Below are 57671 nucleotides of genomic sequence, written 5' to 3'. Positions count from 1 at the left end.
GAATTTGTCTGCATGAAACCGCAGTGGGTGCCGGAAGGGTATACCTTGGAGAAAGAGGTTCATGAAGAAGGATGGGGAACATATGAACAATGTTATACAAACGATAAGGGACAATGCATGCTGTATCGGCAGATGAGTAACGATATAGTAGATAATCTAGGAATTAGTTCCAATGGAAATGAACAGCAGGAAGTTATGATTAAGAATGTGAAAGGATATTTTATTTCCGATGATGCACAGGATGAAGGAAGAGGGAATTTCGTTTGGGAAGATGGAAAGTATCTTTATATGATTGCAGGAGATTTAACAAAAGAAGAACTAATCCGGATGGCAGAAACAATAAAATAGTAAGTGAAATAAAATATTATTACAAAAAATAAAAAAATTGGAAGAAATTGTCATAAAACCTCTTTTTTATTTGTTACATAAGTAGAACAGGTGGAAAGGAGGTTTTGTAATGGAAAGAAAAATATTAAAAAAGAAAATCCTGAGTATTGCTTGTGCATTATGTCTTTGCATGTGTATGACTGGTGGTAGCACCGTAGTGTATGGAGCAGGTGTGGATAGCTGTGTAGACAAAATAGCAGAAGCAAGATATGCCAATATTGCAGCCTATAGTACAGGACTAAGGTTGAATGGTTCTACATTTACAGCGCGTGCAGAGGTTAATGCCAAAGTAAAGGCATCTATATCAACTACTATGACATTGCAGAGACAGTCAGGTACAAGATGGTCAGATGTAACAAGCTGGTTTGATTCTACAACAGGCTCTGGCTTAATTTTGACTAAGAATTACGTCGCAGGCACAAGAGGAAATTATCGTGTGCGTGCAGTTTATACTGTGAATGGTGAAACAATAACAACATATAGCAGTACAGTCACCTATTAGCAGCAAAGGGAGAAAGTTATTTCGAGATATAAGAATGAACAGAAAATACGGGAAAAAGCACGAGAGGCATGAGCAATATTTATATCGACGGTAAAATCGGTATATCAGAGGATGAAAAATGAACATATTCACAATCAAAATCATAGCATTAATCTTGATGCTGATGGACCATATAGGCGAGTTCTTTCCGGACTCGCCTATATGGTTTCGGTGGCTGGGAAGATTAGCGGCACCACTGTTTTTCTATGCACTGGCGGTGGGGTTCCAACATACAAGAAATCGAAAGAAATATCTGCTGCGTCTATATCTGGCAAATGTCGGAATGGTATTTTTTAATCAGATTATGTGTATGCTGCAGAGAAAACTGGACTATGTGGCGTATCAACCGAAAAATCATAATATATTTACAACCCTGTTTTGCGCCGGCGTGCTTATCTGTATATGGGAAAACCGGAAAGAGAAGAAAAAGTTTTTTACATACATTGGGATATATATCTTCTGGCAGGCTATGGTGATGGGACTTGCAATTCTGGCAGAGGCGTTTGATTACATATGGCGCGGTAATGCGCTGTTGCAAACAGTCTTACGGACAAATTATATTTTCCCACTACTGGGTGGAATCTGGGATGCGGAAGGCGGCGTGTTCTTTATTGCATTGGGAGTCTGTTTGTATTGTGCAGTAGAGGACAGGTGGAAGCTTACACTGTATTATATTCTATTTTGCGGAACATATCTGTTGATGTGCGAAGGAGATATCCTGTATCGGATAATGAATCGATTTTCTTTCTGGGGCTATCATAAATTAGCGGATATCATATATGTGGGAAGCTGGAGCACGGGCATTCCCCTTGGAACATCGGATTTATCCCTGCTTACGGAGTTTTATCAATGGATGATGATTGGTGCGTTGCCAATCATGCTTGCATGTAATGGAAAGCGTGGCAAAAGCCTTAAATGGCTGTTTTATGCGGCATATCCGCTACAATTTCTGGTATTGTATGGCATAAGTTATTATAAATAAGAAAGGTATATCGGCTGTGTACCGACCCCTAAAAGTTAGACCAAAAAATCTAACGATTGGAGGTCGGTATTTTTATGTCTAAATATAATTATGAATTTAAAAAGAAAGTTGTAAATGCTTATCTGAATGGAGAAGGCGGTTATAAATATCTCGCCGAGCAATACGGCGTTCCTTCTCATAGTAAAGTTAAGTTATGGGTGGATAATTATAAGTCTTTTGGAGATGATGGGTTAAAACGTTCACGTCAACAAGTAAAATATTCTTTCGAAAAGAAACTTTTTGTTGTAGAGTTATATTTATCAAGTGAAATCTCATATCAAGATTTAGCTCTGCAAGAAGGAATTACTAACCCGTCTATGATAGTTGATTGGGTTAATCGCTTTCGAGCAGCTGGACCTGATGCGTTGAGGCCACGTAAGAAAGGTCGAAAGAAAATATTGGATAAACCAGATAACAATACACAAAACAAACCACTTGTAGAATCTCCTGTTGATACAAGTGTAGAACATGTAAAGGAACTAGAGGATGAACTTCTTAAGTTAAGGATAGAGAATGCCTTTTTAAAAGAACTGAGGAGACTGCGTTTAGAGGACGAAGCAAAAATGAGAGAACGGCGCGAATCATCAGCAGCCTCCGAAGACAGTTCAAACTAAAATATCTTCTCTCATATACAGGAATGCCTAAAGCAACATATATGTATTGGCAAAAAAGATTTGATAGAGAAAATCCTGATAAGGAAATCGAAGAAAAAATCCTTGAAATTAGAGAACTTCACAAGGATTACGGATATCGTCGTATGCTAGGAGAACTTCGCAATCAGGGATATGTTATCAATAAAAAGAAAGTTCAGCGAATCATGCAAAAACTCGGATTACAGGTAACCTCATTTACACGCAGGAGTAGGAAATATAGTTCATACAAAGGAAAAGTTGGAACTGTTGCGCCTAATAGAATTCGCAGACGCTTTAACACACATATACCTCATCAGAAGATCACCACAGATACAACAGAGTTTAAATACTATGAAGTTGATGTTAAAGGACATATGACTATGCACAAACTTTATCTGGATACATTTATGGATATGTGTAATGGAGAGATACTAAGCTTTGGTATTGATAAACGCCCGTCTACCAAGAATGTAATGGATGCTCTAGAAAAAGCAATAGAAGTAACATCTGATTGTCCCTATCGAAGAACCTTCCATTCGGATCAAGGATGGGCATATCAAATGAAAGCATACTCATATCGCCTTAAAGGAGAACGAATATTTCAGAGTATGTCTAGAAAGGGAAATTGTCACGATAATTCAGTGATGGAAAATTTCTTCGGACTATTAAAACAAGAAATCTATTATGGTGTAGTTTATTATAGCTATGAAGAATTGAAATCGGAAATAGAACGATATATAAAGTATTATAACGAACAACGAATAAAAGAAAAACTAGGATGGATGAGTCCTGTGCAATACAGGCTTAGCCTCTTGGCTGCATAAAAACAGCGTAGCAGCCAATAAAATTGCTACGCTTAAAAGTCTAACTTTTTGGGGTCACGTCACTGCTGCCGGTATACCTTTTTTGCGGGAAATTCGCAAAGCGTATTTCTTACATTTTCCGGTATCTGGTAAGGAAACCACAGGGAAACTGTTTCGTTAATAATTCACAAAAATTTCCTCTTTGTGCACATTGATAAGAAATCACTGTGAAACATCTACAAAAAATCCAAAACAAATTAGTAAAAACCACCATAAAATAAGGGAAAACGATTACCTAAATAAGAATTGACCGACAATTTCGGGTGAAATATAATCAGCTTATCAAACAAAAAGCGCGCAGATTGTTTTGGAAGATACTGATGAAGGATGTATAGGAGGAATGTTTATGAGTAAAGTGATGAAAAAAATAATCGCATTTTGCTTTATGGCAGTATTGACGATAGCCATGATACCGCAGACAATAAAAGCAGACGAAGCAACGGATGCAAAGAAAGCAGTATATGTACAGGTGCCACAGGACTGGAAAAATCCATGTGTCTGGGCATGGGATGATGATGGAAATAATGCATTTGAGGCGTGGCCGGGCGAAGAGATGGACGCAGACAGCGCAAATGAAGGCTGGTATTACATCTGGGTTCCAACCTGGGTAAATCATGTGATTGTAAATGCCAATGATGGAAATGTCCAGACTGCAGAGCAGGTGCTGGATGGAGAAAAGGACTGCTGGATTACCGTAACAGACGCAGATAATGCAGAAGTAACCTATGACAAGCAGACCACCGGTGAGACACCGGAATATGTGGAGAAATTTGCAATCCATGCAAAAGTAGATGCAGGCTGGGAAAATCCTTGCCTCTGGGCATGGTCAGCACCGGATGGAACTAACGCATTTGAAGCATGGCCGGGCATGGAAATGAAGCAGGATGACAACGGCTGGTATACCGCCAAAGCTCCAATCTGGGTAAATTCTATCATTGTCAATGCCAACGAAGGAAGTGTTCAGACCGATGACATTTCTATTGATGCCGCAGAAGTCTGGGTAACAGTAGATGCAGACGGAAAAGCAGATTTTAGTTATACAGACCCGGATAAAGCAGAGGTGGCAAATATAACCGTACATGTAATCGCACCATCTGACTGGGATGCACCTTGCCTTTGGGCATGGTCGGCACCGGACGGAACCAATGCATTTACATCCTGGCCGGGCGAAGCCTTAGAAGAAGGCGAAAATGGATGGCTCATAAAAGAAGTACCGGGCTGGGTAAATTCCATTATTGTCAATGGAAATGAAGGAAGTGTTCAGACCAGTGATATTTCTGTGGATGCAGGAAAGGATATCTGGCTTGTGGTAAAAGATGCCGATAACTTTGAAGTAAGCTATGAAGAGCCACAGGTAGATGCGGCAGCAGAACCGGCAACCGAAGCTCCGGCAGAAACAGCAGAAGCAGGAAGCAACAATACTGCTCCAATCGTAATCGGTATTGTAGTTATTGCGGCAGCAGTTGTGATTATAATAGTTGTAGCAAAGAAAAATGCAAAAAATAAATAAAGATTAAACAAATAAGAACCAAGAAAAAGTCACAAGTAAAAGACAGGAGGACAGAAGTGAGAAGAAGAGTTAGAAGTAAATTGATGTCAATGGCACTTACACTTACCATGGCAGCAGGATTGTTAAGCGGCTGTGGCGGAAACAGCGTGTCAGAGACGGATAAGACTACCATAACAATCTGGCATGATAAAGAAGATGCAGTGGCGGAAGTCCTTCAGAAGAAACTGGAGGAACTGGAACCGGATGTGCATGTTGTGCTGGAGAAGAAAAGTGATTTGACAGAAAGCCTTAAGATGGTGGGAAGTGACCCGAAAGCAGCACCGGATATGTATTTCTTTGCCCATGATAAAATTGGAGTATATGCAGAGATGGACATTCTTGCACCGATTACAGACATTATCCCGGAAGAGGAACTGGATGTATATATGGATAATACCTTAGAGGCAGCAACCTACAAGGGAGAAATCTATCAGCTTCCTGTCTATTACGAGACTTTGTTATTCATGTATAACCGGCTTTATATGAAGGATGATGAAGTGCCGCAGACTACGGAAGAACTGTATCAGTATATGCAGAATAACACTGCCGGCGGACATTATGGCTTTGTGGAACAGCACAGTACGCCATACTATGCAGCAGGCTGGATCAATGGCTTTAACGGTACGATTCTCTCAGCTGATGGCACACCGGGGCTGGATTCCAAAGAAACCATTGCAGCCCTGGAATATCACAAGAAATTTGTGGATTTGATGCCGGGCGAGACGGAGTATGCAACGGTAAATACCCTGTTTAAAGAAGGTATGGCACATTCTACCATTGCAGGGCCTTGGCTGGTGCCAACCGTAAGAGAAAGCGGAATGGACGTTGGTGTGGCAGCAATGCCGGTAATTGACGGGACCGGAAATCCGATTTCTCCATATATGGGAGTGCAGGGAATTCATGTACTGAAAAATGCTGCAGAAAATAAGAAGGATGCGGTAGAAAAAGTACTTCGTGCCCTGATGGATCCGGAAGTAGAGGTGGATCTTGCAAAAGCAAGCGGCTGTGCACCGGCGATGGAAAGCTGCTATGAAATGGATGAAATCACATCAGATGAAGTGGTTATGGCAATGCACGATACCGCAGAACATGCAGTACCGATGCCGAATATTCCGGAAATGGATGTAATGTGGACGGTGGTTGGTAATCTTTTAACCGATGTCAACATGAGTGGAAAAGATGTGACGGAAAGTGCAGAGGCGGCGCAGCAGGAGGCATTGCAGTTGATTGAAAGTATGAGGTAACAAATTGAAGAAAAATAAGAAAAAAGAAATCCTGTTTGCCTATTCCTGGTCAGCACCATCCCTGATACTGATTTTGCTCATCGTAATCTTTCCAATCCTGTATACCGGGTACATTTCACTGACCAATATGAATGTGTATCACTGGAATAATTATGAGCTGATTGGACTGAAAAATTATAAGGATGCCCTGCTGGTGCTGGATAATGGCTTTATACAGGCGTTTCTGGTAACGGTTTTATGGACAATCGTAAATATGGTGTTGCAGCTTATCATCGCATTTTTGCTGGCAAACCTGTTGAACCTAAAGCGGCTCCGCCTGAGAAATTTATATAAGACGCTGCTGATTTTCCCATGGGCAATGCCGGGTTATGTATCCATTCTTCTGTGGAAAACAGGAATGTTTAACTCCCAGTTCGGTTTGCTCAATCAGTGGCTGGCAAAGTACAACATCGGGCCGGTAAAATGGCTGGGCAGCGATGGTATGGCATTTTTATGCTGTACCACCGTAAACCTCTGGCTGGCACTTCCATTTATGATAACGATTATGGACGGTGCATTGCAGAGTATTGAAAAGAGCTTTTACGAAAGTGCTGTTTTGGACGGAGCAACCTGGTTACAGAAAATGTGGTATATTACGATTCCGATGATCAAGCCAATCATTGCACCATCGGTCGTAATTACAACATTCACCACCTTTAAGCAGTTTGATATCCTGTTCCTGCTGACGCAGCAGGTGGGTGCCAAGACCGGGTCGAATCTGCAGACAATCCTGACCTATGCCTATGAAAAGGCATTTATAACGAACAATTACGGCTACAGTTCTGCAATTTCCATGATAATATTTGTCATTCTGATTGTATTTTCTGTGCTGACCAATATGAAGCCAAAGGAGGAGACGGACTAACATGAAGAAACGAACCAGAGAAAATATTGGACTCGTCTTTGCAAATATCTTTCTTATCCTGCTTTGCTTTGTGGTATTGGTGCCGGTATTGTATGCATTTTCCGTGTCCCTAAATGCGGATAACAGCTTATTGAGTACAAATTTTTCTTTCCTTCCGAAGCATTTCACCCTGGCAAATTATAAAGCAGTATTTACGGAAAAACCGATTATGCTGTGGCTGAAAAACAGTCTGATATTAGCAGTAGTAACCCTTGGCATTTCCCTTGGAACAGGAATTCCGGCGGCATATGTTTTCTCCAGAAAGGAATTTCCGGGCAGAAAAGCAATCCTTCGGACACTGATACTGCTCTATGCATTTCCATCCCTGCTTTCCATGACAGCGCTGTATAAGCTGCTGTCACCCATGGGACTGATTAATACCAGAACAGGTCTGATTATTGTATACACGGGAACCATGGCAGTATTTGCCCTGTGGAATATGAAAGGATATTTTGACACGATTCCGGTAGAAATTGAAGAGGCGGCAATGATTGACGGTACAACGCCTGTGCAGCTTGTGACGAGAATTGTACTGCCGCTTGCAAAGCCGACCATCGCAGTAACAGCCATGATGGTGCTTATCTATGTATGGAATGAATACATTTTTGCAATCAATTTTATGACAGGTTCCGATACCTATACGTTAGCAGCAGGCTTATATTCCCTGCAGGCAACGGAAATGAGCGGAAGCTGGCCGATATTTGCGGCAGCGTCCATTGTGGTATCGATACCAATTCTGATTGTGTTCTTTGCACTTCAGAAAAATATGACAACCGGACTGACCTCCGGAGGTGTAAAAGGTTAAGAAAGGCTGGACAGAGAATGAACAAAAGTGCAATTTTACATATACCCATGTCACAGTATGCATATGGAACAGACGAAGAGCATGTGACAATCCGGCTCCGTACAGCCAAAGATGATATCAAACGCTGCAGGTTGTATTTCGGAGACCGGGCATGCCGCCTGACACCGGTAATTTTCACGGAAGCAGAAATGCATGTGGTGGCAGGCAGTGAATTATTTGACTATTATGAGGTGAAGCTGGTGCGCCCCTATAAGCGGCTGTGCTATTATTTCAGGCTGGAAAGTGGGACGGAAGAAATCTATTATTACGGAGACTGCTTCAGTGCAAAACTGGTGGATGACCGCTCCGAATATTACCAGCTTCCTTTTAATCACAGAGCAGACATCGTAAGACCACCGGAGTGGGCGAAGGATGCCGTTATTTACAATATTTTCCCGGACAGCTTTGCTACAGGAAAAACGTATATCAGCGGCAAGCCAACAGAAGCTGCCTTTGAAGGAAATGTGGTAAGAGGAAAGCTGGGAGGCTGTCTTAAGGGCATTACCGAAAATGTGGATTACCTGAAAAACCTTGGCGTCAATGCCATCTACATTAATCCGATATTTGCAGCAGGCGAATATCATAAATATGATTTGCTGGATTATTTTCACATTGACCCATGCTTTGGAACAAATGATGATTTTAAAGAGCTGGTGGACACCTTCCATGCCAACGGAATCCGGGTGATTATTGATGGTGTATTTAATCATTGCGGCTGGCATTTCCCGGCATTTGAGGATGTGGTGCAGAAAGGCGAAGCATCCGATAAAAAGGGCTGGTTCTATGGATTGCAATTCCCGGTTATCCGCCCCAAAGACCCGGAGGAGTATCCGAATTACGAATGCTTCGGTTACGAGCGGATGATGCCAAAGCTTGATACGGCAAACCCGGAAGTGGCAGATTTTATCTGCAAAGTAGGGCGATACTGGGTGGAAGAATTTCACACAGATGGCTGGCGGTTAGATGTGGCAAGTGAGATTAATGATGCCCTGTGGCGCAGATTCTACCGGGAAGTAAAAGAAGTCAACCCGGAGGCAATCTTAATCGGTGAAGTCTGGGAGACTGCCAATCACTGGCTGGATGGAACCATATTTGATTCAACGATGAATTATGATTTCCGGAAACACTGTAAACGCTTCTTTGGAGAAGAGAGCATCAGCAGCGCAGCATTTGACAGCCGGGTTACAAATATGCGGATGCGTTACCGGGAACAGACCGTGTTTGCACAGTTAAATCTCTTAGACAGCCATGATGTGAGCAGGTTCTATTCCCTTTGCAATGAAAATGAATGGCAGTACCGGCTGGCACTGATTTTCCAGATGACATTTCCGGGTATGCCATCCATTTTCTATGGTGATGAGCTTGGCGTAACTGGAATTGAAGAGGCGGACTACCGGCAGGCAATGCCATGGAAAAAGGCATGCAAAGCAAAAACAATGGAAGAAAAGGGACTCCGGGAAAAATCTGGTGAACAGAATTCGGGCGATACTCTTTTTGACTTTATGCAAAGCCTGATTCGGTTGCGCCTGCATGAAGAACTGCTGCGAAGAGGTGATTTCCGCACGGTTTATACCCAGAAAAAAGGCGGGTTCTATATTTATGAAAGATATAGTGACACAGAACGGATTCGTGTTATGATAAACAGGAATGAAGAACCGATGGACGTTGCAGCATTTCTGGCAGAGCCGGGCAGCAGACAGAGCGAGATTCTGCTGGTGCATGGACTGCTGGGAAGCAAATTAGACGGCTACGGTTATGTAATAATGAAAGGCAGAGTGGAAGAGTGATAGCACGCATTGCATGGTAACAGGATATCGGGCAATAGCATGCAGATATGATGGCGGAAAATTATTTTGGCGCAGAAAGGACAGAAAATGGCGGTTACGATTAAGGATGTGGCAAAGCAGGCAGGAGTGTCTACGGCAACGGTCTCAAAGGTTATGAATGGCTCTTATTCCATTTCTCAGGAGACCATAGACCGGGTGAAAAAGGTTATGCAGGAACTGGATTACCATCCGAATCTCCGGGCGAGAAATTTTGTCACACAGTCTACAAAGACCATTGTCTTTGTGACCTCGCTGGGGAAGAATGCAGGATTTGCCAACCCGCATATGTTTGAAATGGTATGCGGAATGGAGCATGTCTTAACGGAAAAGGGCTATAGCCTTGTGATAAAGAATATGTCATCTATAGAAGCGAGGGATTATATCCACAAAGCAGCAGAAGAGAAGGCGGCAGACGGCTATATCATTCATGCGGCTGTAATTTCCAAAGAACTGGATGAAATGATTTTTCAGGAATCCATTCCACATCTGGTGATTGGCAATCCTAACTTTACCAGCCATTTCTGCTGGATTGATATTGATAACCGCCTGGCGGGTGAGCTGGCAGCGAAACATCTGCTGGAGCAGGGCTGTCAGTCCCTTGCATTTATTGGTGGAACAGAAGAGGATAAGATTTCCATGCACCGTCTGGACGGCGTGTTGTCAGTTCTGAATGAGCATGATGTGCTGGTGCCGAAGGATTATGTGCAGCGCGGGGAGTCCCAGTGTGACAGTGGCTATGAGATGACCAAAGAGATTCTTTCCAATAAAGTAAGACCGGATGGCATTATCTGTGCCAACAATTACATTGCCTATGGCTGCGTCAATGCATTACATCATGCCGGAATAGAGATACCTTCGGATATCAGGGTCATTACTTTTGATGATTATCCATTTTCACAGATATTGAAGCCGCAGCTGACCGTAGTAAATATTGATATGTATGACATGGGAATACAGGCGGGAAAATACATCCTCCAGAAAATCAGAAAACCGAATCTGTATGCCCAGTCTTATATTACAATCCCGACATTGATTGTAAGGCAGTCGACCTGATATCGTAGCTGACTGATATCGCTGCAATCAGATACGGCAGTTAATCAGACCCGATGGCCGGTTGGAAATAACAGTTTGCCGGGAAGATAGAAACTACGAAAAAACGCTTAGTCCGAGTACTTTTTTAGTACAAGGTCTAAGCGTGTTTCTTTAATTAAATTCTTAAATCAGGATTTATTTACTACAGGAATTGCGGTATTGTACCGGTGTCATCTCGTATTTCTTTTTAAAGAGGCGGTTGAAATGCTCTACATTCTGATAACCCACGGAGTATGCAATGTTTTCAACAGTCATATTTCCGTTCTTTAAAAGAGTTCTTGCTTTTTTCATGCGGACACCCTGAACCAGTTCAACGAATGTTTGACCGGATTTTTCCTTAATATATTTGGAAATGTACGGCTCAGAGAGGTGGAACTGTTTTGCCATATCCTCTAAGGTGACGGTCTGGTAGTTTGTCTGAATGTAATTCTTCATTTCCATTAAGCGCTTATCCTGAATCTCAACACTGGATTTTATGGAAGGAACCTGATTTACTGCAACAACCAGTGCGCTGATAGAGGATTTGATGATATCGTCGTCGATACCAACACCCCAGTACATCTGACCATAGCAGGTGATTCCTACATAGGACATAGCCTTGGAAGAGGAACCATGGCTCAAAGCGTGTTCTTCGTATATGGACAGCTCATAGCTGATGCCGAAGTACTGTTTGATAATGTTGCTGACAGCATCCAGACGGCCATTTCCGTTGGCGCTTACCAGGCGGTTCTGCCCACCATGAACAATCGTAGCTTCTGCCATAATACCATCCACCTGTTTGAAGTGGCATTCTTCGATCTGGAAGTAAGGCTGGCGTTTTACATACTTATCTTCAAAGATTTCATATACCCACTGTGGAGACAGCTCTTTGTGCTCTTCATCGGAAACATGTTTTACCAGATAGCCGACTTCCTCACGCATTTTCTCTGGCAGAGAAATGCCAAAGTTCTGTTTCAAAATGTAGTTTACGCCACCTTTACCGGACTGGCTGTTGATACGGATAACGTCAGAATCGTAAGTTCTGCCCACATCCATTGGGTCAACCGGAAGATAAGGGACAGACCACTCGTTGAGCTTTTTCTCTTCACGCCATGCCATACCTTTGGCAATGGCATCCTGATGGGAACCGGAGAAAGCGGTAAATACCAGATCACCGGCATATGGCTGACGTTCGTAAACGTGCATTCTGGTAAAATTTTCATATTTCTCACGGATTGCAGGCAGGTTGGAGAAGTTAAGCTTCGGATCAACGCCGTGTGAGAACATATTCATGGCAAGAGTGATGATATCTACATTACCGGTACGCTCACCATTACCGAAAAGAGTTCCTTCGATACGGTCGGCTCCGGCAAGAATACCAAGCTCTGCGTCACAGACACCGCAGCCACGGTCATTGTGTGGATGCAGGGAAAGTGTTACGGCATCACGATATTTCAAATGCTTGTGAATGTATTCTACCTGAGTGGCAAATACATGCGGCATTGCATTTTCAACAGTGGTTGGAATATTAATGATTGCTTTATTAGAAGCCTTTGGCTGCCATACATCAAGTACTGCGTTGCAGACTTCCACGGCATAGTCCACTTCAGTTCCCGGGAAACTTTCCGGGCTGTATTCGAAGGAGAAGTTACCTTCGGTCTCAGAAGCCAGTTTATTCAAAAGCTTTGCCCCGTCAATGGCGATCTGTTTTACTTCCTCTTTGCTCTTTTTAAATACCTGCTCACGCTGTGCAACAGAGGTAGAATTGTAAAGATGAATGACTGCGTGCGGAGCACCTTTTACCGCTTCAAAGGTTTTCTTGATGATATGCTCTCTTGCCTGGGTCAGAACCTGGACGGTAACATCGTCCGGAATCATATTGCGGTCGATTAAGGCGCGCATAAAGTTGTATTCTGTCTCGGAAGCAGCAGGGAAACCAACTTCAATTTCTTTGAAACCGATTTTAACCAGCATTTCAAAGAACTGCAGCTTTTCCTCTAAGCTCATCGGCTCAATCAGAGCCTGGTTGCCATCACGTAAATCAACGGAGCACCAGATAGGCGGATTGTCGATATAATCCTTCTTTACCCAGTCATAAGTACATTCAGGCGGCATAAAATATGCACGCTGATATTTTTCGTATCCTTTCATATTGAACCTCCAAAAAAATATTCTGATTATGTTGCAGCGTAACCTGCGTAAAAAAAATCTTCCGTCTCTATCATTCGAAGATGAATCATAGAGACGAAAGAAAACCTTCGCGGTACCACTCTGTTTCATGTTGTTACATGCACTCATTAGCACTATCATGCTATTCCCGGGTAACGGTGGGAGTCCGTCGCGACCTACTATAGGGTTCAGCCGGCAGCTTCAAGGCGAGTTCACTGTATTCCTTCTGCCGTCTTGCATCAACCGGCGGCTTTCTGAGAGAATTCCTGACAGTTACTATTCCTTTTCATAGCCTTTTTCAAATGTCTTTGGTAATACTAACACAAAAAAGTACATTTGTGTATGATTAAATTTAATCACTTATATTGATATATTTTAATAAGGAATCTGACCACTCTTGCTATATTTATTCCAAGCACCCTGATACTGGAAAGTTGCCACAATAGCATAAATTGCTGCCACAAGAATCAGCCATCCGCCAAACTCTCCCGACGAAAGGAATACGAAAATGGTATTAATGACGCCATAGACACAAAGTAAAATGGAGCATACACGGCTCTGCGCAAGATGAATAGCAAGTCCGAGTCCGAGCATAATTGCAGCATCAATCAGTGAGGTATAATTATGTAAAAAAGCAATAAGAAGCAGATTAATTCCTACACATATATAAATGATAACAGAAGAAGCAATAATATTTCCTCTGTATTTCTTACAGAGTGGAGAATGATAGAAATCGTGTTTGCTCATTCCCTGTGGAACCTGATTCGGTGCAGCGTATGGATTGCCATAAGGATATTGCTGAGCATTGTTAAACTGAGGCTGTCCATTATAAGGGTTCTGCTGAGCGTTATTAAATTGGGGCTGTCCATTATAAGGGTTCTGCTGAGCGTTATTAAATTGGGGCTGTCCATTATAAGGATTTGGCTGTCCGTTGTATGGACGCTGGTTTGGCATTGGAGCCGGTGCACCGCAGTTCGGGCAGGTTCTAAAGTTATCTGGATATTGTGTTCCGCATGATTGACATTGCATAAAATGTCTCCCCCTTTTGTATTCATTATATTATATAAGGTAATGCAGATGTATTGTATTCAGGTCATTGACAGAATGAAATCATCTTTCTCTCAAAAACCTTAAAAATATCATCGAATCACCTATATCATATCATTCTATCTGTTTTCCTGATATCTGTAAACAATAAAATAAGAAGAAATCCCCATCTGCCTTACACGCTGGCATCAATATGAGCTGCTTTTTTACGGAGTCCGGAAAGATGGATATTAATTTCGCGTCGTACAGACTGAGCAGTGACAGGTTCTTCACCAGACTTATCGTCATGCTCTGCTTTGACCAAATCGGCAGTGTGCTTATCTGAGCCATTATCCGCTGCACCAACAGACTCTTCGGTAGAATCTGAACCGGAAGAGATTTCTGCATTATCGGTAGAATCGGATGTCGTTGCATCGGTTGAATCGGAAGAGTTTTTATCCTTATCAGATGGACTTATATCTTCATAAGGCTCTTTGTCCGGTTTTGCCTGATATTCCGGCGTCTTGGTATAATCATTGTGTTCTTTTTCAATGGCATAGGTGCGCTTTAAAATCTGCTCTAACATAGCCTTTTTCTTGGCTTTTGGAATGTGCGGATCATTGGAAACCGTCTTAACCTCGGACATAAACTGCCCCATTTTATAGAGCTTTAGCTTCTCAACGTCCTTTTTGGTACGGCAGTTTTGAAGCTGTTTGCGGTAAGCTGCCACTTCTTCCTTTAGCTTTTCATGTTCTTTTAGGGCATCCGGATTGACTTTTTCTAAATACTGTTCTTCCTCCGGAGTTAATTCCTGACCGGAATCTAATTTTGCCTGAAGCTCCTGCTGGAAATTGCTTTCATGCATCTGGGAAATCTGTTCCTGATAATGCTGTAACAGGCGTTCCTCCTGGGTCAGCTCCTGGTTCCGTTCTTTTTTGGTAGGCCGCTGCGGGAGCCCCTGTTCCTTCTTGCGTTGGGAAAGAACCACAAGTGAGTTTTCGAGTTTGAGATTCATATCTTTTCCTCCTTGAAAAGTTCTGTGAAAATCCATTTTCACATATGCCGTTTATGAGAATCTTCTATATAAATAATATCGGCAAAATAAAATAAGACTTTACAACAAAACAAACAATTGCTATTCTAAATATTAAGTAACTTAAGAGGAGGACATTTTATGTTTAACAGTAACGTGCTGTGGATTCTTGCAGCATTTGTGGTATATATGGGTATAATGATTGCCATAGGTGCGAAATATATGAAAAGTACAAAGAATTCAGAAGATTATTTTCTTGGAGGAAGAGGCTTAAGCGGCTGGGTGGCAGCATTAAGCGCACAGGCATCTGATATGAGCGGATGGCTTCTGATGGGACTTCCAGGTGCTGTATATGCATTTGGAACCGGTCAGGCGTGGATAGCTATCGGATTGTTTATTGGAACGGTCTGCAACTGGATGTTTATTTCCGGAAGATTGCGCAGATATACCATCCGTGCCAATAACTCCCTGACTTTACCGGAGTATTTCCAGAATCGTTTTCATGATAAGAAGAATGTGTTGTTATGCATTTCTTCTATAGTAATAGTCGTGTTCTTCCTGGTGTATACTGCATCTGCATTTGCAGCAGGCGGAAAATTGTTCCATGCAGTAACCGGTGTTGATTATACCGTAGCTTTAACCATCGGTGCAGTTGTTATTTTACTGTATACCTTCATGGGAGGTTTTATGGCAGTATGTGTAACAGACTTTATCCAGGGAATGCTGATGCTGGTTGCACTTCTTGCAGTGCCTCTGATGGCATATGCGGTGGTAAGTGGCAATGGCGGATTAAGAGAACTTTTAGATGCCAGCGGAGTAGCAGGAGGAAGCGATTCCTATATGAGCCTCTGGCAGAATGGTGGAGAGCCATATCGTGCCATCGATATTATTTCACAGCTCGCATGGGGATTGGGATATTGCGGAATGCCTCATATCCTGACCAGATTTATGGCGGTAAAGAGCCAGAAAGAATTAAATAAATCCAAAGGTATTGCAATTGTCTGGGTAGCATTATCCTTAACCTTTGCCTGCATCATCGGTGTGGTTGGAAGAGCGTACCTGTATCCGGAAGTGCTTGGAAGCGCTGGGGCAGATTCTGCGGAAAATGTATTCATTAATATGATTACACATTTGTTTACGAAGCAGTATGCGTTGCCGTTTGTTGCGGGAATCTTCCTGTGCGGAATCCTTGCAGCAATTATGTCTACTGCAGATTCACAGCTTTTAGTAACCGCATCTTCCGTATCAGAAGATATATACAAAGGTGTAATAAATAAAGAAGCAAGTGATAAAAAGGTTCTTATGGTCAGTCGTATTACCGTAGTGGTAGTTGCGATTATTGCTTATATTATTGCACTGAATCCGAACAACTCCATTATGGGACTGGTATCCAATGCATGGGCAGGATTTGGCGCTGCATTTGGACCACTGGTAGTATTATCCCTGTTCTGGAAGCGTACGAACAAACCGGGAGCAATTGCAGGAATTATATCCGGCGGTCTGGCAGTTATCATCTGGGATTATATTCCTTTGATGAAAAACGCAGACGGTGCCATGGTAACACTTGGAACCGGAACCGGAATCTATTCCCTTCTGGTAGGATTCTTCTTAAGTTTAATCTGCATCGTAATTGTGAGTCTTTGCACCAAAGCACCAAGCGAGGAAATGCAGAAAGAATTTGCAGATGTTGCTGACAAGAGCATAGAATTGTAATAGAAAAGAAAAGCTGTTTATTTGCAATGGCAAAAGGATGCCGGCAAGTAAACAGCTTTTTATAATGAAAAAACAAGGCAGAAGTGAAAAATACCGTAAAAAAGATAGAAAATGGATTGTACACAAAAAAATACAATTTTTCTAAAAAAAGTATTGCAAAAGCGTAACCTGTCGTGTATACTAATCCTTGCTGTGACATTGATAGCGTAGAAGCGTGAGGTTGCTGCCCACTGTGGCAGGTTTTCCGTGGAGCGAATGTCAAGTTAGGAAACTGGCGACAAGTCACTGTATCACGAATATGGTCTACAGAGGTAGAAACAACGTGTGTAAAGCTTATGACACACACGGAGAAGTGTACAGTCACCGCTTGTCGTACTGAATTAAAGTGCGAAAAGGAGGCGACTTTTTTTATGGCAAGTCAAGTAATGAGAATCACATTGAAAGCTTATGATCACGAATTAGTAGATTCATCAGCAAAAAAAATCATCGAGACTGTAAAGAAAAACGGATCACAGGTGAGCGGACCGGTGCCGCTGCCAACTAAGAAAGAGGTAGTTACCATTCTTAGAGCAGTACACAAGTACAAAGATTCCAGAGAACAGTTCGAGCAGAGAACTCATAAGAGACTGATTGATATCATTGCTCCGACACAGAAAACAGTTGATGCATTATCAAGATTAGAAATGCCAGCTGGTGTCTACATCGATATCAAAATGAAATAAAGTCAAAACAAGTAGTAAATCCTGAGGGGCCGCAAGGCTTTCTAGGATGAACGGGAAACCGTTCCGCTGTAGAAAAAACAGGAGGAAAGATAATGAAGAAAGCAATTTTAGCAACAAAAGTCGGAATGACTCAAATCTTCAATGCAGACGGCGTATTAGTGCCGGTAACTGTATTACAGGCTGGTCCTTGTGTAGTAACACAGATTAAAACTGTTGAAAACGACGGATACAGTGCAGTACAGGTTGGTTTTGTTGACAAGAAAGAAAAAGTTGTAAACAAAGATGCCAACGGTAAGAAAGAAATCAGAAACAGACATGGCGTAAACAAAGCTGAAATGGGACATTTCAAAAAAGCTGGTGTGTCTGGAAAGAGATTTGTAAGAGAGTTCAAGCTTGAAAATGCAGCTGATTATAATCTTGCAGATGAAATCAAAGCAGATATCTTTGCAGAAGGCGATCATGTAGACGCAACTGCAATTTCTAAAGGTAAAGGATTCCAGGGCGCTATTAAGAGACTTGGTCAGCATAGAGGACCTATGGCTCACGGTTCTAAATTCCATCGTCATCAGGGTTCCAATGGTTCCTGTTCTACACCTAGCCGTGTATTCAAGGGCAAAGGAATGCCGGGACATATGGGAAGCGTTAAGATTACAACTCAGAACCTTGAAGTTGTAAGAGTAGACGCAGAGAACAACCTGCTTTTAATCAAAGGTGCTGTTCCAGGACCTAAGAAAGCTTTAGTAACAATCAAAGAATCAGTAAAAGCAGCAAAATAGTGCATTTAAGAAAGGAGGAACACACAGATGGCTAAAGTATCTGTTTATAATATGGAAGGCAAAGAAGTTGGCAATATGGACTTAAACGATGCTGTGTTCGGTGTAGAGATTAACGAACATCTGGTACACATGGCAGTAGTTCAGCAGTTAGCTAACAATCGTCAGGGAACTCAGAAAGCTAAGACACGTTCTGAAGTATCCGGTGGTGGAAGAAAACCTTGGAGACAGAAAGGAACTGGTCATGCAAGACAGGGTTCAACAAGATCTCCACAGTGGACTGGCGGTGGTACAGTATTCGCTCCAGTACCAAGAGACTATTCTTTCAAATTAAACAAGAAAGAAAAGAGAGCAGCTTTAAAATCTGTTTTAACATCTAAAGTTCAGGAAAATAAATTCATCGTTGTTGATGAGCTGAAATTAGACGAAATCAAAACAAAGAAATTCGCAGAGGTTATGAACAATCTGAAAGCAGACAAAGCATTAGTTATTTTAGGCGATATAGATACAAACGTAATCAAATCCGCTGCAAACATTGCAACTGTTAAGACAACACAGACCAGCGAAATGAACGTATTTGATGTATTGAAATATGACACAGTAGTAGCAACAAAGGCTGCTGTTGAAAAAATCGAGGAGGTGTATGCATAATGGCAAACGTACAGTATTATGATGTAATCCTCAAACCAGTAGTAACTGAGAAGAGTATGGCAGCTATGGGAGAAAAGAAATATACTTTCTTAGTACATCCGGAAGCTAACAAAACCATGATCAAAGAAGCAGTTGAGAAAATGTTCGAAGGCGCTAAGGTTGCCAAGGTTAACACAATGAACCAGGAGGGCAAGAACAAAAGACGTGGTGCTGTAGTTGGAAAAACTGCAAAAACAAAGAAAGCTATCGTTCAGTTAACAGAAGATAGTGCAGATATCGAGATTTTCTCCGGACTGTAAAATCCGGGAAACTCAGCTAGGCACAGAAAAGTGCGATAATAAACTTATTTATTGAAAGGAGAAAAACAATGGGAATTAAGACATACAACCCATATACACCTTCCAGAAGAAATATGACTGGATCTGATTTCTCTGAAATCACAAAGAAGACTCCTGAGAAATCCCTTACAACTTCTTTAAAGAAGAACTCCGGTCGTAACAATCAGGGTAAAATCACAGTAAGACACCAGGGTGGTGGAAACAGAAGAAAATACAGAATCATCGACTTCAAGAGAAGAAAAGATGGTATCCCGGCAACTGTAATCGGAATCGAGTACGATCCAAACAGAACAGCTAACATCGCTTTAATCAGTTATGCAGATGGCGAGAAAGCATATATCCTTGCTCCAGAAGGATTAACAGACGGAATGACTGTTATGAACGGAGCAGAAGCAGAAGTAAGAGTTGGAAACTGCTTACCACTGGAGAACATCCCGGTAGGTACCCAGGTACACAACATTGAGTTATACGCTGGCAAGGGCGGACAGTTAGTACGTTCTGCAGGTAACAGCGCACAGTTGATGGCTAAAGAAGGAAAATACGCAACACTTCGTCTTCCTTCAGGAGAAATGAGAATGGTTCCTCTGAACTGCCGTGCATCCATTGGTGTAATCGGTAACGGTGACCACAACCTTGTAAATATCGGTAAAGCAGGACGTAAACGTCACATGGGTATCCGCCCGACAGTCCGCGGTTCTGTTATGAACCCGAATGACCATCCACACGGTGGTGGAGAAGGTAAGGCACCAGTTGGACGTCCAGGTCCATGTACACCTTGGGGCAAACCTGCTCTTGGACTTAAGACACGTAAGAAGAAAAAAGCTTCTAACAAGTTAATCGTAAGAAGAAGAGACGGCAGAGCTATTAAATAGTAGATAGGAGGAAATAAAATGGCAAGATCACTTAAAAAAGGACCATTTGCAGACGAAAGCTTACTGAAAAAAGTAGATGCTATGAACGCAGCAAATGATAAATCAGTTATCAAGACATGGTCACGTCGTTCCACAATTTTCCCATCCTTCGTTGGACATACAATTGCTGTTCATGACGGAAGAAAACATGTTCCTGTATATGTCACAGAGGATATGGTTGGACACAAACTCGGTGAGTTCGTAGCAACAAGAACTTACAGAGGCCATGGAAAAGACGAGAAGAAATCAGGCGTTAGATAAATAGAATTTTGAAAGGAGGTTTCACTCATGGCAAAAGGACATAGAAGTCAGATTAAGAGAGAAAGAAATGCAGTAAAAGATACTAGACCTTCCGCAAAGTTGTCTTATGCAAGAATGTCAGTTCAGAAAGCTTGTTTCGTATTAGATGCTATCCGCGGTAAAGATGTTGAGACAGCACTTGCGATTGTAACTTACAATCCAAGATACGCATCAAGCGTAATAGAGAAGTTATTAAAATCTGCTATTGCAAATGCAGAGAACAATAACGGAATGAGCACAGAAAACCTTTATGTTGAGGAGTGCTACGCAAACAAAGGACCAACAATGAAGAGAATCAGACCAAGAGCACAGGGTAGAGCTTACAGAATCGAGAAGAGAACAAGCCACTTAACAATTGTGCTGAATGAAAGATAGGAGGGCAAACATGGGACAGAAGGTTAATCCTCATGGCTTAAGAGTCGGCGTTATCAAAGACTGGGATTCCAAGTGGTACGCAGAATCTGATTTTGCTGATTTCTTAGTAGAAGACTATAACATCAGAACATTTCTGAAAAAGAAATTATATGCTGCAGGTGTTTCTAAGATTGAAATCGAAAGAGCATCCGACAGAGTAAAGGTTATCCTTTACACAGCTAAGCCGGGCGTTGTAATCGGTAAAGGCGGAGCTGAAATCGAGAAAGTAAAAGCTGAATTACAGAAATTTACAGACAAGAAACTTGTTGTAGATATCAAAGAAGTAAAGAGACCAGACAAAGATGCTCAGTTAGTAGCTGAGAACATTGCACTTCAGTTAGAGAACCGTGTTTCCTTCCGTAGAGCAATGAAATCCTGCATGGGAAGATGTATGAAAGCTGGAGCAAAGGGTATTAAGGCATCCGTATCCGGACGTCTTGGCGGAGCTGATATGGCTCGTACCGAGTTCTATTCAGAAGGAACTATTCCACTTCAGACATTAAGAGCAGATATCGAGTATGGATTTGCTGAAGCAGACACCACATACGGTAAAGTCGGTGTTAAAGTTTGGATTTATAAAGGAGAAGTACTTCCTACAAAAGGAAATAAGGAAGGAGGAGTTCAGTAATGTTAATGCCTAAGAGAGTAAAACATCGTAAACAGTTCCGTGGTTCTATGGCCGGAAAAGCGATGAGAGGAAATAAAATTACAAATGGTTCCTACGGTATCGTAGCACTTGAACCATGCTGGATTCGTTCCAATCAGATTGAGGCAGCCCGTATTGCTATGACAAGATATATCAAGCGTGGTGGCCGTGTCTGGATTAAAATTTTCCCAGACAAACCAGTAACTGCAAAACCAGCAGAAACCCGTATGGGTTCCGGAAAAGGAACTTTAGAGTACTGGGTAGCTGTAGTAAAACCAGGACGTGTATTATTTGAAATCTCTGATGTATCTGATGAGGTTGCAAAAGAGGCATTACGTCTTGCTACACACAAATTACCTTGTAAATGCAAAGTGGTTTCTCGTGCAGACTTAGAAGGCGGTGAATCAAATGAAAACTAGTAAATATTTAGAAGAATTAAACACACAGTCCGCTGCTGATTTAAAAATGCAGTTGGTTGAAGCTAAAAAAGAACTTTTCAATTTGAGATTCCAGAACGCAACAAATCAGCTGGATAACACGAGCAGAATCAAAGAAGTTAGAAAGAATATTGCCAGAATCCAGACCGTTATTACTCAGAAAGAAAAAGTTGCTGAATAATTTCAAAAGAATCATACCTGCTTAAGCAGGCAAACAGGCAATCATAAATGAAAGGAGATTCGTCGTGGAAGAAAGAAATCTTAGAAAAACACGTGTAGGCGTTGTTGTAAGTGATAAAATGGATAAGACCATTGTTGTTGCTGTTAAAGATAACGTAAGACATGCATTATATAACAAGATCGTAAAGAAGACATACAAATTAAAAGCTCATGATGAGAACAACGAGTGTAAAATCGGTGATACCGTCAGAGTAATGGAAACAAGACCACTCTCTAAAGATAAGAGATGGAGACTTGTAGAGATTATGGAAAGAGCAAAATAATAGAAGGAGGCTACCGGCATGGTACAACAGGAAACCAGACTTAAGGTTGCTGATAACACTGGAGCAAAAGAATTGCTGTGCATCCGTGTTATGGGCGGTTCAACCAGAAGATATGCAAATATTGGTGATGTAATTACAGCTACTGTTAAAGATGCAACACCAGGCGGCGTTGTTAAAAAAGGTGACGTTGTAAAGGCAGTCGTTGTTCGTACAGTAAAAGGTGCTCGTCGTAAAGATGGCTCTTATATCAAATTCGATGAAAACGCTGCAGTTATTATCAAAGATGATAAAACCCCAAGAGGAACTCGTATTTTTGGACCAGTAGCAAGAGAGCTTCGTGAAAAACAGTTTATGAAAATTGTTTCTCTGGCTCCGGAAGTATTGTAGGAGGTACCCGAAAATGGCAAGCTTGAAAATTAAAAAAGGTGATACTGTAAAGGTAATCGCTGGAAAAGACAAAGACAAAGAAGGCAAAGTAATTGCTGTAAATAAGAAAAACAATACTTTACTTGTTGAAGGTATCAATATGGTAACAAAACATGCAAAACCAAGCATGGCTAACCAGCAGGGTGGAATCATCCATCAGGAAGGACCTATTGATGCTTCTAACGTAATGTATCTTCACAAAGGAAAAGCTACCCGTGTAGGTTTCAAAATGGATGGAGATAAGAAAGTACGTTATGCAAAATCTACAGGTGATGTAATCGATTAATCGTAAGAGAGGAGGAGCAGCAAGTTGAGTAGACTTAAAGATCAGTACCAGAACGAGATCATTGATGCAATGACCAAAAAGTTCGGCTATAAAAACATTATGGAAGTACCAAAGCTTTCTAAGATTGTTATCAACATGGGTGTTGGTGAAGCAAAAGAAAACGCTAAAATCTTAGAGTCAGCTATGAAAGATATGGAAACAATTTCCGGTCAGAAACCAGTTACTACAAAGGCAAAGAATTCCATCGCTAACTTCAAGTTAAGAGAAGGAATGCCGATTGGATGTAAAGTTACTTTAAGAGGCGAGAAGATGTATGAGTTCGTAGACCGTCTGGTAAACTTAGCTTTACCACGAGTACGTGACTTCAGAGGAGTTAATCCGAACGCTTTCGACGGTAGAGGTAACTACGCTCTTGGTATCAAAGAGCAGATCATTTTCCCTGAAATTGAATTCGATAAGGTTGATAAAGTAAGAGGAATGGATATTATTTTCGTAACAACTGCAAAGACAGACGAAGAAGCACGCGAATTATTGACATTATTCAATATGCCATTCGCTAAATAAGACAGGAGGGAATTTAAATGGCAAAGACTTCTATGAAAGTAAAACAGCAGCGTAAACAGAAATTCTCTTCTAGAGAATACAATCGTTGCAGAATCTGTGGTCGTCCACATGCATATTTAAGAAAATATGGAATCTGTAGAGTTTGCTTCCGTGAACTGGCTTACAAAGGTCAGATTCCGGGTGTAAAGAAAGCAAGCTGGTAGGCTGTAAAGCCATTCTCTTAAATTGAGTGAGACCGAAGCCCTTGTGGTGTAGGTCGAACTTGACGGAGAACATCTACAACAAAGAAAGAGAAGAATAATAGGAGGCAGACACATCATGACAATGACAAGTGATCCAATTGCAGATATGCTTACAAGAATCCGTAATGCAAACACTGCAAAACATGATACAGTTGATATCCCGGCTTCTAAAATCAAAGTGGCAATCGCAGACATTTTAGTAAGAGAAGGATACATTGCAAAATATGACATCATTGAAGATGGAATCTTTAAGACCATTCGTGTAACCTTAAAATATGGTGCAGATAAGAATGAAAAGATTATTACCGGACTGAAGAGAATTTCTAAACCAGGACTTCGTGTATACGCTGGTAAAGATAATCTTCCTAAGGTACTTGGTGGACTTGGAATCGCAATTCTTTCCACAAACCAGGGAATCATCACTGACAAAGAGGCTAGAAAGCTTCAGGTTGGTGGCGAAGTATTAGCATTTGTTTGGTAGGCATTGAACACTTGATGAAATCGAGCCGCAGGCGAAGATTGAGGCTAGTGTGAAAGCCGTTCTGTGAGATTACTGAGCGCAAGCCCTTTGGGGTGCAGCGCGAAGTTAGCGAGCAGAACTACCTTAAGAGTATATTCTTAAGGCATAGCGCAGGTAACAATAAACCACAAATTATACAGGAGGTACGGGCATGTCACGAATTGGAAGAATGCCAATCGCAATTCCAGCAGGTGTTACTGTGGAATTAGCAGAAAATAATCAGGTGACTGTAAAGGGTCCAAAAGGAACATTAAGCAGAGTATTACCATCCGAGATGGAAATCAAAGTAGAAGGTTCTGAAGTAACCGTTACAAGACCAAATGATTTGAAGAAAATGAAATCCTTACACGGATTAACAAGAACACTGATTCACAACATGGTTGTTGGTGTAACAGATGGATTTACCAAAGAACTTGAAGTAAATGGTGTAGGTTACAGAGCATCTAAAGCAGGAAAGAAACTTACATTAAACCTTGGATATTCTCATCCGGTAGAGATGGAAGATCCAGAAGGATTAGAGTCTACAGTAGATGGTAACAAGATTATCATCAAAGGTATCGATAAAGAAAAAGTTGGCCAGTACGCAGCTGAAATCAGAGATAAGAGAAGACCTGAACCTTACAAAGGAAAAGGTATCAAATATGCTGATGAAGTTATTAGACGTAAAGTTGGTAAAACTGGTAAGAAATAATTAAAGGAGTGACGAGAGATGGTTAATAAAGAATCAAGAACAGCAGCTCGTGAAAATAAACATAGAAGACTGCGTAATCGCCTGGCTGGAACAGCAGAGAGACCACGTTTAGCTGTGTTTAGAAGTAATAATCATATGTACGCTCAGATTATTGACGATACAGTTGGCAATACCCTCGTAGCAGCATCTACAATGGATAAAGATGTAAAAGCAGCTTGCGAGAAGACTAATAACGTTGATGCAGCAGCACAGGTTGGTACTGCAATTGCAAAGAAAGCATTAGAAAAAGGTATTACAACAGTTGTCTTTGATAGAGGCGGTTTCATATATTCCGGAAAAGTAAAAGCATTAGCTGACGCAGCAAGAGAAGCTGGATTAGAATTCTAATAAGGAGGAAAACAGTACATGAAACGTACAATTATTGATGCTAGTCAATTAGAATTAACAGAAAAAGTGGTATCAATCAAGCGCGTTACGAAAGTTGTAAAAGGTGGACGTAACATGCGTTTCACAGCTCTTGTTGTTGTTGGTGACGGCAATGGTCATGTGGGCGCAGGACTTGGAAAAGCAACTGAAATTCCTGAAGCAATCCGCAAAGGAAAAGAAGATGCTATGAAAAAACTTATCACTGTAAAATTAGATGAGAACAATAGTATTACTCATGATATCAGTGGAAAACATACTGGTGCATCTGTTTTATTAAAGAGAGCTCCAGAAGGTACCGGTGTTATCGCAGGCGGTCCGGCTCGTAACGTATGTGAGCTGGCAGGAATCGAGAATATTCGTACAAAATCTCTTGGTTCCAACAATAAGCAGAACGTAGTACTTGCTACTATCGATGCTTTAAGCAAACTGAAATCCCCGGAAGAAGTTGCAAAACTTCGTGGATTATCTGTAGAAGAAGTAGTAGGTTAAGGAGGAATAAGAAATGGCAAATTTAAAAATTACACTCGTAAAATCTACTATCGGTGCAGTGCCAAAGAATAAAAAGACAGTAGAAGCATTAGGTCTTAAGAAAATTGGCGCATCAGTTGAACGTCCGGATAACAAAGCTGTTAGAGGAATGATTCAGCAGGTAAGACATTTAGTGAAAGTAGAAGAAATCTAATTATAGAGATAAGGAGGTGCCAGAAATGGATTTATCCAATTTACAGCCGGCATTAGGTTCTAAGCATAGTGATAATTTCAGAAGAGGCCGTGGTCACGGTTCAGGAAACGGTAAGACCGCTGGTAAAGGACACAAGGGACAGAAAGCTCGTTCCGGAGCTCCAAGACCAGGCTTTGAAGGTGGCCAGATGCCTTTATACAGAAGATTACCGAAGAGAGGTTTCAAATGTATTAATTCCAAGACTATCGTTGGAATCAATGTATCTGCTCTTGAAGTATTTGACAACGATGCAGTAGTATCTGTTGAAACTTTACTGGAAAAAGGTATCGTAAAGAATCCAAGAGATGGAGTTAAGATCCTTGGAAACGGCGAACTTACTAAGAAGCTCACAGTTCAGGCTAATGCATTCAGCGCAAGCGCAAAAGAAAAAATCGAGGCTCTTGGTGGAAAAGCTGAGGTGATCTAATGTTTGATACAGTTCGTAACGCATTTAAAGTAAAAGATATTAGAAATAGAATTTTATTTACCTTTTTTATGCTGATTATCATCCGAATCGGTTCACAGTTACCGATTCCGGGTGTTGACCGGAATGTGTTTGCAGACTGGTTTGCTAATCAGAGTAGTGATGCGTTTAACTTTTTCGATGCAGTAACAGGCGGTTCATTCTTACAGATGTCCGTCTTTGCATTGAATATCACACCATATATCACATCTTCCATCATCATGCAGCTGTTGACGATTGCAATTCCAAAACTGGAAGAGATGCAGCGTGACGGCGAAGAGGGAAGAAAGAAAATTGCAGAGATTACACGTTATGTGACTGTTGTTCTGGCTTTAATCGAAGCAATTGCAATGGCAATCGGATTCTCCAGAAGCGGTTATCTGACCGATAAAGGATGGCTTACGGTTCTTCAGGTAATTGTAACCTTGACAGCAGGTTCTGCAGTACTTATGTGGATTGGTGAGAGAATTACGGAAAAGGGTGTTGGAAACGGTATTTCTATCGTACTTGTAATCAACATTATTTCACGAATTCCTAGCGATTTTGGAACACTGTATGAGCAGTTTGTAAAAGGAAAGATTCCTGCAAAAGCAGTTCTTGCAGTAGTAATTATCGCAGCAATCATTTTAGTAACCGTTGTCTTTGTCGTTGTCCTTCAGGCAGCTCAGAGAAAGATTCCGGTACAATATTCGAAGAAAATTCAGGGAAGAAAACAGGTAGGCGGTCAGTCTACGCATATTCCTCTGAAAGTAAATACCGGTGGAGTTATCCCGGTTATCTTCGCACAGTCTTTAATGCAGTTCCCGGTTGTTATTGCGTCTCTCTTAGGAAAGGGCAATGGAACAGGAATTGGCAGTAAGATTTTAAAGGGATTATCCCAGTCTAACTGGTGCAACCCACAGGAGCCAATCTACAGCATTGGTTTGGCTGTATATCTTGTATTGATTATTGCATTTGCATACTTCTATACATCCATTACATTCAATCCGCTGGAGATTGCGAACAACATGAAGAGACAGGGTGGATTTATCCCGGGTATCAGACCTGGAAAACCAACCAGCGATTATCTGAATCGGATTTTAAATTACATTGTCTTTATCGGTGCGGCAGGCTTATCCATTGTTGCAGTTATTCCAATCTTCTTCAATGGAGTATTTAAAGCAAACGTATCTTTCGGTGGAACATCTATCATCATTATCGTAGGTGTTGTTATCGAGACAATTAAACAGATCGAATCCCAGATGTTAGTTCGTTACTATAAAGGATTTTTGAATGACTAATGTGTACCAGAAGGGGGTGCTGCAAATGCAGCGTCTCCTGTGGTGCACTAAAGTTGTTTATAGAAGAAAAAGCAGATTAGCTTGCAAAGAAGAAGGTAAACAGGAGGTTTTCTTTATATGAAAATTATTATGTTAGGAGCGCCGGGTGCTGGTAAAGGTACACAGGCAAAACAGATTGCAGATAAATATTCTATTCCACACATCTCAACAGGAGATATTTTCCGTGCAAATATCAAAAACGGAACAGAATTAGGCAAGAAAGCAAAACAGTATATGGACCAGGGAGCTTTAGTTCCGGATGAATTAACCTGTGATCTGGTAATGGACAGAATACAGCAGGATGACTGCAAGAACGGCTTCGTACTGGACGGTTTTCCAAGAACCATTCCTCAGGCAGAAGCATTGGATGCAGCACTTGGTAAAATAAACGAGAAGATGGACTATGCAATTGATGTAGATGTTCCAGACGAAAATATCGTAAATCGTATGAGCGGCAGAAGAGCCTGCTTAAATTGTGGAGCAACCTATCATCTTATTTCCATTCCACCAAAGGTAGAAGGAATCTGTGACCGTTGTGGCAGCGAAATCGTATTGCGTGAAGATGATAAGCCAGAGACAGTTCAGAAGAGATTAAAAGTATATCATGAGCAGACACAGCCATTGATTGATTATTATAAGAATCAGGGAATTTTAAAATCTGTAGACGGAACACAGCCGATGGATGAAGTATTCAAAGCCATCGTTACAATCTTAGGAGCGTAAATAATGTCGGTTACGATTAAATCAGCAGAAGAAATAGAGCTGATGCGTCAGGCAGGAAAGTATCTTGCTAAAGTACATCAGGAACTGGAACGTGCAATCAAACCTGGAATCAGCACATGGGAGATTGATAAAATCGGAGAAGAGACCATCCGCAGCCTTGGCTGCGAACCGAATTTCCTGAATTATCAGGGCTATCCGGCATCCGTCTGTGTATCGGTCAACGACGAAGTTGTTCATGGAATTCCAAGAAAAGACCATATTATTAAGGAAGGCGATATCGTAAGCCTTGATACCGGTCTTATCTATAAGGGATATCATTCCGATGCGGCAAGAACCCATGGAGTTGGTGAAATCAGTAAAGAGGCTGCTCTTTTAATAGAAAGAACCCGGGAAAGCTTTTTCCAGGGAATGCAGTATGCAAGAGCCGGAAGAAGGCTTTATGAAATCTCAGGAGCAATCGGAGATTATGCAGAAAGCTACGGCTACGGAGTTGTATATGATCTGGTAGGGCATGGCATTGGAACCCATCTTCATGAGGAACCGGAGATTCCGAATTTCCGTCAGTGGAGAAGAGGACTGAAGCTGAAGGCAGGAATGACATTGGCAGTTGAGCCGATGATAAATGCCGGAAGCCCGGATGTGGAATGGATGGATGATGAATGGACAGTAGTAACCTACGATGGTTCCTTATCTGCACATTATGAAAACACCATTTTGATTACAGAAGGAAGACCGGAAATCCTTACATTGACAGAGGAGGAAAGAGAATGTATCTGGCAAGAGTAAAGGCAGGTCACGACCGGAATCAGTACTATGTAGTGCAGTCACAGGATGAAAAATTCGTCTATCTTGTAAATGGAACCACAAGAACCTGTGACCGGCCGAGAAAGAAAAGCTACAAACATGTACAGCTTGTAAAAAAGCTTCCGCAGGAAGTCTTAGAAGCAGTAAATAACCCGGGGCTTACAGAAAATGCAAAAGCAGCAAAGCTGATTAAGGCTTATGAGCAATATATATTAACCAGAAAAGATTGATTTAGCAGGAGGAAAGAAAATGTCAAAGGCAGATGTAATTGAAGTAGAAGGAACAATTTTGGAAAAGCTTCCAAACGCAATGTTTCAGGTGCAGCTTGAGAATGGCCATCAGGTACTGGCGCATATCAGCGGCAAATTAAGAATGAATTTCATTCGTATCTTACCAGGTGATAAGGTTACGATTGAGATGTCTCCATATGATCTGACAAAGGGCAGAATTATCTGGAGAGATAAATAAGGAGAAAATTCGAGAAAAGTAGTTGATTTTTCGGATTCTCTATGCTAAAATACTAAATGGACGCTTTTGTGAAAACAAGGGCATATTATGCTGTTTAGCAGAAAGAAAAGAGAAATACCCATGGAAACAGGTTTTCCGGGGCGCAGGCAAGTAGAAAGGAGGATTATGCTGTGAAGGTAAGATCATCAGTTAAACCTATTTGCGAGAAGTGCAAAGTTATCAAAAGAAAGGGAAGCATCAGAATCATCTGTGAAAACCCTAAGCACAAACAGAGACAGGGTTAATTTCCACTTTGTTTGAAAAATTATGTGCGGCTGCAGCGCATGAGAATGTGCTGTTCATAATATAACGCGAACGCGCGTGGTCTGTTGCGCAGTCCTTACATACCGAGAGGATGCAGCAGATTGTGGCTGGGATTGCTAAGCAATCATTACTATAGGAAGAAAAAGGTGTATGCACACATTTCAGGGCGGGAAACCGCAGCTGCATGGGTCTTTGGAATTCCTTACTATTAACAAAGAAATCTATATGGAGGTGTAAACACACATGGCTCGTATTGCAGGTGTAGATTTACCAAGAGAAAAACGTGTTGAGATTGGTTTGACTTATATCTATGGAATCGGCAGAGTTAGTGCTGACCGTATCCTTGCTGAGGCAAACGTTAATCCTGATACCCGTTGCAGAGACTTAACTGACGACGAGGTAAAAAGAATTAGTGCAGTAATCGATGAGACTCAGGTTGTAGAAGGTGACTTAAGACGTCAGACAGCTCTTGATATCAAGAGATTACAGGAAATCGGATGCTATCGTGGAATCCGTCATAGAAAAGGACTTCCGGTTCGTGGTCAGAAAACAAAGACCAATGCAAGAACAAGAAAAGGTCCTAAGAGAACTGTTGCAAACAAGAAAAAATAATTCTTGGCAACTTTATAATTTTAAATTTAAGAAAGTAGGTTAGTTTAGATATGGCTAAAGTTACAAAAAAAGTGACAAAAAAGCGTGTAAGAAAAAACGTTGAACATGGACAGGCACATATTCAGGCATCCTTCAATAACACCATCGTTACATTAACAGATGCTGAAGGTAATGCATTATCATGGGCAAGTGCCGGTGGTCTTGGATTTAGAGGTTCAAAGAAATCTACTCCATATGCTGCACAGATGGCAGCAGAAACTGCTACAAAAGCAGCTCTTATACATGGATTAAAAACAGTTGATGTTATGGTTAAAGGACCAGGATCAGGAAGAGAAGCAGCAATCCGTGCCCTTCAGGCAGCCGGACTTGAAGTTCTTTCTATTCGTGACGTAACTCCAGTTCCTCATAATGGATGTCGTCCACCAAAACGTCGTAGAGTATAATTAGGAGGGATATCTAAAATGGCAGTAAATAAAGTTCCTGTTCTGAAAAGATGCAGATCTCTTGGTTTAGAGCCAAGTTATTTGGGATATGATAAAAAATCTAACAGAGAATTAAAGAGAGCGAACAAGAAGGTATCTGAGTATGGCCTTCAGCTTCGCGAAAAACAGAAAGCAAAATTCATTTACGGAGTATTAGAGAAACCATTCCGTAACTATTATGATAAAGCAGACCAGATGAAAGGTATGACAGGTACAAACCTGATGACTATCTTAGAGAGCCGTCTTGATAATGTTATCTTCCGTCTTGGATTTGCAAGAACCAGAAGAGAAGCAAGACAGATCGTTGACCACAAATTCGTTACAGTTAACGGAAAGTTAGTTAACATTCCTTCTTACCTGGTAAAAGCTGGCGATGTAATCGAAATCAAAGAGAGCCGTAAAAATTCCCAGAGAATGAAAGATGTCGTAGAAGTAGCTGGCGGCAGATTAGTTCCGGAATGGCTTGATGTTGATGCAGAGAAAATGCAGGGAACCGTAAAAGAGTTACCTTCCAGAGAAATGATTGATGTACCAGTAGACGAGATGCTTATCGTCGAGTTGTATTCTAAATAATCATAAACTAGCGGGCTGAAAGAAGAAACAAATTACCCGAAAGAAGGAGGGGCTTTGTAGTGTTCGATTTTCAAAAACCAACAATTGAAATTGCTGAAATTTCTGAAGACAAAAGATATGGAAGATTCGTATGCGAACCTTTGGAAAGAGGATATGGTACAACACTTGGTAATTCTTTAAGAAGAATCATGTTGTCATCCCTGCCAGGTGCAGCAGTAAGTCAGGTTAAAATCGATGGTGTACTTCATGAGTTCAGTTCTATTCCTGGCGTAAAGGAAGATGTTACTGAAATCATTATGAACATCAAAGAGCTTGCAATCCGTAATAACAGCGCTGATGATGAGCCTAAGGTAGCTTACATTGAGTTCAGTGGTGAAGGCGTTGTTACAGCAGCAGATATTCAGGTAGATCAGGATATTCAGATTATGAATCCGGATTTAGTAATTGCACACTTAAACGGCGGTGCTGATTCCAAATTATACATGGAATTAACCATTACCAAAGGTAGAGGTTATGTCAGCGCAGATAAGAACAAAGATGCAGATTTACCAATTGGTGTAATCGCAGTAGATTCTATCTATACACCGGTAGAGCGTGTGAACTTATCCATTCAGAATACCCGTGTGGGTCAGATTACCGATTACGATAAACTGACACTTGACGTATATACCAATGGAACACTTGCTCCAGATGAAGCAGTCAGCTTAGCTGCAAAGGTATTAAGCGAGCACTTAAGTCTTTTCATTGACCTTTCCGAGAATGCTAAGACAGCAGAAGTCATGATTGAGAAAGAAGACAATGCGAAGGAAAAAGTTCTTGAGATGAACATTGACGAACTGGAGTTATCCGTACGTTCTTACAACTGCTTGAAGAGAGCAGGTATCAATACTGTTGAAGAACTTACAAACCGTACACCGGAAGATATGATGAAAGTTCGTAACCTTGGACGTAAGTCTTTGGAAGAAGTATTAGCAAAATTAAAAGAATTAGGCCTTCAGCTCAATCAGGGCGACGAGGTTTAAGATAACTCAGTGCAGCAGCACCAGTAAGTCCGACGAGCGTGGTGATGTTGGTTCATGAGTGGCACAAAACAAGCATTCGGTAAGTAAGTCCGATGAGCATGGCCGGATGTACCACAAATGGAGGAATAAAAATGGCAAAGTATAGAAAATTAGGAAGAACATCTTCCCAGAGAAAAGCATTACTGAGAAATCAGGTAACAGCATTATTAAACAATGGTAAAATTGTTACCACAGAAGCAAAAGCAAAAGAAATCCGTAAAATTGCAGAAGGCCTTATTGCAATGGCAGTTCGCGAGAAAGATAACTTCGAAGAAGTTACTGTAAAAGCTAAAGTTGCAAGAAAAGACAAAGACGGCAAGAGAGTAAAAGAAGTTGTAGATGGTAAGAAAGTTACTGTATATGACGAAGTTGAAAAAACAATCAAGAAGGATAATCCTTCCCGTCTTCATGCAAGAAGAGAGATGTTAAAAGTTCTTTATCCTGTAACTGAAGTTCCTACAGAAGCAGCTGGAAAGAAGAAAAATACAAAGAAAGTTGATTTAGTTGCAAAATTATTCGACGAAATCGCACCTAAGTATGCAGACCGTAACGGTGGTTACACAAGAATCGTAAAGATTGGTCAGCGTAAAGGTGACGGAGCTTTAGAAGTTCTTATCGAGTTAGTATAATTAACATCGTTTTATATGAATCAAAAAAGAGTCAGGACATTCGTGTCCTGGCTCTTTTTTTGCTTGTTTACAGGAAATGAGACATTTGTCAACTTGATGGAAAGAGACAATTGTATATAATGAAATTAAGACAAAAGAATGGAGCAGGGAACAGACAATGAGACAATTTATGAAACCAGAAAGAATTCGAATCATAGCAGTGCTGGCTATTTTCAATTATATATTTTTAGGCTCGGAGTATCTGTTTGACAATATGATACGCTATGCAACAGATTCCGCAGGAGTAGTAAGGGCACAGAACTATGTGCTGGGAATCAGCGTAATAGGATTCCTGTTATTCCCATGCATTAACCGTTATTTTAACCAGAAGATGCGGGAGATAGGTTTATATTTATTGCCGATGGCAGGAATCATCTGCATTTTCGTAATTCAGGAGCATTTGTCCTATCGAAGTATGCTTTTATCCGGATTCCTGCTTTATATTTTATATGGCATGATTGGAAGTGCTGTACATTATTATGCTGTGGTAAGCCTTTCGACAGAAAAAGGACTTGCACAAACCGTTGGATTTGGATATGCCTTTGGATTATTGCTTCAGTTTATCAGCAATAATCTGATACATAACAGCACTGTAGAGTCTGTTGTACTTTCCGTTTTTCTGGCGGCAATGGTATTGCTGGTTCGCAGACTGAGTCTGGAATGCAGCCGGGGGATAGTAGGAGCAGAGGATTCAGGGTCAGATTCAGATACTGATATCCGGAAGAATAACAGGCGAAGCCTCCGGCATCCGATGCTTGCGGCATTGCTTTTGATTTCGATAGTGGTTCTAATGACATGCATTTTTTCCAGTCTGGACAATGCAGTAACTTTAGTACATGCAGGTGGAAGTATAGATATTGGTCAGTGGCCGAGATTATTGCTTGCGGTAAGCGGACTGTTGGCAGGAGTGCTTTTTGATATAAAAGAGCATAGATTTATGCAGATTATGATGTACTGTGTGACACTGCTTTCAACAATGTGTGTAGTGATAATAGTCTGGGGCGGACCATTTATGGCGGGTCTTATTGTGTTCTATTTGTCCGCAGGCTTCTTTGTGGTATATTTTACCACCAGTTTTATGGACCTTTCCTATTATATGAAAGTACCGGAGTTATGGGCTGGACTTGGAAGGGCAACAAATAATATCTGTGTCGGGATTACAGGAACTATTTCCCTGATGCTGATAGAGACCGGGGATGGAATGCGCATCAGCATCATAGCATTGATTTTATTTGCAGTTATCAGTATGCTGGTATATTTGTATATGGTACAGTTTCGTATGGATATACAGGAAGAAAATATGGCGAAAATGTTGGAAAAAGAACGTGAAAAATTTTTGGAGGATAAATTTCAGGCGTTTGTGAAGAATTATGCACTTACAAACAGGGAGCAGGATGTGTTAAGGTTATTGCTTTCTTCTGATGAAAGTGCGCAGGTAATAGCAGAGCAGCTATATATTTCAAGAGCAGCATTGTACCGTTATATGGCCTCTTTAAATGAAAAAACAGAGACGAAGTCGAGAATTGGGCTTCTTCAGTTCTATTATAGCTGGAAACAGCCATAAATTGTGGAAAATCCCTAACATGAGACAAATGTAAACTTATCAAAACAGGTGGGAAAAGCGTATATTCATATAGTAAAAGGACAGAAAAGGAAGGAGGAAAAACGTGAGAAAAAAATCCATTAGAGGATTGCTTTGTCTGCTCGTGCTGGTGGTACTGGGAGGCTGCGGAAAGGCAAAAGTTGAGTCTGCTTCTACAGAGGAGATCGTTCCGGTAGAAGAAATGGAACAGGCAGAAACAATTAACAATACGGATGATACAGAGGAAGAAAATACAGAAGCTGTCTGTGAAAAGATAAAGGAAGCTGCACAGGAGGTTATTACTGAAGAAAAAATTGAGGCAGAGCTGGAGGTGGCTGATTATGAAAGTGAGAATGCAGTGCCGCAAAATCCATGCACTGCCTGTGGCGGAACCGGAAAATGTCAGGAATGTAAAGGTGATGGCTACCGGGGAAGTGGATATAGTGTATCCTGTCCGAGATGTCATGGAGCATTGACAGAGACCTGCATTTATTGTGATGCAAACGGAAACAGTACGAAGCATGAAGGAATTTGTGATTTCCCGAACTGTATGGGAGCACATGTATATGCATGTACCATATGTGGCGGAGGAACCAAATCGGTCACCTGCGAAAGCTGTGGAGGCACCGGAGCCTGCAATGTGTGCGGTGGAAGTGGCAGTTTATAGAAGAAAGTAAAGGAGAAAAAATATGAAGATGCGAAAGAAAATTTCCTGGTTGTTAAGCTTTTTTATGGTATTTTCATTATTTATGGGAAGTGCCGGCATGATTGTAAAAGCTGATGGACAGAAAGCAGTGGTCAGAATTGCAAGACAGGACAGCACAGCGACCGGAACCGTGTATTATAAATGGGATACGGCGGCTGAATGGACGGAAGTAAACCAGACTGCATATAATGATACACCAATAGAAATAAACAGACCGGATGACAGTCTTGACCATACAGTACATTTTAAAGTAGTATGTGGAACGGATACAATAATCAATCACTGTCAGGTGAATAAAAATGGTGCACAGGATGCAAGTCTTGACAAGAATATACTTACATCAGAGGGAGGACAGGCATTTTCTGTAAGTGCCTCAGAGCAGGTGGAACTGATTCTGGAATTTCGCACTGCAGCATCCGGAGGCGGTGGTTCCACAACAGGTCCGGCATCCGGAGAAACAATTGCAGTTACCGCAACTGCAGTGGGAGGAACAATTGGAGACTTACAGATAGATGGCATGAGGATTGGTTCCGGAATGGGAACGAATATATCGGGCAGCTTTGCTGGAGATAAGACGCAGCAGCACAGAGTGGCAATTGCAGCAGATTTTGGTTATGCATTTGCATCCATTATGGTAAATGGAACAGCAATTCCATTAGGTGGAACGACAGACAATCTGGAATTTGAAGTGGCTCCGGCAGATTCCTATCAGATTGAAGTAGCACTGACTACGAACAGCAGCCGTAATTATAATATTATATGGGCACCATCCCTTACAGTAGCAGAACAGCATGGATTTGGAAATGACTGCGTTATTGAACATGGAAGCGTGGAAATAATCAGTGCACAGTTAGAGGATGGGACTGTAGTAAATGCAGCAGAACTGGCAGGTAGAAATATAGCAGATGCATCCACAAGACTGGATGGAGACTTTGGCTATGCCGAATTTAAAGCAGGCACCAAAGTAACCATTAAGTTTACACCGGATTATGGTTATCAGTTATTAAGCGCATCTTTAAATGGCGGAAAGCTGACAGCAGTAGATTCACAGGTAGGTACCTTTGTATTGGATATGCCTGCAACAGATTTACATCTGAGTGCATTATTTACAAAGTCAGAGGATAAAGTAAATACGGCAAGTACAAAAGTAGACGGTGCAACCCTTGGAAATGCAGAAAACATTATTGGTTCCGGAAATCTTCAGTTAAATATTGCAGATATCAGTGGAACAGAACTGAATCAGATACAGAGTGGCATGCAGGCACAGGCAGGAAATGGAGAGATTCAAAGCTATCTTTCCATGGATTTATTCCAGGTCGTAAACAAAGGAAATTCCAACGATGCATGGGAAACCCAGTTGACCGATTTAAATGCGAAATTAAATGTAACCCTTCAGGTAAAAGATGAGATGAAGAACCAGCAGGGAACTTATTATGTGATTCGAGAGCATGATGGTGCCTATGAAAAACTTCCTGCAACGTATGATGCAGCAAGTGGAACCATAACCTTTGCAACTGATAAATTTTCGGCATATGCACTGGTATTTGAAGCCGGAACTTCATCAGGTACAACAACGCCGGGAAGCGGAACAACAGGAAATGGTGCGGCAGGAAGCAGCACAGCAGGAAACGGTAACGGCACAACAGGAAGCGGTACTGCAGGAAATAGTACAACAGGAAATACCACCGCAGGAAACACATCACAGACCACAACCGTGAAAACAGGAGACATGACTCCGGTTGGCATCTGGTTTTTACTGGCACTGTGCAGTGGCGTAGGAGCTATTTATTTTGGATGCAGAAAACGGATAAAAAATTAATAGAATATATTGGCAGACCACTCCGATATTGTTATAATGAAGAAGGTTCATGAAAATGTTATGCAAATCAGCAGGAGGGTTTAGAAATGAGATTTAATATTGAAGGCCAACCAATGCCGGTTGTAGTCTGTGAATTAGAGTCAGGCGAAATGATGATTACCGAAAAGGGAGCAATGTCCTGGATGTCTCCGAATATGCAGATGAATACGGTTGGCGGCGGAATTGGAAAAATGTTTGGAAGAATGGTTAGTGGAGAGAGTATGTTTGTAAATACATACACTGCAATGAATGGTCAGGGAACCATTGCATTTGCATCCAGTTTTCCAGGATGTATCCGGGCATTTGAGATTCAGCCAGGTTCAGATATTGTATGTCAGAAGTCAGCATTTTTAGCATCTACTTCAGGAGTTGAATTGTCCGTATTTTTCCAGAAGAGAGTAGGAGCCGGTTTCTTTGGCGGAGAAGGATTTATTATGCAGAGACTTTCTGGACAGGGAATGGCATTTGTTGAATTTGACGGCTATATCAAAGAGTATATGCTTCAGCCTGGCCAGTCAATTATCGTAGACACAGGATATCTTGCAGCAATGGATTCTTCCTGTTCTATCGACATACAGACCGTACCTGGCCTTAAGAATATCATGTTTGGTGGAGAGGGAGTATTCAATACCGTAGTAACCGGACCGGGTCGTGTATTCTTACAGTCCATGCCAATCTCACAGATGGCAGGATGTCTGCGCCCATATCTTCCGAGCGGAAAATAAGAGATGAATTTAATTAACAGTAGATAGATATGCTCCCTTCTGGGTAGATAAGTGAAATAATAAAATCACTTACTACTTAGGAGGGAGCATTTTCTATATCTAAATCAAAAATAAGGGTGAGCGCATCCAATCGTTTACTGGGAAATTTGTGCTTGAGACGAAAGATGTGATACATCCATATAGTTTGGAAGTCCGTTGTGATATGCAATCGGAACTTCGCCCTGTATCAGCGGGGTGAGATAAGTAAGCATCTCATACGTGACATTGTTGCCTCTGGCATTAATCCATTCGCGCGGAACGGATTTCGCTTCGTTTGCTATATTTTTGATCTCTGCGTAGTCGTATGCAATGGTATAGGGTGCATCAGAGGTTCGTTTCATAATGACCATCGAAGCGGTGACACCCTGCAGAGCCAACGATACGGCTTTCTCTCCGGATAAGAACGCTTCCTTTAAATCGGTGGCAGAGGAGAGATGCACTGCGCAGCGCTGCAGGATGTTAATTTCAACGGAGCGGACCTTGACAGGAAGGCTTGCCCTGATCAGAAGTTCCAAAGCTTTTCCGGCGCCACTCAACTGGCTGTGACCGAATGTGTCGGAAGAGTTTTCTCCAGCACTGATGTAATTGCCGTTACGGTCATGAATTCCCTCTGAGACGGCGACAATCACATTGTTTTGCACGGTGAGAAGATCACGCACATCTTCAACAAAACTTTCGGTGTTAAAATCACTCTCCGGAAGATAGATCAGGTGCGGCGCGCTGCAATATGAATTGCGAGCGAGTGCGGATGCAGCCGTCAGCCAGCCGGCGTCGCGTCCCATAATCTCGATAATCGTAACGCTTTTAACTGGATAAATAATCGTGTCATGCGCAATCTCAAGGAGTGTAGATGCGATGTATTTTGCAGCAGAGCCAAAGCCCGGAGTGTGATCGGTAATCATAAGATCGTTGTCGATGGTCTTTGGGATGCCTATAATCTGAATATTGCTACCGATTGAGTCAGCATAAGAGGAAAGTTTTAACACGGTATCCATTGAATCATTTCCACCGATATAGAAAAATGCCTTAATGTTTAAAGCCTTAAATTGTGCAAAAATCTTCTCATAATCGGATGCATCTTCATGGTAATCCTTTAATTTGTAGCGGCACGAGCCCAGATACATGGCCGGTGTAGTTGCAAGCCGCTGTAATGTGTCTTTGCCGGAAGCCGCCAGCTCCGTAAGATTTAAGTAATGCTGGTTCAGAATACCGAGAATACCATTGATCGAACCGTAGACTGTTCCATAATGTCCAATAGATGCGCGGATGACGCCCACAAGACTGGCATTGATTGCAACGGTCGGACCGCCGGATTGCGCAACGATGCAATTAGGTAAATTTATATGCTGTGTCATGGTAAAAATCCTCCTCCTATACGATATAAAGTTTGATACCCATATCCTGAATAATGTTTTTCCATTCATCCGTAATGCCGCTGTCTGTGACAATTGCATCGACGGAATTGAGCGGTGCAACAAAAGCAGAACGTACCAGTCCAAACTTGCTGGAGTCTGCTACGAGAATTGTGGAAAGAGAAGAGCTCATTGCCGCCTTTTTCGTCAGAACTTCATAGTTGTGCGCACAGGTGATGCCGAGTGCTTCGTGAATACCGGATGCAGCAAGGAAGAACTTGCTGGCACGGCGGCTTCTGATCAGTTCATTGGCATAGGAAGATTCAAACATCTGATCTGCCTTGTGCAGCAGACCGCCTGCTAACGTGAGCTGGATGCCTTCCTTTGGGAAAAGCTGCGTTAATGTATAGTAGTTATAACATGTAATATTCAGATTAATATGTTCCGGAATAAAATATGCCATAGCTGCAATCGTTGTACCGGAATCGAGGATGATGGTGTCGTTCGGTTGAATCAGTGACGCGGCAAACTGTCCTATCATCTGTTTTTCCTTCGCAAACTTCGTCTGTTCCGAGTGAAGCGTGTATTCGCTTTCAATATTTGTAATCATAGACTTGTCATTGACCGGCAACTGGATTCCGTGACTGCGCACAAACAGGTTATTCTCTTTTAAATATTTCAGATCCCGCCGTATCGTCATCTCGGATACATTTAACATTTCCGAGAGATCTTTGACCGATAGGGAAGGTGATTCCTGCAAAAAGGAATAGATTTCATTGATTCGTTGCTCCTTTTTCTTCAATATGTTCACCTCTCATTAAAAAAATCACAAGTTATTTGTATAAAGTATAACATAATACAACTTAAAAATGTTAGAAAATGTTCAAAAATGTTTGATTCATGAAAAATATACAAAAAAACAATATTTGGATTGTGGAAAATAGTTATACTGATAAAATGAAAATATTAAGAAAATATTGGAAAATAAAGAAATATTGAGAAAATGTGCGAAGTAACAAAAAATATAAAAATGTTAGAAATTGTTCAAAAACTAACAAATTTGGATTTGATGTACATAAAAATTCGTGGTAAAAAATAATTACAACGTATGAAGTGCACTACAATATACAAAAGTAAAGGAGAACGATATGGTAAATTTAAGCAGAAAAAAGTATGTGAGACTGCTTGTCGTAGCACTTATCATCTGTTTGATCAGTATGATCGGCGCAAGTCTCGTCAATACGAACTTTGGACACATCAAAGTACAGAACTTTAGTATTGAGGATGCAAACGGACACAAGATAGCACTCGTAATGTACAAACCGGAAAATGCAACGGCTGAGACGCCTGCACCGTGTGTTGTAACATTACATGGTAGTTTCGATGCAAAAGAGACACAGGATTACACCTGTCTGGAACTTGCAAAGAGAGGATTTGTTGTATTGTCCATGGACTGTGACGGACATGGAGATTCCGATAACTACAAAGACAACCCAATGGATGCTTTCTTTACAGTAACCGCGAACCCGGGTTCTGCATTTGAGGATATTTCTACATCTCCTGGATCAGGAATGTGTGATGTTGTAAATTACGCTTACAACAGCCTTTCATTTGTAGATAAGGATCAGATCGGTATCACAGGACATTCTCTTGGCGGTAAGATGGCGAATGCCTGCCTTGCTTACAACAAGATTCAGGAAGCAAACGGTGGTGTAAATCAGGTAGCAGCAGTATTCCTTATGGGAAATCAGCAGCTAAACATTGATGGTGTATGGCAGGATCATTTAAATTATGATCCGGATGACACACCGGACAGCGGCGACGAGATTCCGTTATACTACGATGTCGATTATGGTATTGATGCCGGACAGTTAGATGAGAACAACTATCAGACAGAAGCCGGTGGACCGCAAAACTTCTATAAGTCAGCCAATGCAAGAGTTCTCATTAACGAGCTTGATAATTATGATTTGCAGGAAGGCGATGATGTTGAAGTTGGCAAGATCTACGAAGGAACCGTACAGGGTTCTGAGGAGAAATATATCCGTGCTTTATATCAGCCTTATGAGACACATATTTTAAACCATTACTCATTGGCAACAACATCAAATCTGGTTGACTTCTTCCAGAATGCTTTTGAAGCACCGAATTACATTGATGCAGGAAGCCTTACAATCCAGTACAAGTGGTTCTTTAATACCATTGGTGTAATCGGATTCTTCCTCTCAGTATATGCATTTGCAAGTATTTTATTAACAACCGGTTTCTTTGGTACATTACTTGCCAAGAAGGAAAGCGACATCTACGTTCCGGCAGCACCAAAGGGTGTCAAAGGAAATGTAATTTACTGGGTATTCTTAGCATTAGGCGGATTACTTCCGGCAACATTCATGATTCCATTAGAGCAGTGGATTGGTGCCCACAAGGGAGCAGATTTCGCGACACGATCACTCTTCGGAACGAAGATCTGGCCACAGGGATTAACATTAGAACAGGGTATGTGGACAGGTGCGGCAGGACTCCTTGGATTAGCATTCTTCGCAATCGGTTATTTCCTGGTTAGTAAGAAGAATGGTGTAAAACCTGCTGACTGGAACTTAAAGATGAGCAGGTCCAATGTAGGTAAGACTATTTTAATCGTACTTGCATCAATTGGATTTGGATATGGTGTTGTAGGCTTTGCGAAGTACTTCTTCGGAGTAGATTTCCGTTTTATCAGCTATGTGATCAAGTGGCCTTCAAGTGGATCGCTCCTGATTGCATTAAGATTTATCCCATTAGTTGCAGTATTCTACTTTGCAAATGCACTGTGTCAGAACCTTTGCAATATGGTGGCAGGAAGAAAAGAGTGGTTAAATACATTACTGATGTGCCTTGCAAACATTATTGGTCTTGTATGCATCTGGGTTTACCAGTACTCAGGACTGATCTCAAAAGGAGTTGTAAGACTCGATAGTGCACGCGTAATGCTTACATGGCCATTATTCATTAACCTGACTGTGTGCACCATCATTTCCAGAAGATTCTATAAGAAGACTGGAAAGGTTTATATTGGAGCACTCATGAATACAATCCTGTTTACAGTGATTGGTTGCGCAAACACAATGACATTGTACTGTACAAACTGGTGGTTCTAAAAAACTGGGGGAGTATCCGGGATACTCCCCCAGCTATTAAAATCTGGTATGGAGGTAGAAATGAGAAAGATTATAAACGATCCTGATAACATTGTAGAGGAGATGATGGAAGGCTTTATTGCGGCGTATCATCATATGTATTACAAACATCCTGAAGTAAACAGTGTGATCAGCCGATGCAGAAGAAAAAACAAAGTGTCGTTGATTATCGGCGGTGGAAGTGGACATGAACCGATGTTTTCCGGTTTTGTAGGAGCAGGACTTGCCGATGCTGCATGCTGTGGAAACATTTTTGCTTCACCGGATCCGAAGAATATTTACGAAACTGGAAAAAGCATTGATGAAGGCAAAGGAATTCTGTTTGTATATGGCTGTTATGCAGGCGATAATCTGAATTTTGATATGGGTGAAGAGTTCCTGAATGCCAAAGGAATCAAGACCGCACATGTGCGTGTACAGGACGATGTGGCGAGTGCACCAAAGGAGCGAAGGGAAGACCGAAGAGGCATCGCAGGTGATGTCTTTGTGATCAAGATTGCCGGAGCTGCATGTGATGCAGGATTAGAACTTGAAGAAGTAACAAGAATTACGGAGAAGGCAAGAGACAATACCCGTACAATCGGAGTAGCCACAGCACCGGCTCAGCTTCCGGGAGCGGACAAGCCCATCTTTGAATTAGGTGAGGACGAGATTGAATACGGAATGGGACTTCACGGTGAAAAAGGTGTAGAGAGAACCAAATGGGAACCGGCAGATGTTCTGGTAGAGAAAATGTACCGTCAGATTATGGAAGATTCAGACTTGAAGCGTGGTGACAAAGTATGTGTTTTGGTCAACGGCTTAGGTTCCACAACAATTTTAGAACTATCAATCGTGTTCCGTAAGTTAAACGAACTGTTAAAAGAAGATGGAATCGGGATTTATGACACGGATTTAAATAACTACTGTACCAGTCAGGAAATGGGTGGATTTTCTATCACATTGATGAAACTGGACGATGAACTGAGGAAATATTACGATATGCCATGCTATTGTCCATTCTACGCAAAGGGAGCGGTTGAGCCTGTTGGAGGAGTGGCGGATGAGATTGAAGATACAGCACCAAAGAAAGAGAAGAAAGAAAAGAAGCAGCGGATAGCAAGCACTTATGTGAGAGGAAAGCATTACGAGAAGTTAAATGCAGAGGACTGCAGACAGATGCTTTTGTATATCGCGGATAAGATTCTGGCGAATGAGCCGTATCTGACCGAGGTGGACAGTGCAATTGGAGATGGCGATCATGGAATCGGCATGGCGACTGGCATGAAAAATGTGAAGGAAGTGCTTCTTGATATGGAAGGCGAGAAAAATGTATACAGTATCTTTGAGGAAGCCGGTAAAGCAATGCTTCTTAGCATGGGCGGTGCTTCCGGTGTTATCTTCGGAAGCCTTTATCTGGAAGGTGCTCTTGGTACGGAGAGCAAAGACTACCTTACTGCTGAGGACTTAAAGGCAATGGAAGAGAAGAGTCTGAAAGCCATCCAGGAGCGTGGCAAGGCAAGCGTCGGAGACAAAACAATGGTTGATGCGCTGGCACCAGCGGTAGAAGCAATGCAGCAGCATTACACCGAAGGTTTGGAGAAAATGCTCGAAGAGGCAGAGGCAGGCGCATTGCGCGGAGTGGAAAATACGAAGGATTGCATCGCCAGATTTGGCAGAGCAAAATCACTCGGCGAGAGAGCATTGGGATTCCAGGATGCAGGTGCAACCTCAACATGGTTGATCTTCCAGAGTATGAGAGAATTTGTGAAAGGAGAATAAGTAATATGAAGATAGCAATCGGATGCGACCCAAACGCACAGAAAGAAAAAGAAGAGGTTATAGCATTTATTGAGAAGAAGGGATACGGAACTGTAGAGGATTTCGGAAGTGAAGATCCAATCTATGCAAACGTGGCCATTAAGGTCAGCGAAGCAGTCGCTTCCGGTGGGTACGACAGAGGAATTTTAATCTGCGGAACCGGAATCGGAATGTCCATCTCCGCAAATAAAGTAAAAGGTGCATACGCGGCACTGGTTTCGGATGTTTATTCCGCACAAAGAGCGCGTTTGAGTAATGATGCAAATATCATCTGCATGGGAGCTTTTACAACTGGAAGCAAAGTAAGAGAACTGTTAGTTGAGGCATTTTTCGAGAACGAATTTGCAAAGGGATGTGTTTCACAGCCGAAAGTTGATGCGTTTGTGGAGTACGATCAGAATAGATAAGCAGGTAAAGCATATGAAACGAAAGAAATATTTTGGCAGTAATTTAAAAATGTATAAGAATGTCGCACAGACGGAAAGCTATCTGAAGGAGCTGGCAGACAGAACGAGAGAGCTTTGCATGCAGAATCCGGATATGGAATTGTTCATTCTGCCGTCTTACACGTCTTTGGAAACAGCGTCAAAAAGTACGGATCAGTCCGAAATCCATCTTGGTGCACAGAATATGTGCTGGGAGGATGAAGGTCAGTTTACCGGTGAGATTTCTCCGGTTATGTTAGAGGAACTTGACCTTCACCTTGTAATGGTAGGTCATTCCGAGCGCCGACATGTCTTTGGAGAGAGCAACATTGAGGAAAACAAGAAGATGCTCGCCGCGATGAAGCACGGCTTTACTGGTCTTCTATGCATCGGCGAGACGAAAGAAGAGAAAGGGTACGGTATCGCAGATGAGGTACTGCGTACACAGATCAAGGTTGGTCTGCATGGAATTGCGGCAGAGGATCTGGATAAAGTATGGATTGCATATGAGCCGGTATGGGCGATTGGTGTCAATGGTATACCAGCACCAGTGGAGTATGCACAGGAAAAGCATCATGTGATCCGAGAGACATTAAGAGAACTGTACGGCGAAGCCGCAGATGTTGTTCCGGCACTGTATGGCGGAAGTGTGAATCTTGAGAATGCGACTAGGCTTTTTGTACAGCCGGATATTGATGGCTTATATGTAGGAAGGGTTGCATGGGATGCAAAGCGTTTTGCCAGACTGATTGCCGATTGCCTGGCAACGGGTGTCAGGTAGAAAGGAGTCAGCATGACAGAATCAGAATTAAAGAAGACAGCGAATGAGGTGCGCAAAAATATTATGACCGCAGTGTATTATGCACATTCCGGTCATCCGGGAGGATCCTTATCCGCAGCAGATATTTTAACGTATCTCTATTTTGAGGAGATGAACATTGATCCCAAGAACCCGAAGAAAGCGGATCGTGATCGTTTTGTATTGTCTAAGGGACATGCAGCACCGGGCTTATATTCCACCCTTGCGGAGCGCGGTTATTTTGGCAAAGAAGAGTTAAAAGGCCTTCGCCATGTGGGCTGTTTCTTACAAGGGCATCCGGACATGAAACATACACCGGGGGTAGATATGTCATCTGGTTCGCTCGGACAGGGCATTTCTGCAGCTGTAGGTATGGCTTTGGCGGGCAAGATGGCCAATGCGGATTATCGGGTTTATGCATTGCTTGGTGATGGCGAGATTCAGGAGGGACAGGTATGGGAGGCTTCTATGTTGGCAGCCAATCACAAGCTCGACAATCTGGTTGTAATTGTGGACAACAATAATTTACAGATCGATGGAACGGTGGAAGATGTCAATTCTCCGTATCCGATCGATGAGAAATTTAAAGCATTCAAGTTTCATGTGATCAATATCAACGGAAACGACTTTGGAGAGATCGCAGCAGCCTTCAAGGAAGCACGCGAGCATAAGGGACAGCCTACTGCGATCATTGCAAAAACGGTAAAAGGCAAAGGCGTTGCGTTCATGGAGAATCAGGTCGGCTGGCATGGCAAGGCACCGAATAAAGAGGAATATGAGACAGCAATGAAAGACTTAGAGAAAGCAGGTGAGGCATTATGTCAGAAGTAAAAAAGATTGCGACGCGTGACAGTTACGGCGATGCATTGGTTGAATTGGGAAGGGAGCACGACAATCTCATCGTATTGGACGCAGATCTGGCTGCTGCCACGAAAACTGCCGTATTTAAGAAAGCATATCCGGAGCGTTTTATTGACTGTGGTATCGCGGAAGCGAACATGACCGGTGTAGCGGCAGGACTTTCCACATGCGGAAAGGTTCCGTTTATCAGTTCTTTTGCAATGTTTGCAGCAGGCAGAGCGTTCGAGCAGGTGCGTAATTCCATCGGGTATCCGCATTTGAATGTAAAAATCGGTGCGACACACGCAGGAATCACTGTCGGCGAGGACGGAGCAACCCATCAGTGTAACGAGGATATTGCCCTGATGCGCACGATTCCGGGCATGGTTGTGATTAACCCGGCGGATGATGTGGAAGCACGCGCAGCCGTCAAGGCGGCTTACGAGTACGAAGGACCGGTGTATTTACGATTTGGCAGATTGGCACTTCCAGTCATCCACAATGAGTCAGATTATACATTTGAGATTGGAAAAGGCGAAATTCTTCGCGAGGGAAAGGATCTGACAATTGTTGCAACCGGTGCAATGGTGAGCAATAGCCTTGAGGCTGCCCAAAAACTGAAAGAAGACGGTATCGAGGCAAAGGTGATTAACATTCATACAATCAAGCCACTCGATGAGGGCCTGATTGTTAAAGTAGCAAAAGAGACCGGCAAAATTGTCACGGTAGAGGAGCATTCCGTGATTGGCGGACTTGGAAGCGCGGTATGTGATGCACTTGCGGTGAAGGCTCCGACTCAGGTTTTAAAAATCGGAATCAACGATACGTTCGGCGAGTCCGGACCGGCAGTGGAACTGCTTAAAAAATATGGGCTGGATGCAGACAACATTTATGCAAAGATTAAAAGCTTTGTAAAATAATTCAAATAAGCAGCAGGAAAGCCTATATAGATGGTTTATAAAACTGCCTTATAACTCTTCCCGCTGGGCTGCCGGCAGGGTGAAGATAAATTCTGTGCCGACTCCTTCGGTACTGATGACGTTGATATTTTCATCATGTGCCTGAATAATTTCTTTTACGATAGAGAGTCCAAGACCGGAACCCTTCTTGTCCTTTCCACGGGACAGGTCGGTTTTGTAGAAACGCTCAAAAATTTTGTTCTGGCTGTCTTTTGGAATTCCGATGCCGGTATCCTTGACAGAAACAAATACTTTTTCGCTTTTCTTGGTGGTCTCAATGGTGATTTCAGAATCATGGTGGCTGAACTTGATGGCATTGTCAATCAGATTATAAACCACCTGCTGAATCTTGCTCATATCCGCTTTTACATAAAGTGTTTTACCGGCAAGAATCAGGTGGAAGGAAATCCGTTTGGCTTTGCAGGTTCCCTCAAAGGTAAGACAGGTCATTTTAATTAACTGGTTAATGTCAAATTCGCTGACGTCTAACATTGTGCCGTGGCTGCCGTATTTATTTAACTCTAAGAGGCTCTGGGTGAGCTTGGACAAACGGTCTGTCTCGAAAACAATGATATTTAAATATTTTTCCTGCATCTCCGGTGGAATCGTTCCGTCTAACATGGCTTCCACATAACCTTTGATGGAAGTAAGCGGAGAACGGAAATCATGGGAGACATTGGAAATAAATTTACGCTGGTCATCCTCCAGGGTATTCAGCTCGTTTGCCATATAATTTAGAGAAGCGGCAAGATAGCCGATTTCATCATTTTTATGTACCGGAATTTTATAACTGAAATTGCCCTCGGCAAAAGCATCAGCACCCTTAATCATTTTGCGGATTGGGATGTAGACCTCGAAGCCAATGATAATCAGTAACAGGGTTGCACAGATAAAAATCAGAAGCAGAGTCAGGTACATAATATTCAGTAAATGTGCATGATGGTGCGTGATTACGGAAAGCGGCTGGTGAATCAGCACATATCCACGCACCTTGTAATTAATCGTAATCGGCGAAAATACCGTAAGATGCGTATCGTCATAATAATTATAAAAAGAACCGGTGGTGTAATATTTGCTGCCAAAATCTGCCACATTAAATCCGTCAATGTGTGTCAGGTGGTCCATGTCCACAGATGCATTGGAGTTAATCAGAATATCACCATCTGTATTCATGACCCATATTTCTGAAGAAAGATAAGTGCTAAGGGTGGCAAGACTGTCATGCAAGTCATCTACCGTAATATCTTCATTGAAATAGTTTGAAGCATAGGTAGATGCAATCATATTGGCTTCCTTGTAAAGCCGGTCAACTTCGGTATCTTCAATATATTCATAAGTATAGTGGGAGCTGAAGGTGGATACGAGAATAAAGCCGAGAATGCCAAAAATCACATATCCAATCAGCAGCTTCAGATAAAGTCGTTTCTTCATTCTTTAACCTCGAATTTGTATCCGATGCCCCAGACCGTAGAAATGCTCCAGGCGGTATGATCGTTAATTTTCTCACGAAGTCTTTTTACATGAACGTCAACGGTTCTGGTATCGCCTACGTATTCATAGCCCCAGATATGGTCTAAAAGCTGTTCTCTGGTAAATACCTGATTCGGTGAGGATGCAAGAAAATAAAGAAGCTCTAACTCCTTTGGCGGCATATCAATTGTTTTGCCGTAATATTCTACGGAATAGTTGGAAAGATTGACCACCAGATCCGGATAAGTAACACATTTTAAATCCGGCTGTACAGGCTCCTGCTTCACCGGCTGGTAGCGGCGGAGCACCGCCTTGACTCTGGCAACCAGTTCTTTGGAATCAAAAGGCTTCATGATATAGTCATCTGCCCCCAGCTCCAGTCCGAGAACCTTGTCAAAGATTTCACCTTTGGCAGATAACATAATAATCGGAACATTTGCTTTTGCCCGGATTTCACGGCATACCTGATAACCATCAATGCCCGGAAGCATCAAATCAAGAAGAATCAGATTTGGTGCATAGGTTTCAAATTCTTTCAAAGCAGATTCCCCATCATGAACCATCTTTGTGTCAAAGCATTCCTTCGTGAGATACAGGGAAATCAGTTCTGCGATATTAACATCATCATCTACAATTAAAATTTTCTGTTTTGCAGCCATAGGAAACTTCCTTTCTGTTTTACGTAGTTCATATACTTGATTTATTTAAATTCTGCAATGGTAACACCGGCATCTCCTTCACCAAATTCTCCTAAGTGGAAGGACTTGATATAAGACTGTCGTTTCAAATGACTCTGTACGGCACTGCGCAGGGCACCGGTTCCTTTTCCGTGTACGATGCGTACGGAAGGAAGATGTGCAAGATAAGCATCATCCAAGTATTTATCCAAAAGAGCAATAGCTTCATCCACTGTTTTTCCAATCAGATTGATTTCTGTGGAAACAGAAGCGGATTTACTCATCTTAAGCTTTCCGGCACCGGTCTTGGCATATTTCTTGCTGCCCGGAGCAGCATCTTCAATTAGTACTAAATCCTTGATGTTTACCTGGGAGCGGAGAATTCCCATCTGCACAAAGAGGTCACCCTTTGCATTCGGCAGGGAGTGTACCGTTCCGGTTAAATTCATACTTAATACTTTTACGCTGTCACCGATACGAAGCTTCTTTGGAACCTTTGGATTGTAGATGGCAGTATCTTTTTCCTTTGAGCTCTTTTTCTCATTGGCAGCCATTTTCTCCCGGATATTGGTACGCTGTTTTTCCATTTCCTGAATGGAAGGTCTGGTAGTGCCATATTTATTGAAATTACGGATTGCCTCATCTGCAGTATCTTTGGCTTCCTGCAGAATCTGGTTTGCTTCTTCTTTTGCTTTACGAAGAATGGCATCCCGGCTTTCATCTAATTTTTCCTGCTTGTTCTTTAACTGCTGTTTTAATGCAGCAATTTCTGATTTGTAACGGTTGATTTCGGCCTGTTCTTTCTCTATGGTGATGCGGCTTGCTTCCAGGTCAGAAAGTAAATCTTCAAAATTCTGTTCATTACTGCTGATACGGGTTCTGGCATCCTCGATTAAAGTATCGGAAAGACCGAGTTTTTTGGAAATTGCAAAGGCATTACTTTTTCCCGGAATACCGATGAGAAGACGGTAAGTCGGACTTAAGGTCTCTACATTAAATTCGCAGCAGGCATTTTCAATTCCACTGGTAGTTAAGGCATAAATCTTAATCTCACTGTAGTGGGTGGTCGCCATGGTACGGATGCCTCGACTGTGAAAATAAGATAAGATAGAAACCGCCAGGGCAGCGCCCTCCGTAGGGTCAGTTCCGGCACATAACTCATCAAAGAGAACCAGGGAATGTTCATTGGCTTCTTTTAAAATGTGGATAATGTTGGTCATATGGGAAGAAAATGTGCTTAAGTTCTGCTCAATGCTCTGTTCATCTCCAATATCTGCAAAAATATCGTCAAAAACAGCAAGCTCACTGCGGTCTCCGGAAGGAATCGGAAGTCCCGCCTGTCCCATCAGAGTGAGAAGTCCCACAGTTTTTAAGGAAACGGTTTTACCACCGGTATTCGGGCCGGTAATGACAAGCTGGTCAAAATCGCTGCCTAAGGAAATGTCGATAGGAACTACTTTTTTTGCGTCCAGCAGAGGGTGTCTGCCCTTTAAAATACGAATTTTCCGTTCCGTATTAAAATGCGGTGTAATTCCATTGTATTCCAAGGCATAAGCTGCTTTTGCAAATATAAAATCAAGCTCTGTTAAAATCTGATAATCGGTTTCAATGGCAGGAATATATTCCCCTGCTTTTGCCGATAAAGTGGCAAGAATAACGGCAATTTCGTCCTGCTCTTTGATGGATAATTCTTTTAATTCGTTGTTCAGATTTACCACAGCCATTGGCTCAATGAAAAGAGTAGAACCGCTGGAGGACTGGTCATGCACCATACCGGTAATCTGGGATTTGGCTTCGGCTTTTACCGGAAGGCAGTAGCGGCCGTTACGCATGGTAATGACAAAATCCTGCAGGCAGTTTCTGACATTCTGGTTATTTAACATCTGGTTTAACTGCGCATGGATGCGGTCGCCGGTTGAGCGGATAGAACGGCGGATGGATTTTAAATTACTGCTGGCATCATCACTGATTTCATCCACAGAAATGATGCAGCGGCGGATCTCATCACAAAGAGGACTAAGAGGTTCTAAACCATCAAAAAGTTCGCTCAGGGAATCAGACGGAAAATCTTCCCGTTCCTTTCTGCCATAGGCTTTGACCCGGCGGGCAGTCTCTAATAATTTACAGAGGCCGAGAAGCTCTTCGATATTCATGGTTCCGCCGATTTCCACACGCCGGATGGCGGAAGAAAGCGGTTTGATACCGGAGCAGTCAAGCCGTCCCTTTTTCAGGCTGCGGTTCATGGCATCCTTAGTCTGCTGCTGTGCATTGGTAATCTCTGAGAGGCTGGTGGAAGGAAGCAGGGAAAGACAGCGTTCCTTGGTATCCGCACCGAAAGCATACTCCGCGAGCCGCTCTACAATTTTATTATATTCTAATGTTCTTAAAACCTTTTGATTCATAAATATTCTCCGTAAAATGTACTAAAAATCACTGCTTCTATTATACCCCAAACCGATTGTGGTGAAAAGGGCGGTTGAAAATAAGTTTCCGGATAAATGACGAAATTGGCACGTTTTTTACATTCCGGCATCTTTTTTAAAAAATGTTGCAACATAGGCAGATAGAAAGTATAATTAAAATTGGTTGTATTTACAGTAGAAAAGAGGATTCCCTATGTCAGAAAATGAAAAAGAGGAATTTGCATTTATCAAAGAGAAAATCAAGAACAAGCCGTTAAATAAGAGACGTATTATTTTAAAAACGGCATTTACGGTTGTGCTTGCGGTTGTCTTTGGACTTGTATCCTGTTTTGTATTTACATGGATGCGCCCGGTGATGGAAGAGTGGCTGAATAAGCCGGAGGATACCAGGGTGAGCATCCCAAAAGATGAAGAGGTACAGCCGGATACGGAAGAAGAGACAAATTCCACGGAGACAGGTGTAGACGAGCCGGATGTAGAAGAAGGCTTAAAAGAGCTTACACCGGAGGAATATCAGAAATTACAGAGTAAGCTTTATGCGATTGGAAGCGAAGCAAATAAGTCCATTGTTACGGTGACAGGTGTGACCAGTGATGTGGACTGGTTTAACACGCCTTATGAGAGACAGGGACAGGCAAGTGGGGTCATTATTGCGGATACCGGTCAGGAGCTTCTGATTATGACAGAGCGCAAGGTCATAAGCGGAGCAAAATCCATTCATGTGACCTTCCTTGATAACAGCACCGTAGAAGCGGAGCTTAAAAACTATGACGGAAATACCGGAATTGCGATTTTAAATGTAAAACGTTCCGACATCGAAGAAAGCACTCTGGGCAGAATTAAAGTGGCAGTGCTTGGAAATTCACTTCAGACCACACAGGGCAGCGTTGTGCTGGCACTGGGCAGTCCGCTGGGAACGAATTTCTCCATATTGACAGGAAATATTACATCGACTTCTAACAGCATTTCCACCTTTGATGCAAACTACAATGTACTGACAACAGATATTGTGGGCAGTAGTCAGGGAAGTGGTGTACTGGTCAATCTCTCTGGTGAAGTGGTTGGAATTGTTATGCAGGATTACAGCAGCGGCGATGAGAATACGCTGACCGCAATTTCCGTTTCCCAGTTGAAAGACATTATCGAGAAGCTTTCCAATGGACAGGATATTCCGTATCTTGGACTGAAACTGACTTCTGTAACATCTGACATTGAAAAGGAATATGACATACCAAAGGGCGTATATATTAAATCAGTGGGAATTGATTCCCCGGCGATGGCAGCAGGCTTGCAAAGCGGTGATGTCATCGTAAAGATTGCCGGAGAAAATGTAGAGACAGCGCAGGCATATAAGAATGTGTTATCCGGGCAGACTCCGGGAGATGTTGTAAAGATTACCATAAAACGCCAGGGGGCAGCAGGCTATGTAGAAATCGAATGTTCTGCAACCGTTGGTGTACTAAAATAGAAAGAGGAAAATTATGCATTATATTGAAACATTACGCGAAGGCGAAAGAGTAAATGAAATCTATCTTTGTAAAAATAAGCAGTCAGCGCTGACGAAGGCAGGTAAGCCTTATGAAGCATTGATTTTACAGGATAAAACAGGCACACTGGATGCAAAAATCTGGGAGCCGGGCTCTGTGGGAATTGATGATTTTGACCGCTTTGATTACATCAATGTGGTGGGAGATATCACAAGTTTTCAGGGCGCATTACAGTTAAATGTAAAGAGGGTCCGGAAAGCAACAGAGGGAGAGTATGAACCAAAGGAATATCTTCCGGTCAGCGAATATAATGTAGATGAAATGTATGAGCAGCTACTTGGATATATTAAGCAGATGGAGAATCCATATCTTAAGAAACTGGCAGGCAGTTTCTTTATCGAGGATGCAGATTTTGCAAAACGTTTTAAATTCCATTCTGCAGCAAAAAGCGTACATCACGGTTTTGTGGGCGGACTTTTAGAGCATACTTTAAGCGTAACGAAGCTTTCTGCTTATTTTGCTGACAACTATAAGATTCTCAATAAAGATTTACTGGTTTGTGCCGCCATGTTTCACGATATCGGAAAGTTAGAAGAGCTTTCTACTTTCCCGGAAAATGATTACACCGACGAGGGACAGCTTTTAGGACATATCATGATTGGAGCCATGGAAATTGCAGAGCGCATCAAGACCATCGATGGTTTCCCGGTGAAACTGGCACATGAGATGGAACACTGTATTCTGGCACATCATGGAGAGTTAGAGTATGGTTCTCCGAAGAAGCCGGCATTACCGGAAGCTGTAGCATTAAGCTATGCAGATAATATTGATGCAAAGATGGAGACCATGCGTGAGCTTTTGGCAAACGTACCGGAAGGAGATACTCAGTGGCAGGGATTCAACCGTCTGTTTGAATCGAACATCCGCAGATCGAGTATATAAGAAATATGAAAAAAGATGACATTGTTACACTGACCATTGACGATATCGGAACTAACGGCGAAGGTATCGGAAGAACGGAAGGCATCACACTTTTTATCAAGGATGCTCTGCCGGGAGACATGGTTCGTGCCAAAATCATGAAGATGAAAAAAACTTATGGCTATGCCCGCCTGATGGAAATTCTTAAGGAATCCACCATGCGGACAACCCCGCCATGCCCGGAGCATAAGCGGTGTGGTGGCTGCCAGATCCAGGCACTTTCTTATGGGAGCCAGCTTAAGTTTAAGGAAAATAAAGTACGCAACAACTTAAAACATATCGGCGGATTTGAAAATCCAAAGGTCTTACCAACACTTGGCATGCAGGAGCCTTACCGCTACCGGAACAAAGCACAGTTTCCGGTGGGTTATGATAAAGAAGGCAATCTGGTGGCAGGCTTTTTTGCGTCCAGAACCCACAACATTATTCCGGTGCAGGACTGTCTTTTGGGAAAGGAAGGCAACGGAAGAATCCTGTCCCTTATTTTAGACACCATGAAATCCTATGGCGTCAGTGCCTATGATGAGAAAACCGGAAAAGGCTGCGTCCGCCACATCTTAATCCGTTACGGCGAGAAAACCGGAGAGTGGATGGTCTGCTTTGTCATCAACGGAAAGAAGCTGCCGCATGCAGAAAGTTTTATTGAAGTATTAAAAGATTTGCCGGGAATGACAAGTATTACTGTAAATATCAATGAATCCCGGGGCAACGTGATTTTAGGAGAAGAAACATATACCCTCTATGGAAAGGGTTACATTACAGATTATATCGGAACGATTTCTTTTCAGATTTCTCCGCAGTCTTTCTATCAGGTAAATCCGGCGCAGACAGAGGTGCTTTATAACAAAGCTTTGGAATATGCCAATCTCACCGGCGAAGAGACGGTCTGGGATTTATATTGCGGCATCGGAACCATTTCCTTATTTCTCGCACAGAAAGCGAAGAAGGTTTACGGTGTGGAAATTGTACCGCAGGCAATCGCAGATGCCAAAGAGAATGCCCTTCGAAATCACATTTCCAATGCAGAATTTTTCGTTGGAAAAGCAGAGGAAGTCTATCCGGCATACTGTGCCGCCCATGGCAAAGAAGCCCGTGCAGAAGTTATCGTAGTGGACCCGCCACGCAAAGGCTGCGAGGAAGCCCTCCTTGCCATGATGTGTCAGATGGCACCACAGCGTATCGTCTATGTAAGCTGTGATTCCGCAACCCTGGCCCGGGATTTGAAGTATCTTTGCAGCCATGGATATGACCTTGTGGAGGTGCAGCCGGTAGACCAGTTCGGTCATACGGTACATGTGGAGACGGTTGTATTGATGTCAAAAAAATAAAATCAAGTGCCAGAAAGTAGCGTATTTCCGGGCTTTTTCGGAGGTTTGGATTAGAAGCCAGACTTCTGAAAAAGCTCGGTTTTCTTATATGGAAACATATCTACTGCAAAATGTGTGTCAGGTTGTGACTTCGGATTAGATAACGCAAATTGAGTGTGTGGATTAGATGTCAGGGATTTTGAAGTGATTTTTGAAAGAGGAAAAAGTTGACAACAAATCCGGCAACTCGACCATTTTTGGTGGTTGTAGGCAGCGGAATAGATGTTGGGAAGGAGGAGGTTAGAATGCCGACCAAAAAGCAACACTTTGTTCCACGTGTTTATATGAAGGCATGGGAAACACAAGTTGAAACCCTTAAAGAGCCCGATAAAAAATTCAATGGAATTTATGTAATAAAAGATGGAAGTATTGGGGATGGCGCAAACAGAAATTCCGTTCTTTGGAAGCCTCATTTATATACCATAAATTTTAAGTATTCATTTATTTGCAATTCATGTGCAAAGGTGAAATCGCAATATGTTGATTTGATTTATGATTTGCTTAAGACGGGATTTAAACAGCCTGTTTATGGGAAATTAGGATATAGCATCATCAAAACAAAAAAGAGCATAAATAAGCATTTCTTCGAAATACATGATTGGGACTTTTATTATTACGATGGAAATGTAGCAAAGAAAGCTGCTATATTGAGTCAAATAGATGCACTTAACTGTTATATTTTAGAAGATTCATTTGATGATTACTTGGGAAAAAACTGGGAAAATATCATGAATTCATTCGTAAGTGGTGTTCATAATGGCCAGCCAATTGGACTTGAAAGAAGTGAAAGAATCATATATGAAGACATCGCAAGGAATATGATATGTACCCTCTTTACTGGACAACCAGTAAGGAGGGTGTTTTTATGCGTTATAGTTATGAGTTTAAACTGATGTGTGTTGAATTGTATCATTCAGGTTCGTATCCAGATATCCCAGAGGGTACGAATCCAGATACTCTCAAAAGACATATACGAGAATGGTCTGGATTGGTTGATTTACATGGTCCAGAAGTTTTAAAACATAAGGTGTTCAATAAAGTGTGGACACCAGAAGAAAAGCTTGAACTGGTTTTAATGGTTATTGCAGGTATACCA

At 42.0% G+C, this 57671-nt stretch carries 66 protein-coding genes and 1 other annotated feature (1 of these 67 running past the window's edge); of the genes, 58 read left to right on the top strand and 8 right to left on the bottom strand.

The window, feature by feature from the left end; all coding sequences use genetic code 11:
* The 10 genes from DV740_RS09360 to DV740_RS09315 all read left to right on the top strand — a co-directional run.
* Window positions 1-348: the 3' portion of a DUF4367 domain-containing protein gene (locus DV740_RS09360; RefSeq protein WP_118087920.1), read on the top strand. Its footprint begins 402 nt before the window's first position; 348 of the gene's 750 nt are visible here — the last part of the coding sequence; its start codon lies beyond the left edge, outside the window; the stop codon is at window positions 346-348.
* A 109-nt stretch (window positions 349-457) separates the two neighbouring features.
* Window positions 458-889, top strand: coding sequence for a hypothetical protein (locus DV740_RS09355; protein WP_118087919.1), 432 nt, complete (start codon window positions 458-460; stop codon window positions 887-889).
* A gap of 118 nt (window positions 890-1007) precedes the next feature.
* On the top strand, window positions 1008-1910 hold the full coding sequence (locus tag DV740_RS09350; protein WP_118087918.1) for a TraX family protein: 903 nt from the start codon (window positions 1008-1010) through the stop codon (window positions 1908-1910).
* A 74-nt stretch (window positions 1911-1984) separates the two neighbouring features.
* Window positions 1985-3405, top strand: a protein-coding gene (locus tag DV740_RS09345) for an IS3 family transposase (RefSeq protein ID WP_242994257.1) whose coding sequence is annotated in 2 segments (ribosomal slippage) — window positions 1985-2471 and window positions 2471-3405 — 1422 coding nt in all. Because the reading frame shifts where the segments join, the coding sequence is not laid out codon by codon here.
* Between the two features lie 385 nt (window positions 3406-3790).
* On the top strand, window positions 3791-4954 hold the full coding sequence (locus DV740_RS09340) for a starch-binding protein (protein WP_158561547.1): 1164 nt from the start codon (window positions 3791-3793) through the stop codon (window positions 4952-4954).
* Window positions 4955-5010: 56 nt separating this feature from the next.
* Complete coding sequence (locus DV740_RS09335) at window positions 5011-6237, top strand: extracellular solute-binding protein (protein WP_242994255.1); 1227 nt, start codon at window positions 5011-5013, stop codon at window positions 6235-6237.
* A 4-nt stretch (window positions 6238-6241) separates the two neighbouring features.
* Window positions 6242-7141: a carbohydrate ABC transporter permease gene (locus DV740_RS09330; RefSeq protein WP_118087915.1), complete on the top strand. Its 900-nt coding sequence runs from the start codon at window positions 6242-6244 to the stop codon at window positions 7139-7141.
* A 1-nt stretch (window position 7142) separates the two neighbouring features.
* Window positions 7143-7985: a sugar ABC transporter permease gene (locus DV740_RS09325; protein ID WP_117698341.1), complete on the top strand. Its 843-nt coding sequence runs from the start codon at window positions 7143-7145 to the stop codon at window positions 7983-7985.
* Window positions 7986-8002: 17 nt separating this feature from the next.
* On the top strand, window positions 8003-9811 hold the full coding sequence (locus tag DV740_RS09320; protein ID WP_118087914.1) for a glycoside hydrolase family 13 protein: 1809 nt from the start codon (window positions 8003-8005) through the stop codon (window positions 9809-9811).
* Window positions 9812-9877: 66 nt separating this feature from the next.
* Window positions 9878-10903 carry a LacI family DNA-binding transcriptional regulator gene (locus tag DV740_RS09315; RefSeq protein ID WP_118087913.1) on the top strand — a complete coding sequence of 342 codons (1026 nt, stop codon included), beginning with the start codon at window positions 9878-9880 and terminating at the stop codon, window positions 10901-10903.
* 174 nt (window positions 10904-11077) lie between these two features.
* Here the strand turns inward: DV740_RS09315 and DV740_RS09310 are convergent, their stop codons facing one another.
* From DV740_RS09310 to DV740_RS09300, 3 genes are all read right to left on the bottom strand, one after another.
* On the bottom strand, window positions 11078-13072 hold the full coding sequence (locus tag DV740_RS09310) for a 2-isopropylmalate synthase (RefSeq protein WP_118087912.1): 1995 nt from the start codon (window positions 13070-13072) through the stop codon (window positions 11078-11080).
* A gap of 86 nt (window positions 13073-13158) precedes the next feature.
* Window positions 13159-13389: a binding site (T-box leader), on the bottom strand.
* A gap of 76 nt (window positions 13390-13465) precedes the next feature.
* On the bottom strand, window positions 13466-14119 hold the full coding sequence (locus tag DV740_RS09305) for a zinc ribbon domain-containing protein (protein WP_117698345.1): 654 nt from the start codon (window positions 14117-14119) through the stop codon (window positions 13466-13468).
* A gap of 193 nt (window positions 14120-14312) precedes the next feature.
* Complete coding sequence (locus DV740_RS09300; RefSeq protein ID WP_118087911.1) at window positions 14313-15131, bottom strand: hypothetical protein; 819 nt, start codon at window positions 15129-15131, stop codon at window positions 14313-14315.
* A 159-nt stretch (window positions 15132-15290) separates the two neighbouring features.
* On the opposite strand from DV740_RS09300, the gene putP reads away from it, so the two are divergent.
* The 37 genes from putP to DV740_RS09115 all read left to right on the top strand — a co-directional run bounded on the left by putP (window position 15291) and on the right by DV740_RS09115 (window position 38780).
* The gene (gene putP, locus DV740_RS09295) at window positions 15291-16862 is read left to right on the top strand and encodes a sodium/proline symporter PutP (protein WP_118087910.1); all 1572 of its coding nucleotides are present in this window, start codon (window positions 15291-15293) and stop codon (window positions 16860-16862) included.
* Between the two features lie 410 nt (window positions 16863-17272).
* Complete coding sequence (gene rpsJ, locus DV740_RS09290; protein ID WP_117698348.1) at window positions 17273-17584, top strand: 30S ribosomal protein S10; 312 nt, start codon at window positions 17273-17275, stop codon at window positions 17582-17584.
* A gap of 92 nt (window positions 17585-17676) precedes the next feature.
* Entirely contained in the window at window positions 17677-18360 is a 684-nt protein-coding gene (gene rplC / locus DV740_RS09285; protein ID WP_022242791.1) for a 50S ribosomal protein L3, read from the top strand.
* A 27-nt stretch (window positions 18361-18387) separates the two neighbouring features.
* Window positions 18388-19008 carry a 50S ribosomal protein L4 gene (rplD, locus tag DV740_RS09280; protein ID WP_118087909.1) on the top strand — a complete coding sequence of 207 codons (621 nt, stop codon included), beginning with the start codon at window positions 18388-18390 and terminating at the stop codon, window positions 19006-19008.
* Window positions 19008-19307, top strand: coding sequence for a 50S ribosomal protein L23 (rplW, locus tag DV740_RS09275; protein WP_022242789.1), 300 nt, complete (start codon window positions 19008-19010; stop codon window positions 19305-19307). The genes rplD and rplW overlap by 1 nt, the downstream gene beginning before the upstream one ends.
* Before the next feature lie 68 nt (window positions 19308-19375).
* Window positions 19376-20218 (top strand): 50S ribosomal protein L2, encoded by an 843-nt coding sequence (gene rplB / locus DV740_RS09270; protein ID WP_022242788.1) that lies wholly within the window; start codon window positions 19376-19378, stop codon window positions 20216-20218.
* 18 nt (window positions 20219-20236) lie between these two features.
* Entirely contained in the window at window positions 20237-20518 is a 282-nt protein-coding gene (gene rpsS, locus DV740_RS09265; RefSeq protein WP_022242787.1) for a 30S ribosomal protein S19, read from the top strand.
* A 27-nt stretch (window positions 20519-20545) separates the two neighbouring features.
* Window positions 20546-20932, top strand: a complete 387-nt coding sequence (gene rplV, locus DV740_RS09260; protein ID WP_022242786.1) for a 50S ribosomal protein L22 — start codon at window positions 20546-20548, stop codon at window positions 20930-20932.
* 10 nt (window positions 20933-20942) lie between these two features.
* On the top strand, window positions 20943-21599 hold the full coding sequence (gene rpsC, locus DV740_RS09255; RefSeq protein WP_117698349.1) for a 30S ribosomal protein S3: 657 nt from the start codon (window positions 20943-20945) through the stop codon (window positions 21597-21599).
* The gene (gene rplP, locus DV740_RS09250; protein WP_022242784.1) at window positions 21599-22036 is read left to right on the top strand and encodes a 50S ribosomal protein L16; all 438 of its coding nucleotides are present in this window, start codon (window positions 21599-21601) and stop codon (window positions 22034-22036) included. The genes rpsC and rplP overlap by 1 nt, the downstream gene beginning before the upstream one ends.
* Window positions 22026-22235 (top strand): 50S ribosomal protein L29, encoded by a 210-nt coding sequence (gene rpmC, locus DV740_RS09245; protein ID WP_022242783.1) that lies wholly within the window; start codon window positions 22026-22028, stop codon window positions 22233-22235. Before rplP ends, rpmC begins: the two co-directional genes overlap by 11 nt.
* A 64-nt stretch (window positions 22236-22299) precedes the next feature.
* On the top strand, window positions 22300-22557 hold the full coding sequence (gene rpsQ / locus DV740_RS09240) for a 30S ribosomal protein S17 (protein ID WP_022242782.1): 258 nt from the start codon (window positions 22300-22302) through the stop codon (window positions 22555-22557).
* An 18-nt stretch (window positions 22558-22575) separates the two neighbouring features.
* A complete protein-coding gene (gene rplN, locus DV740_RS09235; protein WP_022242781.1) occupies window positions 22576-22944 on the top strand; it encodes a 50S ribosomal protein L14 in 369 nt (122 codons plus the stop codon).
* Between the two features lie 13 nt (window positions 22945-22957).
* Window positions 22958-23269, top strand: a complete 312-nt coding sequence (gene rplX / locus DV740_RS09230) for a 50S ribosomal protein L24 (RefSeq protein ID WP_022242780.1) — start codon at window positions 22958-22960, stop codon at window positions 23267-23269.
* Window positions 23270-23293: 24 nt separating this feature from the next.
* Window positions 23294-23833, top strand: a complete 540-nt coding sequence (rplE, locus tag DV740_RS09225; protein WP_022242779.1) for a 50S ribosomal protein L5 — start codon at window positions 23294-23296, stop codon at window positions 23831-23833.
* Between the two features lie 17 nt (window positions 23834-23850).
* Complete coding sequence (locus DV740_RS09220) at window positions 23851-24036, top strand: type Z 30S ribosomal protein S14 (protein WP_022242778.1); 186 nt, start codon at window positions 23851-23853, stop codon at window positions 24034-24036.
* A 115-nt stretch (window positions 24037-24151) separates the two neighbouring features.
* On the top strand, window positions 24152-24556 hold the full coding sequence (rpsH, locus tag DV740_RS09215; RefSeq protein ID WP_117698350.1) for a 30S ribosomal protein S8: 405 nt from the start codon (window positions 24152-24154) through the stop codon (window positions 24554-24556).
* A gap of 190 nt (window positions 24557-24746) precedes the next feature.
* Window positions 24747-25286, top strand: a complete 540-nt coding sequence (rplF, locus tag DV740_RS09210) for a 50S ribosomal protein L6 (protein WP_022242776.1) — start codon at window positions 24747-24749, stop codon at window positions 25284-25286.
* 18 nt (window positions 25287-25304) lie between these two features.
* Complete coding sequence (gene rplR, locus DV740_RS09205; protein ID WP_117698351.1) at window positions 25305-25673, top strand: 50S ribosomal protein L18; 369 nt, start codon at window positions 25305-25307, stop codon at window positions 25671-25673.
* A gap of 18 nt (window positions 25674-25691) precedes the next feature.
* Window positions 25692-26201 (top strand): 30S ribosomal protein S5, encoded by a 510-nt coding sequence (gene rpsE / locus DV740_RS09200; RefSeq protein ID WP_022242774.1) that lies wholly within the window; start codon window positions 25692-25694, stop codon window positions 26199-26201.
* A 13-nt stretch (window positions 26202-26214) separates the two neighbouring features.
* Window positions 26215-26394 carry a 50S ribosomal protein L30 gene (rpmD, locus tag DV740_RS09195; RefSeq protein WP_022242773.1) on the top strand — a complete coding sequence of 60 codons (180 nt, stop codon included), beginning with the start codon at window positions 26215-26217 and terminating at the stop codon, window positions 26392-26394.
* A 25-nt stretch (window positions 26395-26419) separates the two neighbouring features.
* Entirely contained in the window at window positions 26420-26860 is a 441-nt protein-coding gene (gene rplO, locus DV740_RS09190; protein WP_022242772.1) for a 50S ribosomal protein L15, read from the top strand.
* Window positions 26860-28176 carry a preprotein translocase subunit SecY gene (gene secY, locus DV740_RS09185; protein WP_118087908.1) on the top strand — a complete coding sequence of 439 codons (1317 nt, stop codon included), beginning with the start codon at window positions 26860-26862 and terminating at the stop codon, window positions 28174-28176. The genes rplO and secY overlap by 1 nt, the downstream gene beginning before the upstream one ends.
* Window positions 28177-28293: 117 nt before the next feature.
* Window positions 28294-28938, top strand: a complete 645-nt coding sequence (locus tag DV740_RS09180; protein ID WP_022242770.1) for an adenylate kinase — start codon at window positions 28294-28296, stop codon at window positions 28936-28938.
* Between the two features lie 3 nt (window positions 28939-28941).
* On the top strand, window positions 28942-29724 hold the full coding sequence (map, locus tag DV740_RS09175; RefSeq protein ID WP_022242769.1) for a type I methionyl aminopeptidase: 783 nt from the start codon (window positions 28942-28944) through the stop codon (window positions 29722-29724).
* On the top strand, window positions 29706-29972 hold the full coding sequence (locus DV740_RS09170) for a KOW domain-containing RNA-binding protein (protein ID WP_117698353.1): 267 nt from the start codon (window positions 29706-29708) through the stop codon (window positions 29970-29972). The genes map and DV740_RS09170 overlap by 19 nt, the downstream gene beginning before the upstream one ends.
* 19 nt (window positions 29973-29991) lie before the next feature.
* The gene (gene infA / locus DV740_RS09165) at window positions 29992-30210 is read left to right on the top strand and encodes a translation initiation factor IF-1 (RefSeq protein ID WP_022242767.1); all 219 of its coding nucleotides are present in this window, start codon (window positions 29992-29994) and stop codon (window positions 30208-30210) included.
* 170 nt (window positions 30211-30380) lie between these two features.
* Window positions 30381-30494, top strand: coding sequence for a 50S ribosomal protein L36 (gene rpmJ / locus DV740_RS09160; protein ID WP_003022746.1), 114 nt, complete (start codon window positions 30381-30383; stop codon window positions 30492-30494).
* 262 nt (window positions 30495-30756) lie between these two features.
* Window positions 30757-31125: a 30S ribosomal protein S13 gene (gene rpsM, locus DV740_RS09155; RefSeq protein WP_022242766.1), complete on the top strand. Its 369-nt coding sequence runs from the start codon at window positions 30757-30759 to the stop codon at window positions 31123-31125.
* Window positions 31126-31175: 50 nt separating this feature from the next.
* The gene (gene rpsK, locus DV740_RS09150) at window positions 31176-31568 is read left to right on the top strand and encodes a 30S ribosomal protein S11 (protein WP_022242765.1); all 393 of its coding nucleotides are present in this window, start codon (window positions 31176-31178) and stop codon (window positions 31566-31568) included.
* A gap of 18 nt (window positions 31569-31586) precedes the next feature.
* A complete protein-coding gene (gene rpsD, locus DV740_RS09145; protein WP_022242764.1) occupies window positions 31587-32180 on the top strand; it encodes a 30S ribosomal protein S4 in 594 nt (197 codons plus the stop codon).
* Window positions 32181-32239: 59 nt separating this feature from the next.
* Window positions 32240-33202, top strand: a complete 963-nt coding sequence (locus DV740_RS09140) for a DNA-directed RNA polymerase subunit alpha (protein WP_022242763.1) — start codon at window positions 32240-32242, stop codon at window positions 33200-33202.
* Between the two features lie 131 nt (window positions 33203-33333).
* Window positions 33334-33870: a bL17 family ribosomal protein gene (locus tag DV740_RS09135; RefSeq protein WP_022242762.1), complete on the top strand. Its 537-nt coding sequence runs from the start codon at window positions 33334-33336 to the stop codon at window positions 33868-33870.
* Between the two features lie 169 nt (window positions 33871-34039).
* Window positions 34040-35473, top strand: a complete 1434-nt coding sequence (locus tag DV740_RS09130) for a helix-turn-helix transcriptional regulator (protein ID WP_158561546.1) — start codon at window positions 34040-34042, stop codon at window positions 35471-35473.
* Window positions 35474-35576: 103 nt separating this feature from the next.
* Complete coding sequence (locus DV740_RS09125; protein WP_118087906.1) at window positions 35577-36158, top strand: hypothetical protein; 582 nt, start codon at window positions 35577-35579, stop codon at window positions 36156-36158.
* Between the two features lie 22 nt (window positions 36159-36180).
* Window positions 36181-38016, top strand: a complete 1836-nt coding sequence (locus tag DV740_RS09120; protein ID WP_118087905.1) for a hypothetical protein — start codon at window positions 36181-36183, stop codon at window positions 38014-38016.
* A gap of 86 nt (window positions 38017-38102) precedes the next feature.
* Window positions 38103-38780, top strand: coding sequence for a TIGR00266 family protein (locus tag DV740_RS09115; protein WP_118087904.1), 678 nt, complete (start codon window positions 38103-38105; stop codon window positions 38778-38780).
* A gap of 134 nt (window positions 38781-38914) precedes the next feature.
* Here the strand turns inward: DV740_RS09115 and DV740_RS09110 are convergent, their stop codons facing one another.
* Both DV740_RS09110 and DV740_RS09105 read right to left on the bottom strand, forming a co-directional pair.
* On the bottom strand, window positions 38915-40162 hold the full coding sequence (locus DV740_RS09110; protein WP_118087986.1) for a 6-phosphofructokinase: 1248 nt from the start codon (window positions 40160-40162) through the stop codon (window positions 38915-38917).
* Between the two features lie 28 nt (window positions 40163-40190).
* Window positions 40191-40973: a DeoR/GlpR family DNA-binding transcription regulator gene (locus DV740_RS09105; protein WP_022242757.1), complete on the bottom strand. Its 783-nt coding sequence runs from the start codon at window positions 40971-40973 to the stop codon at window positions 40191-40193.
* Window positions 40974-41319: 346 nt separating this feature from the next.
* On the opposite strand from DV740_RS09105, the gene DV740_RS09100 reads away from it, so the two are divergent.
* From DV740_RS09100 to DV740_RS09075, 6 genes are read left to right on the top strand one after another with little or no spacing between them, the layout of a single operon-like run.
* Window positions 41320-43308 (top strand): alpha/beta hydrolase family protein, encoded by a 1989-nt coding sequence (locus DV740_RS09100; RefSeq protein ID WP_118087903.1) that lies wholly within the window; start codon window positions 41320-41322, stop codon window positions 43306-43308.
* 60 nt (window positions 43309-43368) lie between these two features.
* Window positions 43369-45108, top strand: a complete 1740-nt coding sequence (gene dhaL / locus DV740_RS09095) for a dihydroxyacetone kinase subunit DhaL (protein WP_118087902.1) — start codon at window positions 43369-43371, stop codon at window positions 45106-45108.
* 5 nt (window positions 45109-45113) lie between these two features.
* On the top strand, window positions 45114-45554 hold the full coding sequence (locus DV740_RS09090; protein ID WP_118087901.1) for an RpiB/LacA/LacB family sugar-phosphate isomerase: 441 nt from the start codon (window positions 45114-45116) through the stop codon (window positions 45552-45554).
* A gap of 13 nt (window positions 45555-45567) precedes the next feature.
* Window positions 45568-46353 (top strand): triose-phosphate isomerase, encoded by a 786-nt coding sequence (gene tpiA, locus DV740_RS09085; RefSeq protein WP_118087900.1) that lies wholly within the window; start codon window positions 45568-45570, stop codon window positions 46351-46353.
* A gap of 12 nt (window positions 46354-46365) precedes the next feature.
* On the top strand, window positions 46366-47202 hold the full coding sequence (locus tag DV740_RS09080; protein ID WP_118087899.1) for a transketolase: 837 nt from the start codon (window positions 46366-46368) through the stop codon (window positions 47200-47202).
* Entirely contained in the window at window positions 47190-48131 is a 942-nt protein-coding gene (locus DV740_RS09075) for a transketolase family protein (RefSeq protein WP_118087898.1), read from the top strand. Before DV740_RS09080 ends, DV740_RS09075 begins: the two co-directional genes overlap by 13 nt.
* A gap of 48 nt (window positions 48132-48179) precedes the next feature.
* Here the strand turns inward: DV740_RS09075 and DV740_RS09070 are convergent, their stop codons facing one another.
* From DV740_RS09070 to DV740_RS09060, 3 genes are read right to left on the bottom strand one after another with little or no spacing between them, the layout of a single operon-like run.
* Window positions 48180-49601 (bottom strand): HAMP domain-containing sensor histidine kinase, encoded by a 1422-nt coding sequence (locus DV740_RS09070; protein WP_117698357.1) that lies wholly within the window; start codon window positions 49599-49601, stop codon window positions 48180-48182.
* Window positions 49598-50299: a response regulator transcription factor gene (locus DV740_RS09065; RefSeq protein WP_117698358.1), complete on the bottom strand. Its 702-nt coding sequence runs from the start codon at window positions 50297-50299 to the stop codon at window positions 49598-49600. Before DV740_RS09065 ends, DV740_RS09070 begins: the two co-directional genes overlap by 4 nt.
* Window positions 50300-50340: 41 nt before the next feature.
* Window positions 50341-52719 carry an endonuclease MutS2 gene (locus tag DV740_RS09060; RefSeq protein WP_118087897.1) on the bottom strand — a complete coding sequence of 793 codons (2379 nt, stop codon included), beginning with the start codon at window positions 52717-52719 and terminating at the stop codon, window positions 50341-50343.
* Window positions 52720-52933: 214 nt separating this feature from the next.
* Between DV740_RS09060 and DV740_RS09055 the strand changes: the two genes are divergently transcribed.
* The 5 genes from DV740_RS09055 to DV740_RS09035 all read left to right on the top strand — a co-directional run.
* The gene (locus DV740_RS09055; RefSeq protein ID WP_117841531.1) at window positions 52934-54208 is read left to right on the top strand and encodes a S1C family serine protease; all 1275 of its coding nucleotides are present in this window, start codon (window positions 52934-52936) and stop codon (window positions 54206-54208) included.
* Between the two features lie 13 nt (window positions 54209-54221).
* A complete protein-coding gene (locus tag DV740_RS09050; RefSeq protein WP_022242746.1) occupies window positions 54222-55169 on the top strand; it encodes a 3'-5' exoribonuclease YhaM family protein in 948 nt (315 codons plus the stop codon).
* 5 nt (window positions 55170-55174) lie between these two features.
* Window positions 55175-56536, top strand: coding sequence for a 23S rRNA (uracil(1939)-C(5))-methyltransferase RlmD (gene rlmD, locus DV740_RS09045; protein ID WP_118087896.1), 1362 nt, complete (start codon window positions 55175-55177; stop codon window positions 56534-56536).
* A 206-nt stretch (window positions 56537-56742) separates the two neighbouring features.
* Window positions 56743-57468, top strand: coding sequence for a DUF4238 domain-containing protein (locus DV740_RS09040; protein ID WP_147342275.1), 726 nt, complete (start codon window positions 56743-56745; stop codon window positions 57466-57468).
* The coding region (locus DV740_RS09035) for a hypothetical protein (RefSeq protein WP_442969787.1) at window positions 57441-57671 on the top strand (231 nt) is incomplete at its 3' end. The genes DV740_RS09040 and DV740_RS09035, both read left to right, overlap by 28 nt.

Origin of the sequence: Roseburia sp. AF02-12, assembly GCF_003461765.1 — a bacterium.
GTDB classification, from domain to species: Bacteria; Bacillota; Clostridia; order Lachnospirales; family Lachnospiraceae; genus Roseburia_C; species Roseburia_C amylophila.
This window is presented reverse-complemented; position numbering and strand designations above follow the sequence as displayed.

Excerpts from the sequence above, each read along its gene's own strand:
- DV740_RS09220 (WP_022242778.1), top strand. The coding sequence starts at position 23,851 with ATGGCAAAGACTTCTATGAAAGTAAAACAGCAGCGTAAACAGAAATTC.
- DV740_RS09055 (WP_117841531.1), top strand. The coding sequence starts at position 52,934 with ATGTCAGAAAATGAAAAAGAGGAATTTGCATTTATCAAAGAGAAAATC.
- DV740_RS09170 (WP_117698353.1), top strand. The coding sequence starts at position 29,706 with ATGTATCTGGCAAGAGTAAAGGCAGGTCACGACCGGAATCAGTACTAT.
- DV740_RS09310 (WP_118087912.1), bottom strand. The coding sequence starts at position 13,072 with ATGAAAGGATACGAAAAATATCAGCGTGCATATTTTATGCCGCCTGAA.
- rpsM (WP_022242766.1), top strand. The coding sequence starts at position 30,757 with ATGGCTCGTATTGCAGGTGTAGATTTACCAAGAGAAAAACGTGTTGAG.
- tpiA (WP_118087900.1), top strand. The coding sequence starts at position 45,568 with ATGAAACGAAAGAAATATTTTGGCAGTAATTTAAAAATGTATAAGAAT.
- rplP (WP_022242784.1), top strand. The coding sequence starts at position 21,599 with ATGTTAATGCCTAAGAGAGTAAAACATCGTAAACAGTTCCGTGGTTCT.
- rplO (WP_022242772.1), top strand. The coding sequence starts at position 26,420 with ATGGATTTATCCAATTTACAGCCGGCATTAGGTTCTAAGCATAGTGAT.
- DV740_RS09080 (WP_118087899.1), top strand. The coding sequence starts at position 46,366 with ATGACAGAATCAGAATTAAAGAAGACAGCGAATGAGGTGCGCAAAAAT.
- DV740_RS09115 (WP_118087904.1), top strand. The coding sequence starts at position 38,103 with ATGAGATTTAATATTGAAGGCCAACCAATGCCGGTTGTAGTCTGTGAA.
- DV740_RS09180 (WP_022242770.1), top strand. The coding sequence starts at position 28,294 with ATGAAAATTATTATGTTAGGAGCGCCGGGTGCTGGTAAAGGTACACAG.
- map (WP_022242769.1), top strand. The coding sequence starts at position 28,942 with ATGTCGGTTACGATTAAATCAGCAGAAGAAATAGAGCTGATGCGTCAG.
- rplW (WP_022242789.1), top strand. The coding sequence starts at position 19,008 with ATGGCAAACGTACAGTATTATGATGTAATCCTCAAACCAGTAGTAACT.
- rplV (WP_022242786.1), top strand. The coding sequence starts at position 20,546 with ATGGCAAAAGGACATAGAAGTCAGATTAAGAGAGAAAGAAATGCAGTA.
- rpsH (WP_117698350.1), top strand. The coding sequence starts at position 24,152 with ATGACAATGACAAGTGATCCAATTGCAGATATGCTTACAAGAATCCGT.
- dhaL (WP_118087902.1), top strand. The coding sequence starts at position 43,369 with ATGAGAAAGATTATAAACGATCCTGATAACATTGTAGAGGAGATGATG.
- DV740_RS09320 (WP_118087914.1), top strand. The coding sequence starts at position 8,003 with ATGAACAAAAGTGCAATTTTACATATACCCATGTCACAGTATGCATAT.
- rpmD (WP_022242773.1), top strand. The coding sequence starts at position 26,215 with ATGGCAAATTTAAAAATTACACTCGTAAAATCTACTATCGGTGCAGTG.
- rplX (WP_022242780.1), top strand. The coding sequence starts at position 22,958 with ATGGCAAGCTTGAAAATTAAAAAAGGTGATACTGTAAAGGTAATCGCT.
- rpsS (WP_022242787.1), top strand. The coding sequence starts at position 20,237 with ATGGCAAGATCACTTAAAAAAGGACCATTTGCAGACGAAAGCTTACTG.
- rplC (WP_022242791.1), top strand. The coding sequence starts at position 17,677 with ATGAAGAAAGCAATTTTAGCAACAAAAGTCGGAATGACTCAAATCTTC.
- infA (WP_022242767.1), top strand. The coding sequence starts at position 29,992 with ATGTCAAAGGCAGATGTAATTGAAGTAGAAGGAACAATTTTGGAAAAG.
- DV740_RS09355 (WP_118087919.1), top strand. The coding sequence starts at position 458 with ATGGAAAGAAAAATATTAAAAAAGAAAATCCTGAGTATTGCTTGTGCA.
- DV740_RS09130 (WP_158561546.1), top strand. The coding sequence starts at position 34,040 with ATGAAACCAGAAAGAATTCGAATCATAGCAGTGCTGGCTATTTTCAAT.
- DV740_RS09120 (WP_118087905.1), top strand. The coding sequence starts at position 36,181 with ATGAAGATGCGAAAGAAAATTTCCTGGTTGTTAAGCTTTTTTATGGTA.
- rlmD (WP_118087896.1), top strand. The coding sequence starts at position 55,175 with ATGAAAAAAGATGACATTGTTACACTGACCATTGACGATATCGGAACT.
- DV740_RS09135 (WP_022242762.1), top strand. The coding sequence starts at position 33,334 with ATGGCAAAGTATAGAAAATTAGGAAGAACATCTTCCCAGAGAAAAGCA.
- rplF (WP_022242776.1), top strand. The coding sequence starts at position 24,747 with ATGTCACGAATTGGAAGAATGCCAATCGCAATTCCAGCAGGTGTTACT.
- DV740_RS09060 (WP_118087897.1), bottom strand. The coding sequence starts at position 52,719 with ATGAATCAAAAGGTTTTAAGAACATTAGAATATAATAAAATTGTAGAG.
- rpsJ (WP_117698348.1), top strand. The coding sequence starts at position 17,273 with ATGGCAAGTCAAGTAATGAGAATCACATTGAAAGCTTATGATCACGAA.
- rpsK (WP_022242765.1), top strand. The coding sequence starts at position 31,176 with ATGGCTAAAGTTACAAAAAAAGTGACAAAAAAGCGTGTAAGAAAAAAC.
- rplR (WP_117698351.1), top strand. The coding sequence starts at position 25,305 with ATGGTTAATAAAGAATCAAGAACAGCAGCTCGTGAAAATAAACATAGA.
- DV740_RS09075 (WP_118087898.1), top strand. The coding sequence starts at position 47,190 with ATGTCAGAAGTAAAAAAGATTGCGACGCGTGACAGTTACGGCGATGCA.
- rpmC (WP_022242783.1), top strand. The coding sequence starts at position 22,026 with ATGAAAACTAGTAAATATTTAGAAGAATTAAACACACAGTCCGCTGCT.
- DV740_RS09090 (WP_118087901.1), top strand. The coding sequence starts at position 45,114 with ATGAAGATAGCAATCGGATGCGACCCAAACGCACAGAAAGAAAAAGAA.
- rpsE (WP_022242774.1), top strand. The coding sequence starts at position 25,692 with ATGAAACGTACAATTATTGATGCTAGTCAATTAGAATTAACAGAAAAA.
- rpsD (WP_022242764.1), top strand. The coding sequence starts at position 31,587 with ATGGCAGTAAATAAAGTTCCTGTTCTGAAAAGATGCAGATCTCTTGGT.
- DV740_RS09065 (WP_117698358.1), bottom strand. The coding sequence starts at position 50,299 with ATGGCTGCAAAACAGAAAATTTTAATTGTAGATGATGATGTTAATATC.
- DV740_RS09350 (WP_118087918.1), top strand. The coding sequence starts at position 1,008 with ATGAACATATTCACAATCAAAATCATAGCATTAATCTTGATGCTGATG.
- rplN (WP_022242781.1), top strand. The coding sequence starts at position 22,576 with ATGGTACAACAGGAAACCAGACTTAAGGTTGCTGATAACACTGGAGCA.
- DV740_RS09305 (WP_117698345.1), bottom strand. The coding sequence starts at position 14,119 with ATGCAATGTCAATCATGCGGAACACAATATCCAGATAACTTTAGAACC.
- DV740_RS09100 (WP_118087903.1), top strand. The coding sequence starts at position 41,320 with ATGGTAAATTTAAGCAGAAAAAAGTATGTGAGACTGCTTGTCGTAGCA.
- secY (WP_118087908.1), top strand. The coding sequence starts at position 26,860 with ATGTTTGATACAGTTCGTAACGCATTTAAAGTAAAAGATATTAGAAAT.
- DV740_RS09050 (WP_022242746.1), top strand. The coding sequence starts at position 54,222 with ATGCATTATATTGAAACATTACGCGAAGGCGAAAGAGTAAATGAAATC.
- rplD (WP_118087909.1), top strand. The coding sequence starts at position 18,388 with ATGGCTAAAGTATCTGTTTATAATATGGAAGGCAAAGAAGTTGGCAAT.
- rplB (WP_022242788.1), top strand. The coding sequence starts at position 19,376 with ATGGGAATTAAGACATACAACCCATATACACCTTCCAGAAGAAATATG.
- DV740_RS09070 (WP_117698357.1), bottom strand. The coding sequence starts at position 49,601 with ATGAAGAAACGACTTTATCTGAAGCTGCTGATTGGATATGTGATTTTT.
- rpsC (WP_117698349.1), top strand. The coding sequence starts at position 20,943 with ATGGGACAGAAGGTTAATCCTCATGGCTTAAGAGTCGGCGTTATCAAA.
- DV740_RS09325 (WP_117698341.1), top strand. The coding sequence starts at position 7,143 with ATGAAGAAACGAACCAGAGAAAATATTGGACTCGTCTTTGCAAATATC.
- DV740_RS09340 (WP_158561547.1), top strand. The coding sequence starts at position 3,791 with ATGAGTAAAGTGATGAAAAAAATAATCGCATTTTGCTTTATGGCAGTA.
- putP (WP_118087910.1), top strand. The coding sequence starts at position 15,291 with ATGTTTAACAGTAACGTGCTGTGGATTCTTGCAGCATTTGTGGTATAT.
- DV740_RS09300 (WP_118087911.1), bottom strand. The coding sequence starts at position 15,131 with ATGAATCTCAAACTCGAAAACTCACTTGTGGTTCTTTCCCAACGCAAG.